The sequence below is a fragment of the Actinoplanes sp. NPDC051346 genome (genome assembly GCF_040682215.1).
Lineage (GTDB): Bacteria > Actinomycetota > Actinomycetes > Mycobacteriales > Micromonosporaceae > Actinoplanes.
Map to the genome: position 1 here is coordinate 1 of NZ_JBFBAJ010000023.1, position 56,028 is coordinate 56,028.

Annotated in this window: 54 protein-coding genes and 2 pseudogenes (1 of these 56 only partly in view); 34 read left to right on the forward strand and 22 right to left on the reverse strand. The window is 70.2% G+C overall.

Annotated features, from left to right (window positions below):
* Positions 1-389 precede the first annotated feature (389 nt).
* The gene (locus tag AB0M36_RS35560; RefSeq protein WP_364166776.1) at positions 390-650 is read right to left on the reverse strand and encodes a hypothetical protein; all 261 of its coding nucleotides are present in this window, start codon (positions 648-650) and stop codon (positions 390-392) included.
* Positions 651-883: 233 nt separating this feature from the next.
* On the opposite strand from AB0M36_RS35560, the gene AB0M36_RS35565 reads away from it, so the two are divergent.
* Positions 884-1,960: a serine hydrolase domain-containing protein gene (locus AB0M36_RS35565; protein ID WP_364166778.1), complete on the forward strand. Its 1,077-nt coding sequence runs from the start codon at positions 884-886 to the stop codon at positions 1,958-1,960.
* 176 nt (positions 1,961-2,136) lie between these two features.
* Here the strand turns inward: AB0M36_RS35565 and AB0M36_RS35570 are convergent, their stop codons facing one another.
* Complete coding sequence (locus AB0M36_RS35570; protein ID WP_364166780.1) at positions 2,137-4,152, reverse strand: amino acid transporter; 2,016 nt, start codon at positions 4,150-4,152, stop codon at positions 2,137-2,139.
* Positions 4,153-4,373: 221 nt separating this feature from the next.
* Between AB0M36_RS35570 and AB0M36_RS35575 the strand changes: the two genes are divergently transcribed.
* Complete coding sequence (locus AB0M36_RS35575) at positions 4,374-5,303, forward strand: DUF389 domain-containing protein (RefSeq protein ID WP_364166782.1); 930 nt, start codon at positions 4,374-4,376, stop codon at positions 5,301-5,303.
* A 274-nt stretch (positions 5,304-5,577) separates the two neighbouring features.
* Here AB0M36_RS35575 and AB0M36_RS35580 read toward each other — a convergent pair whose 3' ends face one another.
* Positions 5,578-6,246: a TrkA family potassium uptake protein gene (locus tag AB0M36_RS35580; protein ID WP_364166784.1), complete on the reverse strand. Its 669-nt coding sequence runs from the start codon at positions 6,244-6,246 to the stop codon at positions 5,578-5,580.
* Positions 6,239-7,810, reverse strand: coding sequence for a potassium transporter TrkG (locus AB0M36_RS35585; RefSeq protein WP_364166786.1), 1,572 nt, complete (start codon positions 7,808-7,810; stop codon positions 6,239-6,241). The genes AB0M36_RS35580 and AB0M36_RS35585 overlap by 8 nt, the downstream gene beginning before the upstream one ends.
* A gap of 216 nt (positions 7,811-8,026) precedes the next feature.
* On the opposite strand from AB0M36_RS35585, the pseudogene AB0M36_RS35590 reads away from it, so the two are divergent.
* Positions 8,027-8,122: pseudogene (locus AB0M36_RS35590) on the forward strand (IS5/IS1182 family transposase); the annotation flags it as partial.
* A gap of 6 nt (positions 8,123-8,128) precedes the next feature.
* Here AB0M36_RS35590 and AB0M36_RS35595 read toward each other — a convergent pair.
* Genes AB0M36_RS35595 through AB0M36_RS35605 form a run of 3 tightly spaced genes read right to left on the reverse strand, consistent with a single transcriptional unit; the run spans position 8,129 to position 10,818 of the window.
* Positions 8,129-9,394: a multidrug effflux MFS transporter gene (locus AB0M36_RS35595; RefSeq protein WP_364166788.1), complete on the reverse strand. Its 1,266-nt coding sequence runs from the start codon at positions 9,392-9,394 to the stop codon at positions 8,129-8,131.
* A gap of 3 nt (positions 9,395-9,397) precedes the next feature.
* Positions 9,398-10,042 carry an NAD(P)H-binding protein gene (locus tag AB0M36_RS35600; RefSeq protein WP_364166790.1) on the reverse strand — a complete coding sequence of 215 codons (645 nt, stop codon included), beginning with the start codon at positions 10,040-10,042 and terminating at the stop codon, positions 9,398-9,400.
* Positions 10,043-10,065: 23 nt separating this feature from the next.
* Complete coding sequence (locus AB0M36_RS35605; protein ID WP_364166792.1) at positions 10,066-10,818, reverse strand: MBL fold metallo-hydrolase; 753 nt, start codon at positions 10,816-10,818, stop codon at positions 10,066-10,068.
* Positions 10,819-10,899: 81 nt separating this feature from the next.
* On the opposite strand from AB0M36_RS35605, the gene AB0M36_RS35610 reads away from it, so the two are divergent.
* Together AB0M36_RS35610 and AB0M36_RS35615 are read left to right on the forward strand one after the other, a co-directional pair.
* On the forward strand, positions 10,900-11,529 hold the full coding sequence (locus tag AB0M36_RS35610; protein WP_364166794.1) for a winged helix-turn-helix transcriptional regulator: 630 nt from the start codon (positions 10,900-10,902) through the stop codon (positions 11,527-11,529).
* A gap of 144 nt (positions 11,530-11,673) precedes the next feature.
* A pseudogene (locus tag AB0M36_RS35615) lies at positions 11,674-11,904 on the forward strand (transposase family protein); the annotation flags it as partial.
* Positions 11,905-12,031: 127 nt separating this feature from the next.
* Here the strand turns inward: AB0M36_RS35615 and AB0M36_RS35620 are convergent.
* Entirely contained in the window at positions 12,032-12,187 is a 156-nt protein-coding gene (locus AB0M36_RS35620; protein ID WP_364166796.1) for a hypothetical protein, read from the reverse strand.
* A gap of 331 nt (positions 12,188-12,518) precedes the next feature.
* Between AB0M36_RS35620 and AB0M36_RS35625 the strand changes: the two genes are divergently transcribed.
* Together AB0M36_RS35625 and AB0M36_RS35630 are read left to right on the forward strand one after the other, a co-directional pair.
* A complete protein-coding gene (locus tag AB0M36_RS35625) occupies positions 12,519-13,037 on the forward strand; it encodes a SigE family RNA polymerase sigma factor (protein WP_364166798.1) in 519 nt (172 codons plus the stop codon).
* 265 nt (positions 13,038-13,302) lie between these two features.
* Positions 13,303-14,310, forward strand: a complete 1,008-nt coding sequence (locus AB0M36_RS35630) for a rod shape-determining protein MreC (RefSeq protein WP_364166800.1) — start codon at positions 13,303-13,305, stop codon at positions 14,308-14,310.
* Positions 14,311-14,770: 460 nt separating this feature from the next.
* Here AB0M36_RS35630 and AB0M36_RS35635 read toward each other — a convergent pair whose 3' ends face one another.
* Positions 14,771-15,265 carry a hypothetical protein gene (locus AB0M36_RS35635; RefSeq protein WP_364166802.1) on the reverse strand — a complete coding sequence of 165 codons (495 nt, stop codon included), beginning with the start codon at positions 15,263-15,265 and terminating at the stop codon, positions 14,771-14,773.
* Positions 15,262-18,579: a DUF1194 domain-containing protein gene (locus AB0M36_RS35640; protein WP_364166804.1), complete on the reverse strand. Its 3,318-nt coding sequence runs from the start codon at positions 18,577-18,579 to the stop codon at positions 15,262-15,264. The genes AB0M36_RS35635 and AB0M36_RS35640 overlap by 4 nt, the downstream gene beginning before the upstream one ends.
* A gap of 309 nt (positions 18,580-18,888) precedes the next feature.
* Between AB0M36_RS35640 and AB0M36_RS35645 the strand changes: the two genes are divergently transcribed.
* The 5 genes from AB0M36_RS35645 (at position 18,889) to AB0M36_RS35665 (ending at position 21,398) form a co-directional block, all read left to right on the forward strand.
* Positions 18,889-19,278: a hypothetical protein gene (locus AB0M36_RS35645; protein ID WP_364166806.1), complete on the forward strand. Its 390-nt coding sequence runs from the start codon at positions 18,889-18,891 to the stop codon at positions 19,276-19,278.
* Positions 19,275-19,688 (forward strand): hypothetical protein, encoded by a 414-nt coding sequence (locus AB0M36_RS35650; protein WP_364166808.1) that lies wholly within the window; start codon positions 19,275-19,277, stop codon positions 19,686-19,688. The genes AB0M36_RS35645 and AB0M36_RS35650 overlap by 4 nt, the downstream gene beginning before the upstream one ends.
* Positions 19,689-19,693: 5 nt before the next feature.
* A complete protein-coding gene (locus AB0M36_RS35655) occupies positions 19,694-20,200 on the forward strand; it encodes a hypothetical protein (RefSeq protein ID WP_364166810.1) in 507 nt (168 codons plus the stop codon).
* 333 nt (positions 20,201-20,533) lie between these two features.
* The gene (locus AB0M36_RS35660) at positions 20,534-20,866 is read left to right on the forward strand and encodes a cupin domain-containing protein (RefSeq protein WP_364166812.1); all 333 of its coding nucleotides are present in this window, start codon (positions 20,534-20,536) and stop codon (positions 20,864-20,866) included.
* Between the two features lie 97 nt (positions 20,867-20,963).
* Complete coding sequence (locus AB0M36_RS35665; protein WP_364166814.1) at positions 20,964-21,398, forward strand: hypothetical protein; 435 nt, start codon at positions 20,964-20,966, stop codon at positions 21,396-21,398.
* Here AB0M36_RS35665 and AB0M36_RS35670 read toward each other — a convergent pair.
* The gene (locus AB0M36_RS35670) at positions 21,395-21,733 is read right to left on the reverse strand and encodes a hypothetical protein (protein WP_364166816.1); all 339 of its coding nucleotides are present in this window, start codon (positions 21,731-21,733) and stop codon (positions 21,395-21,397) included. The two genes, AB0M36_RS35665 and AB0M36_RS35670, sit on opposite strands and share 4 nt — an antisense overlap.
* A gap of 228 nt (positions 21,734-21,961) precedes the next feature.
* Between AB0M36_RS35670 and AB0M36_RS35675 the strand changes: the two genes are divergently transcribed.
* From AB0M36_RS35675 to AB0M36_RS35710, 8 genes are all read left to right on the forward strand, one after another.
* Positions 21,962-23,068, forward strand: a complete 1,107-nt coding sequence (locus tag AB0M36_RS35675) for a hypothetical protein (protein WP_364166818.1) — start codon at positions 21,962-21,964, stop codon at positions 23,066-23,068.
* Positions 23,068-23,742 (forward strand): DUF6182 family protein, encoded by a 675-nt coding sequence (locus tag AB0M36_RS35680; protein WP_364166820.1) that lies wholly within the window; start codon positions 23,068-23,070, stop codon positions 23,740-23,742. The genes AB0M36_RS35675 and AB0M36_RS35680 overlap by 1 nt, the downstream gene beginning before the upstream one ends.
* A gap of 72 nt (positions 23,743-23,814) precedes the next feature.
* The gene (locus tag AB0M36_RS35685; protein WP_364166822.1) at positions 23,815-24,486 is read left to right on the forward strand and encodes a hypothetical protein; all 672 of its coding nucleotides are present in this window, start codon (positions 23,815-23,817) and stop codon (positions 24,484-24,486) included.
* Positions 24,437-26,122 (forward strand): GH3 auxin-responsive promoter family protein, encoded by a 1,686-nt coding sequence (locus AB0M36_RS35690; protein ID WP_364166825.1) that lies wholly within the window; start codon positions 24,437-24,439, stop codon positions 26,120-26,122. The genes AB0M36_RS35685 and AB0M36_RS35690 overlap by 50 nt, the downstream gene beginning before the upstream one ends.
* 119 nt (positions 26,123-26,241) lie before the next feature.
* Positions 26,242-26,826, forward strand: a complete 585-nt coding sequence (locus tag AB0M36_RS35695) for an RNA polymerase sigma factor (protein WP_364166827.1) — start codon at positions 26,242-26,244, stop codon at positions 26,824-26,826.
* Positions 26,827-27,133: 307 nt separating this feature from the next.
* Positions 27,134-27,655 (forward strand): hypothetical protein, encoded by a 522-nt coding sequence (locus tag AB0M36_RS35700; protein ID WP_364166829.1) that lies wholly within the window; start codon positions 27,134-27,136, stop codon positions 27,653-27,655.
* Positions 27,648-28,055: a hypothetical protein gene (locus tag AB0M36_RS35705; protein WP_364166831.1), complete on the forward strand. Its 408-nt coding sequence runs from the start codon at positions 27,648-27,650 to the stop codon at positions 28,053-28,055. Before AB0M36_RS35700 ends, AB0M36_RS35705 begins: the two co-directional genes overlap by 8 nt.
* A 1-nt stretch (position 28,056) precedes the next feature.
* A complete protein-coding gene (locus tag AB0M36_RS35710) occupies positions 28,057-30,279 on the forward strand; it encodes a bifunctional polysaccharide deacetylase/glycosyltransferase family 2 protein (RefSeq protein WP_364166833.1) in 2,223 nt (740 codons plus the stop codon).
* On the opposite strand, the gene AB0M36_RS35715 is transcribed toward AB0M36_RS35710, so the two are convergent.
* Positions 30,272-30,895: a winged helix-turn-helix domain-containing protein gene (locus AB0M36_RS35715; RefSeq protein WP_364166835.1), complete on the reverse strand. Its 624-nt coding sequence runs from the start codon at positions 30,893-30,895 to the stop codon at positions 30,272-30,274. The genes AB0M36_RS35710 and AB0M36_RS35715 overlap by 8 nt on opposite strands.
* A gap of 166 nt (positions 30,896-31,061) precedes the next feature.
* On the opposite strand from AB0M36_RS35715, the gene AB0M36_RS35720 reads away from it, so the two are divergent.
* Complete coding sequence (locus tag AB0M36_RS35720) at positions 31,062-31,241, forward strand: hypothetical protein (protein WP_364166837.1); 180 nt, start codon at positions 31,062-31,064, stop codon at positions 31,239-31,241.
* A gap of 20 nt (positions 31,242-31,261) precedes the next feature.
* Positions 31,262-32,605, forward strand: a complete 1,344-nt coding sequence (locus AB0M36_RS35725; RefSeq protein WP_364166839.1) for a radical SAM protein — start codon at positions 31,262-31,264, stop codon at positions 32,603-32,605.
* Between the two features lie 4 nt (positions 32,606-32,609).
* Here AB0M36_RS35725 and AB0M36_RS35730 read toward each other — a convergent pair whose 3' ends face one another.
* From AB0M36_RS35730 to AB0M36_RS35760, 7 genes are all read right to left on the reverse strand, one after another.
* Positions 32,610-33,896 (reverse strand): helix-turn-helix domain-containing protein, encoded by a 1,287-nt coding sequence (locus AB0M36_RS35730; RefSeq protein ID WP_364166841.1) that lies wholly within the window; start codon positions 33,894-33,896, stop codon positions 32,610-32,612.
* A gap of 159 nt (positions 33,897-34,055) precedes the next feature.
* Positions 34,056-34,679, reverse strand: coding sequence for a GAF domain-containing protein (locus AB0M36_RS35735; protein WP_364166843.1), 624 nt, complete (start codon positions 34,677-34,679; stop codon positions 34,056-34,058).
* Positions 34,648-35,547 (reverse strand): S8 family serine peptidase, encoded by a 900-nt coding sequence (locus AB0M36_RS35740; protein WP_364166845.1) that lies wholly within the window; start codon positions 35,545-35,547, stop codon positions 34,648-34,650. Before AB0M36_RS35740 ends, AB0M36_RS35735 begins: the two co-directional genes overlap by 32 nt.
* Positions 35,538-38,408 carry an adenylate/guanylate cyclase domain-containing protein gene (locus AB0M36_RS35745; RefSeq protein WP_364166847.1) on the reverse strand — a complete coding sequence of 957 codons (2,871 nt, stop codon included), beginning with the start codon at positions 38,406-38,408 and terminating at the stop codon, positions 35,538-35,540. Before AB0M36_RS35745 ends, AB0M36_RS35740 begins: the two co-directional genes overlap by 10 nt.
* A 90-nt stretch (positions 38,409-38,498) precedes the next feature.
* Positions 38,499-38,678, reverse strand: coding sequence for an aroma-sacti cluster domain-containing protein (locus AB0M36_RS35750; RefSeq protein WP_364166849.1), 180 nt, complete (start codon positions 38,676-38,678; stop codon positions 38,499-38,501).
* Positions 38,679-38,728: 50 nt separating this feature from the next.
* Positions 38,729-38,977, reverse strand: coding sequence for a helix-turn-helix transcriptional regulator (locus AB0M36_RS35755; RefSeq protein ID WP_364166851.1), 249 nt, complete (start codon positions 38,975-38,977; stop codon positions 38,729-38,731).
* On the reverse strand, positions 38,958-39,935 hold the full coding sequence (locus AB0M36_RS35760; RefSeq protein WP_364166853.1) for a hypothetical protein: 978 nt from the start codon (positions 39,933-39,935) through the stop codon (positions 38,958-38,960). The genes AB0M36_RS35755 and AB0M36_RS35760 overlap by 20 nt, the downstream gene beginning before the upstream one ends.
* A gap of 157 nt (positions 39,936-40,092) precedes the next feature.
* Here AB0M36_RS35760 and AB0M36_RS35765 point away from each other — a divergent pair, with 157 nt between their 5' ends.
* From AB0M36_RS35765 to dxr, 10 genes are all read left to right on the forward strand, one after another.
* Positions 40,093-41,043 (forward strand): ABC transporter ATP-binding protein, encoded by a 951-nt coding sequence (locus AB0M36_RS35765; RefSeq protein WP_364166855.1) that lies wholly within the window; start codon positions 40,093-40,095, stop codon positions 41,041-41,043.
* Positions 41,044-41,045: 2 nt separating this feature from the next.
* Positions 41,046-41,855 carry an ABC transporter permease gene (locus AB0M36_RS35770; protein ID WP_364166857.1) on the forward strand — a complete coding sequence of 270 codons (810 nt, stop codon included), beginning with the start codon at positions 41,046-41,048 and terminating at the stop codon, positions 41,853-41,855.
* A gap of 17 nt (positions 41,856-41,872) precedes the next feature.
* A complete protein-coding gene (locus AB0M36_RS35775) occupies positions 41,873-43,018 on the forward strand; it encodes a YcaO-like family protein (RefSeq protein ID WP_364166859.1) in 1,146 nt (381 codons plus the stop codon).
* A complete protein-coding gene (locus AB0M36_RS35780) occupies positions 43,015-44,307 on the forward strand; it encodes a TfuA domain-containing protein (protein WP_364166861.1) in 1,293 nt (430 codons plus the stop codon). The genes AB0M36_RS35775 and AB0M36_RS35780 overlap by 4 nt, the downstream gene beginning before the upstream one ends.
* Positions 44,308-44,393: 86 nt before the next feature.
* Positions 44,394-44,669, forward strand: a complete 276-nt coding sequence (locus AB0M36_RS35785) for a StsA-related sactipeptide RiPP (protein WP_364166863.1) — start codon at positions 44,394-44,396, stop codon at positions 44,667-44,669.
* Between the two features lie 106 nt (positions 44,670-44,775).
* Positions 44,776-46,269, forward strand: coding sequence for a StsB family radical SAM/SPASM domain sactipeptide maturase (gene stsB / locus AB0M36_RS35790; RefSeq protein ID WP_364166865.1), 1,494 nt, complete (start codon positions 44,776-44,778; stop codon positions 46,267-46,269).
* On the forward strand, positions 46,256-46,558 hold the full coding sequence (locus tag AB0M36_RS35795; RefSeq protein WP_364166867.1) for a PqqD family protein: 303 nt from the start codon (positions 46,256-46,258) through the stop codon (positions 46,556-46,558). The genes stsB and AB0M36_RS35795 overlap by 14 nt, the downstream gene beginning before the upstream one ends.
* A 16-nt stretch (positions 46,559-46,574) precedes the next feature.
* Entirely contained in the window at positions 46,575-47,948 is a 1,374-nt protein-coding gene (locus AB0M36_RS35800) for an FAD-dependent monooxygenase (RefSeq protein ID WP_364166869.1), read from the forward strand.
* Positions 47,945-49,795 carry a S9 family peptidase gene (locus AB0M36_RS35805; protein WP_364166871.1) on the forward strand — a complete coding sequence of 617 codons (1,851 nt, stop codon included), beginning with the start codon at positions 47,945-47,947 and terminating at the stop codon, positions 49,793-49,795. Before AB0M36_RS35800 ends, AB0M36_RS35805 begins: the two co-directional genes overlap by 4 nt.
* A gap of 26 nt (positions 49,796-49,821) precedes the next feature.
* The gene (dxr, locus tag AB0M36_RS35810) at positions 49,822-51,009 is read left to right on the forward strand and encodes a 1-deoxy-D-xylulose-5-phosphate reductoisomerase (RefSeq protein WP_364166873.1); all 1,188 of its coding nucleotides are present in this window, start codon (positions 49,822-49,824) and stop codon (positions 51,007-51,009) included.
* Positions 51,010-51,015: 6 nt separating this feature from the next.
* Here the strand turns inward: dxr and AB0M36_RS35815 are convergent, their stop codons facing one another.
* Positions 51,016-51,750, reverse strand: a complete 735-nt coding sequence (locus AB0M36_RS35815) for a VanZ family protein (RefSeq protein ID WP_364166875.1) — start codon at positions 51,748-51,750, stop codon at positions 51,016-51,018.
* A 146-nt stretch (positions 51,751-51,896) separates the two neighbouring features.
* Between AB0M36_RS35815 and AB0M36_RS35820 the strand changes: the two genes are divergently transcribed.
* Positions 51,897-53,402 carry a CehA/McbA family metallohydrolase gene (locus AB0M36_RS35820; protein ID WP_364166877.1) on the forward strand — a complete coding sequence of 502 codons (1,506 nt, stop codon included), beginning with the start codon at positions 51,897-51,899 and terminating at the stop codon, positions 53,400-53,402.
* On the opposite strand, the gene AB0M36_RS35825 is transcribed toward AB0M36_RS35820, so the two are convergent.
* A complete protein-coding gene (locus tag AB0M36_RS35825; protein WP_364166879.1) occupies positions 53,399-53,803 on the reverse strand; it encodes an aldo/keto reductase in 405 nt (134 codons plus the stop codon). The genes AB0M36_RS35820 and AB0M36_RS35825 overlap by 4 nt on opposite strands.
* On the reverse strand, positions 53,718-54,047 hold the full coding sequence (locus AB0M36_RS35830) for an aldo/keto reductase (protein ID WP_364166881.1): 330 nt from the start codon (positions 54,045-54,047) through the stop codon (positions 53,718-53,720). Before AB0M36_RS35830 ends, AB0M36_RS35825 begins: the two co-directional genes overlap by 86 nt.
* A 34-nt stretch (positions 54,048-54,081) precedes the next feature.
* Between AB0M36_RS35830 and AB0M36_RS35835 the strand changes: the two genes are divergently transcribed.
* Positions 54,082-56,028, forward strand: partial view of an FtsX-like permease family protein gene (locus tag AB0M36_RS35835; protein WP_364166883.1) — the 5' portion only. Its footprint extends 1,173 nt past the window's final position; only the first 1,947 of its 3,120 coding nucleotides appear in the window; it begins with the start codon at positions 54,082-54,084; its stop codon lies off the right edge, out of view.

Sequence of the window (56,028 nt, forward strand, 5' to 3'; positions counted from 1 at the left end):
TACAGGGCTACTACTTCGCCCGCCCGCAAAGCCCCGACCTGCTGCAATTCCACCCACCGGCAGCGGCCGCCGCGGGAACACGCTGACACCCTCGGCCGACGACCCAGGCCGGGGCCCTCGAGGACGAGTGGGGCTGCGCGGGGTGGCCCGATGACCTGTCGCGTCGTCGCGGCCCGACCTCGCATCGTCTTGCGCCTGAAGGCGATCGTCCTGCGGAGACGGTCGATCTCAGCGAATGAGCCGGATGGGAAACGCTGACGACTGAAGCGTTCCGCGTCAGCGGAGAGCCGCAACGTCCTCGCCTGCCTCAGAACGCAGCCGACTCGCTTCACGTGGCGCGGCCGGGCTTGCTGCGCCTCGATGCACACCGGCGGGTGGCCGACGGTGAGCTATCCCGGAAGCGCCTGGTCAGCAGCGGACGTTGACGCCCGCGTCGCAATGAACTGCTCGCCACCGCCGACGAATCCCTGGATCGCCTGGACCGGCTCGTGGCCAACCTGCTCGACATGAGCCGCCTGCAGGCCGGCGCGCTCGGCGTCACCCTCATCGACGTCGGCGTCTAGGACGTCGCCCCCCGTGCCCTCGACGACCTCGGCCCCGAAAGACGTGGCGTGGCACTGCACATCCCCGACGACATGTCCCTGATCCACACAGGGTAGCTACCTCACTCTGCGTAGACGCCGATCGCGAAGTTGGACCAAGCGGCGACGCGCACGCTTCAAGCCGAGATGAGGGCGGGTAAATAACGATAGAGACTCGTGGCGGGCTGTATTACCTTGTGGGCCTGCACACCTATCCAACTTGCGGCCGGAGTCGACGATCCGTCCCGGCCGAACCTGCCGGGCCTGCCGTGACTGGCCTGTGAGGACGAAGGAGGTGGGAGATGGACGCTCCTGGCGGTTCCGATCGTCATGAGAGTGCTGCACCTGGTTCACCCGACTGGCTACCGAGTTTCAGGGCGATAGCGGAGTATGAGTCGGCTGCGGGAAGGTTCGCCGGTGCCGTACTCGTCTGCCGGGGGCAGGAGCAGGTCTTCGCCGAGGCGTACGGTCTGGCCGACCGCGAGCAGGGGATCCCGAACCAGCTGTCCACGCGCTTCCGCAACGCATCGTTGAGCAAGATGTTCACGGGGGTGGCCGTGGGCCAGCTGATCCAAGCCGGCCGGGTGGATCCGGCGGCACCGGTCGGCGCCTATCTGGCCGACTATCCCAATTCCGACGTCGCCACCAAGGTCACCATCCATCACCTGCTGACCCACACCGGCGGCACCGGAGACATCTTCGAACCGGAGTACATGTCACGCCGCGACCAGATCCGCACCGTCGCGGACTACATCGCCCTGTTCGGCCACCGGGAGCCGCGGTTCGAACCAGGTACCGGGTTCGACTACAGCAACTACGGGTACATCCTGCTCGGTGCCGTGATCGAACAGGTCAGCGGGCAGAGCTACTACGACTACGTCGACGAACACGTCTTCACACCGGCGGGAATGACCCGCACCGGTGCGCAGCCGGAGGGGTCGGTGCCTGATCTGGCCGTCGGCTACACGGGTGAAGGTGGGCAGGACGGCCGGAACACCGACATCCTGCCGTACCGGGGACGTCCGTCCGGTGGCGGCTACACCACGGTCGAGGACCTGTGGCGGTTCGCCACCGCGCTGACCGGTCACCGCCTGCTCGATGCCGAGCACACTGCCTTGGTGACCACCGCGAAGCTGAATGCCGGTTGGGATGGCAAATGTGTCGCGTACGGGTTCGTCGACCGTGTGGTGTACGGAGTCCGTTCCATCGGCCATTCCGGCGGGGCGCCGGGCGTAAGCGCCGATCTGGCCATCTTTCCCATCTCCGGGTACGTCGTGGCCGTTCTGGCCAACGCAGACCCGCCAGTCGCGCAGGAGGTCTGTACGTTCATCAGCCACCGGCTACCCGTCACACCGCGACGCGATCCCTTTTCGCATTAGTCTGCCTCCGACAACGCACGTCTCCCCTCGCGTACCTGGCACCCTGCGTGAGTGGCCCGCTGGCCGGCGACACGAGTCTCCCGACCCCAAGGGTTCAAACTCACGAACATCGCGATTGGTGAGATCTCGATGGTGCCGGAACTCACGAACAAAACCACCCGGCAGTGCTGGCGCTATCAGGCGCCGACGTGGATGCCGGGACGGCGCTCGGGGTCGGGCTCGTACTTGCGGATGATCTCCCGGACGACCGGGGCGGTGTCACCGCGGCCGAGCAGGAAGTAGCGCACCATGTGCACCAGCGGGCTGCCCTCCGCCCAGGCGAAATAGCAGTGCGGGCGTACACCGGTGGTGTCCCGCAGGGCGAGCAGGATCGCCGCGATGGCGTTGGGTCCGGCGGGTGCCTCGGCGCGCAGGACCCGGTGGCCGTCGACGTCGACACCGTGCACGGTGAGGGTGTCGCTGAAGTCCGACGGGTCCACCACGTCGATCTCCAGGAAGATCACATCGGCGGTGCCGGGTACGGGGTTGTCGCCGCGCTGTTCGCGTTCCTTGTCGGCGTACTCGGCGGCGGTCCCGGACTGGCGGCGTTTGGCGAGGAGGTTGATGCGCCCGTCGAAGTCGAGGGTGTCGGTGATGAACTGGCGGGCGCCGTCGTCGAACTCGATGCAGTCGGTGCGCAGCTCGGTGGTGCGCGACACCCGGGAGATCAGCGAGACGACGATGATGCCGGCGACGAACAGGGCGGAGATCGCGATGCCGTCGGGCTTGTCGATGACGTTCTCGAACAAGGCGTAGCTCAGTACGGCGGTGAGCAGCCCGAAACCGGCAGCGGACCTACGCTGGCGGCGGCGTACGGCAGAGACGGTGACGGCGAACGCGCCGGAGACCATCATGGCGAGGATGCCGGTGGCGTAGGCGCCGGCCTGCGCGTCGACGTCGGCGCCGAACGCGATCGTCAGGACGATGCTGATCGCGGTGTAGACAAGCACGACCGGCCGCACGGCGCGTCCCCATGTCGGGGCCATCCCGTACGCCGGCAGGTAGCGGGGCACGATGTTGACCAGCCCGGCCATGGCCGACGCGCCGGCGAACCAGAGGATCAGCACGGTGCTGATGTCGTAGACGGTGCCGAACGCCTCGCCGAGCTGCTCGTGGGCCAGCCAGGCCAGGGCCCGGCCCTTGGCGGCGCCGCCCTCGCCGAACTCGGCGGCGGGGATGAGCAGAGTGGTGACCAGACTGCTGGCCAGCAGGTACACGCTCATGATCACGGCGGCGCCGGTGAGCAGCTTGCGGGCGTTGCGGATCCGCGAGTGCAGCCGCTGCTGCTCGTCGGCGCCGTCGGCCGCGATCAGCGGCATCATCGCCACCCCGGTCTCGAATCCGGACAGGCCCAGCACCAACAGCGGGAAGGCCACCAGCGCCGGTACGACGAAGTCGCTCGCGCCCCCGCCTCCAGAGGTCAGCGCGGTCGTCCAGGCCGACCACGTACCGGGAGTGGTGACGACCTCCGCCAGCCCGGCGGCGATGATGACGGCGTTGAGGCCGAGAAACACCGCGACGAGCGGGATCGCCACGCTGACGGCTTCGCTGAAGCCCAGCAGGAACACCCCGCCGAGCAACAGCAGCAGGATGACGGTGAGCGCGACGGCGTGGCCGTGCAGGAACTGCGGGGCGTGCGGGTTCTCCAGCACGTGCAGGCTCGCGTCCGCAGCTGACAGGGTGATCGTGATGATCCACGAGGTGGCCACGAAGCCGAGCAGGACGAGCACGAAGATCTTGCCGCGCCAGAACGGCAGCAGCCGTTCGAGCATCGCCACCGAGCCGGCGCCGTGGGGGCTCTCCTTCGCGACGCGCCGGTACATGGGCAGCATCCCGCCCAGGGTTAGCAGCACGATCAGCAATGTGGCCAGCGGGGACACCGCTCCGGCCGCCGCGGCGGCGATCGCCGGGACGTAGGCGAGGCTGGAGAAGTAGTCCACCCCGGTCAGGCACATCACCTTCCACCAGGCGTGCTGCTCGGCGTGTGCCTCCCCGGCGGCCGGGCCGACCGGCTGCACCTGATGCTTGAGCAACCACCGCGGCAGCGCCCGGTCATGGTGGTCCTGGCCAGCGGAGGTGTCGACGGCCGCCGGAATCGCATATGCCGGTTCTGCGGGCTGCTCGCCGGAAGGTGCTACCTCGGTGCTGTCCATCAGCTCACTTCTCCATACCGGCCACGACGGCGCCTACCGCCTCGCTCACGCTACGACTGCTCGTCCAACGGCGATCATTCGGGACCTCGACCCTTCGAGGATGACCGAGACCCTGCCGCCAAGCAGCCCAGACGAGGGAACAACGGCCACCGTGCCATGACGAGGCCCGCCGTGGGCGGCCATAGACTTCCGCAGTCATCAAGATCTTGTGAGGGGCGCGCATGCTGCACGTTCGAGTCATCGCGCCGCCGTCGGTGAGTGGGCAGGTGCAGCGGTTACTGGCCGACGACGATGCCGTCACGCACCTGATCGTGCTCCCCGCCGCGGCGAAGGCCCCGTCGGGCGACGTCGTGGAGTTCGACGTCGTACGCGAAGGCGCCAGCCACATCCTCGACGTTCTGCGCGAGCTGGGCATCGACCGCGACGGCGCGATCGTCATCGACCGGGTCGACACCGCACTGTCCGCCGCGGCCGACCGTGCTGCCCGGCGCACCCCCGGACTGGGCGTGGACGCGGTCGTCTGGGACGAGATCGAACACCAGACCGGTGAGGAGGCCGCCCTGTCGGCCTCGTTCCTCACCTTCATGAGCGTCGCCACGGTCATCGCCGCGGTCGGTGTCCTGCTGGACCAACCCATCCTCATCGTCGGCTCGATGGTCGTCGGCCCCGAATTCGGACCGCTCGCCGCGCTGTGTGTCGGCCTCGTGCAGCGCAAGTATGCCCTGGTGCGCCGCTCGGCGCTGGCGCTCGCGGTCGGTTTCCCGGTCGGCATGATCATCACTGTGGGGGCGGTCTGGGCGCTCACCGCCGCAGGCCTGGTGGACAAGTCGATGCTGCTGGCGGACCGGCCCCTGACCGACTTCATTTGGCGGCCTGACGCCCTGTCCTGGGTGATCGGCTTCCTCGGCGGTGTGGCCGGCATCCTGTCGCTCACTTCCGCCAAGGCCGGGACGCTCGTCGGCGTGCTGATCTCGGTAACGACCGTGCCTGCCGCTGCGAACGCCGCGGTCGCCGTGGCCTACGGAGTCCGCGACGAGGCGTACGGCTCGGCGGTGCAGCTGCTCATCAATATGGCAGCGATCATCCTCGCCGGTGTCCTGACCCTGCTGGTGCAACAGGTGGCCTGGAAACGGCCGCGCCGCACTCGTTGAGGGCAGTACGCCGCTGGCAATCTGGTCGCTGCGCTACCGTCGGTTTGCGCCTTACCGGCCCGACGGGGCGGTCCTGGGCAACCGGCGGTTCTACCGCCTGGGAAACGACGCAAGCATGGCCGATGACGACGTGGCGAAGCTGCGGGAGCGGGCCAACAGTGGCGACACCAACGCTGTTGACCAGCTTGTCGAGCTTGCCGGCGAGCGCGGTGACTTCGCGCCCCGTAAGGCATCGTCGAAGGCAGCGGTCCGTGTCCGAGGTTGTCCGCGCTGCTCAGGTCGTTTGGGCGAATGCCTGCACGCGGGCGGAGGTGCCCGCGACGATCAGCATGTCGCCGGCGTAGACGGTTGTGTCGGCGGTGGCGTAGGTGAACGGCTCTCTGGGACGTTTGATCGACACGACGGTGACGCCGTAGGTGTCGCGCAGCGCGGCGTCCGCGAGGGTCTTGTCGAACACGCTGGCCGGCGCGGCAGTCTTGGCGAGCACGTAGTCGTCGTCAAACTGGATGAAGTCCAGGATCTGGCCGGTGACCAGATGAGCGACGCGCTCACCCATCTCATGCTCGGGAAGCACCACATGGTGCGCGCCGACCCGGCGCAGGATGGTGGCGTGTTGCCGGCTGACCGCCTTGGCCAGGATGTGCGGCACGCCGAGGTCGATCAGCACCGACGTGGTCATGATGCTCGCCTGGATGTCGGTGCCGAAGCCGACCACGACGTTGGCCAGCTCATGCACCCCGAGCTGGCGCAGCGCGGCCTCGTCGGTAGTGTCGGCGACCGCCGCGTGGGTGAGCTGGTCGGCGTAGGTCTGGACATTGCGCGCGTCGGCGTCGATGCCGACGACTTCCCAGCCCAGGCGGATCAGTTCCAGGGCCAAAGAACCGCCGAAACGGCCCAGGCCGAGTACGGCGATGCGGTCGTCGGGCGCTGGTTTTCTAGCCAACGATGGTTCGCTCCTCGGGTAGTTCGTAGCGGCGGGTGCGCTGGCGTAGCGCCAGTGCGGCGGCAGCGGTGATCGGTCCGAGCCGGCCGATGAACATCAACGCGATGAGGATGACATGCCCGGCCGTGCCGACGTGGGCCGTGATCCCGGTGGTCATGCCCACGGTGGCGAACGCGGAGGTGACCTCGAATAGCACCTGGTTCAGGGTGAACGGTGTCAAGGCCAGCAGGGCCAGCGTGGCGGTCGTGACCAGGCCGACGCTGAGCAGGGCGATGGTCAACGCCTGGCGCTGGATCCCCGACGGCAAGCGCCGACCCAGCGCGTGCACGCTCGGCTCACCGCGAATCTCAGCCAGGATGACGAACCCGAGCAAGGCGAACGTGGTGACCTTGATCCCTCCGGCGGTGCCACCGCTGCCACCGCCGATGAACATCAGCACGTCGTTGATGAGCAGGGTAACGTCGCGCATCTGCGCCAGGTCGACGCTGTTGAACCCGGCCGTACGCGGCATCACCGCGGCGGTCGCACCGGCGAGCAGCTTCTCACCGAAGCTCAGCCGGCCCAGCGTGCCGCCGTTGGTCCACTCCGCCGCCGTGATAAGCAGCCAGCCACCGCCCAGCAGGATCACACTCATAGCGACAGTGATCTTGGTGTGCAGCGACCACTTGCGCGGGGTCCGTAACGCGCGACGCAGCTCGAACAACACCGGAAAGCCGAGCCCTCCGACGACGATCGCTGCCATGATCGGAAGGCAGATCAGCGGGTCGCCGACGAACCGCATCAGGCTGTCGGGGTACAAGCCGAAGCCCGCGTTGTTGAACGCCGACACCGCATGGAACAGGCCCAGATAGGCAGCCCGGGCCCATGGCTCGCCGTATCCATCGGCGAACCGCCATGCCAGGATCAGCGCCACCACGGCTTCCACCAGCACGCTGATCCGCAGCACGCCGAGCACTACCCGACGCACGTCACCGACGCCCATGCTCTTCGTCTCGGTCTGGGTGCCGAGTTGTAGCCGTAGGCGCAACCTGCGAGCCATCAGCAATCCGAGCAGGGACGCCAGGGTCATGATGCCGAAGCCGCCGATCTGGATCAGCCCGAGGATCACCACCTCGCCGAACCCCGACCAGAAACTCCCGGTGTCCTCGATCACCAACCCGGTCACACAGACCGCCGATGTCGCCGTGAACAGGGCGGTCACCAGGTCCGCGCTGCGCCCGCTCTCGGTCGCCATCGGCAGCAGCAGCAGGCCGGTGCCCAGGATGACGGCGGCGGCGAAGCCGACCACCACCAGCCGGGCTGGGTGACGCACCACCAGCGCCACCCAGCGGGCGACTGGAGCCGGCAGACGCACGGCCTGAAGCCGGTCTCGGGTCGCCACCACCCGGCGCCGCAGCCACGCCCGCAGCCGCATGCCGACGGCACGGCCACCGAACCGGGGAGCCTTCACCGGCGGTTTGTCCAGCGGTGTCCATGCCAGCACCGCGATGCCCGCCGCCGCCGCGAGGAACACGCTGGCCACCGTCAGCAATCCCAACAGCAGCTGGGCCCACGTCGCATCCACCAGCCCCATGATCCCGCATCGGGGCACGCCCGGGGCGACAAGCCCGCGCGACGATCCCCCGCAGCCCGCCTCGCCGCCCGCATCTGACCGCGACAGCGAAACCGTTGCGGTGCCAGCGTCAGGGAGGACGGGTCGGCACAGGTGCGTCGGGAGGCCGGGTCGGCAATCGTTGTCCTGCTGCGGACCGCAAGCCGCCATCAGCGCCGCTGCCCTGCCCTGGTCAAGCTGCGCTGCTGCCCGCGCCGAGCCACCGCAATCGTGCAGGCCATCCTCGTCCTGCACCACGTCGAGTCACCGCGTTACGAAGGATGAAACGGCTCACTGGATGCCGGCTCGTCTGCGATCGATGTGCCGGCGCGGTCGCCGGTGCCCGGCAGGTCCTTGGCGAGCCGGCCCGCGAGTGCGCTCACCGGGCATCGACCGGGTGAGGACGCCGAGTGTCAGCAGAGCGAGTGCCGGCAGCACGGCGACGATGATCCCCATCGGCAAGGCGTCGGTGGCGCCACCCGCGCCGGCCAGCGGAGCAAGTGCCCCGCCGATCATGAACTGGCTGAAGCCGAGCAGAGCGGCGGCCGACCCGGCGTGTCCGCCGTGGTCGGCCAGGGCCTGGGCCGCGGCGTTCGGCATGACCAGGCCCACGCTGGAGACCAGGACGAACAGGCCGATCAGGAGCACGGGCAGGGGTGCCCGTGTCAGCACCGCGCCCAGAACCGTGGTGCCACCGGCTGTCGCGCCCAGCAGACCGGCGAGCAGCAGCACGCGGGCGCCGGCCCGGGCCACCAGCCGGCCGCTGATCTGGGCGGCCGCGATGAGTCCGGCGGCGTTGACGGCGAACACGGCGCTGTACTGCTGCGGTGACAGGCCGTGGATTTCTTGCAGGACGAACGGCGAGCCGGAGATGTAGGCGAACATGGCCGCGAAGACCAGGCCGTTGGCCAGGACGTATCCGGTGAAGACCCGGTCGCTGAGCAGCTGCCCGACGACGGCCAGCAGCGGCTGGCGTGACGCGGAGGGCCGGGTCTCCGGCAGTCCTGCGGCGGAGGCCACTAGCATCACGGCGCCGAGTACGGCCAGGGCCACGAAGATTCCAGGCCAGGCCGTGACGCGCAGTAGCTGGCCGCCGAGGACCGGCGCGAACACCGGCGCCAGGCCGGTGATCAAGGTCAGTGCGGAGAAGAGACGTGCGGTGCGGGTTCCGGAGGTGCGGTCGCGGACCATGGCGTTGGCGATGACGATGCCGAACGCCCCGCCGATGCCCTGGACCAGGCGTAGGCCGATGAGTGTCCGGACGTCGGGCGCCACCGCGCAGAGCGCGCTGGCGATCGTGTAGAGGGCGAGGCCCGCCAGCAACGGACGCCGCCGGCCGTAGGTGTCGCTCAGCGGCCCGGCGATCAGCTGCCCGATGGCCAGCCCGGCCAGGCAGGCGGTGATGGTGAGCTGGGTGGCCGCGGCGCTGGCGCGCAGGTCGCCGGCGAGGTCCGGCAGTCCGGGCAGGTAGCCGTCGATGGACAGTGGTCCCAGGGCCACGAGCGCTGCGAGCAGGACGATGAATCGGGTGTGCCGGCCGGCGGCGTCGTTGCTCATGGCTCAGTACGCCACGGTGATGCGGCGGCGGATCGCGGTGCCGCTCTCGATCGTGTCGGCCAAGGCGATCGCGTAGTCGGCGTACGAGATGCGGCTGTTGCCGTCGTCGTCGGTGAGCAGGGTGTCCCCGGCGCTGCGGTAGGCCCCGGTCCGCTCGCCCGCTGCGATGACCGCGGCGGGCGACACGTACGTCCAGTCGAGGTCGTGCACGCCGCGGTAGAGGTCGAGCGCTTCGGACTGGGCCTCGGCGTTGGCCTTCCACAGCGCGGGGAAGTCCGGGTCGTCCATGACCCGGGCGCCGGTCGGCGTGCGCAGGCTACCGGCACCGCCGATGGTGACCAGGCGGGTGACGCCGGCTCGGCGGAGTCCGTCGATCAGCGCTCGGGCGGCACCGACGATCGTGGCGCGGTCGTTCTCCTGGCCGATCCGGGGGCCGACGGCCGACAGTACGGCGTCGTGGGAGGCGGCGAGGCCGGCGACCGCGGCGGCGTCTGTGACGTCACCGGTGGTCACGGTCAGGGCCTTGTGCTTGAGTCCGTCGATGTGGCCGGCTCGGGTGACCGCGGTGACGGTGTGGCCGCGACGCAGTAGTTCCTCGGTGGTGGGCCGGCCGATGTTGCCGCTGGCACCGAACAGGACGATCTTCATGTGTTGCTCCTTGTTTCTGATGGTCAGAGGACGGGCTGGCCGTCGGCGATGATGGCCGCGGTGATGCCGCGCTCGTCGGCGGCGTGCTGGAAGCGCTGCTCGATGTCGGGTTGTTCGGTGTAGAACGGCGGGTTGTGGAACAGGCCGTAGTGCATGGCGCAGACGGTGCCGGCGCCGAGTGCGACGGCGGCCTCGACGGCCTGCTCGGGGGTCATGGTCGCCGGGACGTTGGCCGCGTAGCCCTCGAAGTGGGCGATGACGCCGTTGACCGGGACGAACGCGACGTCGAACGGGCCGTGGTCGCGGGCGATCTGCCACCAGCTGCCGTGCCACTGGGTGTCGCCGCAGTGGATGATCCGCCGGCCGGTGCCTTCGACGACCCAGGCGACCTGGTCACAGTCGTTGCCGCGCCAGTCCAGCGAGGTCACCGGGGTGACGGTCAGCTTCCCGATGCGCCGTGACTGGCCCAGGTCCTGGGCAACGGGGGTGATGCCCGCCTCGCGCAGCCCGGCCGCGCTGGGGGTGTGGCAGCCGATCGTGCCGGTGGCCGCGATCCGGGCGATCAGGTCGTGGTCGTAGTGGTCGGGGTGCAGGTGGGTGATGAGGGCGTGGGTGCCGGGCGGGGTGTCGACCGGGTCGACCGGCCGGTGCGGCGGCCCCATCACCGGCGCCAGCGGAGCGACGTTCTCGAGCGGGTCGATCAGCAGGCGGGTGTCGCCGAGACGGATCTCGACGCCGGCCCAGGCCAGCCGACGCACGGAAAGGGTGGGGGTCATGGGCAGCGACGCTAGACCGACGTTGTTGAGAAAGTCAACAAGAGAGTTTTGAATCTCAACACCACGATGTAGGGTGGTGGCATGCGCACCTACGGGCAGTACTGCGGCATCGCGAAAGCACTGGACGCCATCGGCGACCGGTGGTCCCTACTGATCGTCCGCGAACTGCTCGCCCTGGGTCCTTGCCGGCACACCGACCTGCGCAATGGGCTGCCCGGGATCGCCAGCAACCTGCTGGTCGACCGGCTCCGCGAACTCGAGGAAGCCGGCCTGATCCACCGCGAGGCCGCCCCGCCGCCGGTGGCCACCACCCTGTTCTCCCTCACCGAGCGTGGCCGCGCGCTCGAGCCGGTGCTGCAGGAACTGAGCCGATGGGGAATTCCACTGTTGCGTGAGCCGGCCGGCAGCGACACCTTCCGCACCCACTGGCTGGACATGCCCGCCCGGGCACTGACCGACCACCGCCCCGACCAGCCGGCAATCGCCCTGCAGCTGCACGCCGACGGCAACGAAGACCTGGTTATCGAAGTCAAGGACGGCTCGGTGCACACACACGCCGGCCGGGTCGACCACCCCACCGCGTCACTGACCGGACCGCCGCACCTGCTGGCCGCCACCCTGCTCGGCGACCTCGATCTGAGCGCCGCAGTAAAGCAAGGCCTGCGGCTCAGCGGCGAACGCGAGGCAGTAATGCGCATTCTGCCCCGCTGAACGACCGGCCGCTCGCGAGACTGCGACCTCAAGCTCTACCGAGTCTGCGCCGGTCTCAAAAACGGTCCATTGAGCGTTTTCCAACTGGCTTTGGGCAGCTGAGGGCGCGTATCGGGGTAGAGCGCGGGGTCGGGTGAGGCTCCCGGAAAACATCGCCGCCACGGTATGAACGTCCAGGTCATCGCGGACGCTGCGGGACGTCTCGTCTGGGCCTCGGCCGCGCTGCCGGGCTCGACACACGACCTGACCGCCGCCCGGACCCGTGGCATCAGGCCACGCAGGGCGATGAGCCACCACAAGGCGACCCAGGACCGACTCCTTGCCAGCTGGGCAGCCAGCCGCACCGAGGCCCTGACAACGCCCCCGCAGACCTGACCGCCAGCCACGTGTCGGATGCGCGCAGGGGCCACCTCGCATAGAGGGCCGGTACCGGGCGTCCTTTGGGCATGCGAAAGGGCGCCCACTCGAGGTGGGCGCCCTTTTCACCGTTGCGGAAGGTGATCTAGAACCAGACTTTTCGACCACCGACCGGGCGGCCGACCGCGCCGAGGATCCAGAGCACCGCACCGACTACCAGGAGAACGATGCCGATCGTGTAGAGGATCGACACCTTCAGGAAGATGCCCAACAGCAAGAGGATGAGCCCGAGAACCAGCATGACTTTGCTCCGTTTCGCCGGCGGGCATCTCCCGCCGGCCCCTCTGTACCCAGCGCATCTGTTAGCGGAAACGTGAAAATCCTTGTCGAGGGAGATGTGGTCCCACGCGAGCGGCGATCGAACGTGACAGCGAAGGCGTTCAGTGCGTGCGTCGTTCGTCGCCGCCAACTCCGTACTCGAGGACGTCGAGGCAGTGCCTGCACCTAGATGGCTGAGCACGCGGGGAATTGATCGGCATGACGTTCTTCGGTTGCGGCAACCTTTGCGGAGCTTCAGGGCGTATGGAGTACTCGTGAGATTCAGGGCGCGGGTGGCGAGGGTGCGGGGGCTGATGCGCGGTCGCGAGGATGAGGAGGTCACGGCCTTCGTCCGGGCGAGTCATGGACGGCTTCTGCAGACCGCTTATCTGCTGTGCGGTGACCGGGGCAAGGCCGAGGACCTGGTCCAGACGACGCTGGCCAAGACCGTCATGGCCTGGTCTCGGCTGCAGCGCTCGGAAGGTATCGATCACTACGTTCAGCGGGTTCTGGTCAACACGTTCGTGAGTTCGACGCGGCGTCGTTCCTGGTGGGAGCAGCCCCTGGGCCGATTGGTGGAAGGCCGGGCGCGCGACGAGTACGGGGCCGTGGAGCAGCGGGACTGGCTGCGTCGGGCATTGGACGCATTGCCGGCACGGCAGCGTGCCGCGGTGGTGCTGCGTTTCTACGAGGACCTGTCGGAGCAGGCCACGGCAGAAGCGCTGGGCTGCTCGGTGGGCACGGTCAAGAGCCTGACGTCGAGGGGTCTGCGGAGTCTGCGTATCCGGGCCGAGGCTGACGCTGCGGGTGAAAGCGAGGTGCGCTATGCGTAGTCCTACGGAGTTGCGTGCCGGCCTGGTGGAGATGGCCGAGTCGGTGAAGCCTGTCGAGGGCTTCGAGGTCGGGGTGTGGAAACGGGCCCGCCGTCTTCGCGCCCGGCGGCGGTTCGCCCGCACCGTGGCGGCCGCGATGTGTGTAGCGGTGGCGGTGACAATGTTCCGCCTGGTCGGGGTGGGGTCGACGCCGCACCTGACGGCGACGCCCCCGGACGGTCCGTTCTTGGGCTGGTCGGCCGTCGGCGACGTCGACACCAACCTGGTGCGTGAGGCCACCGACGTCTGGGACCGTGCCAAGTCGGCAGGCCCGCACACTGCTGTCCGGCCTCTTGTTGCGACGCGTGATCGGCGCCTGCATTCCGTGGTCGTCCTTCAGGGGTACGACAAGAAGGGCGCGGCACGGCTGGCGTTCTTCACCAGCGATACCAGTGCTGGCGACGCCTTGAGACTGCGGACCGATCGACCGGCGCCCGACCCGGTCAGCACCCAGGTGATCAGTCTGGTCAGTCCCCGGTTGACCGGGCCTGCCGGCGCGGCCAGCAATGACGGTTGGGGTACGTCCGCCATCGCCATCGCCGCGCCTGGAGTCACCACCCTCCGGATGTCGAGTACCACCATCGACCAGGAGCTGATCCAGGACCCCGGCTCAGAGACCGGACGTTTCGTCGTGCAGATGTTCAATCTCGCCACGACCGCCTCGACGGTCACCGTCACCGGCTTCAGCAAATCGACCAAGATTCTTTCCAAGCCGAGGAAGGTGTTCACCCTCCCTGCCGACGGCGGCGCTGATGGCGACGCTCGCGCGGTACGCGGCGCGGTTATCGGTCGCACGGACCAGCAGATCGTCGTGGCGTTGCCGGCGGATCGATCCGTCCAGCCGGGTCAGCTCGCCGTCGTCGCGGCCGGTGTGGTCGGCCGGGTGACGGCGGTCGACCAGACCGGCGGTGAGGCCACCATCGACCTGGTCACCAGTCCAAGGTTCACCAGCCAGGCATACACCAACATCAGCGATGTGCCGGGATCTGTGCGAGGCGCCGGCACCAAGCTGGTCATGGAACACATCCCGCCCGGAGAAAAGATGTACGTCTACCAGACGAACAGGGTCGTCGTGCCGGACCCATCCCAGCAAGACCGCTCCATCGGAGCCGTCACTATCGGGCGGGCCTCCGAAGACAAAGCAGACGGCGCCGACACGGTGGATCTGACGCCAACGGCCGACCTCGCGCACCTGCGCGACGTGTCGATCATGACACCCTTCGATCAGGGCTGACATGAAAACTGCGCGGGGACCTGTGTGCCCCCGCGCAGTTATCCGTATTGAACGCTAGTGAACTTCCGGCGAGACCGACTCGCGGCACTGCCGACCAACCTTGACTGGTCAATGGCCCCGGTGGTACGACCCTAGGGAGCCTCATGGCACACGAACCCAACTGAGCGCACCCGGCGGGAAGGAAGCGCTTCCGCAGGCCGGCGAGCAATTCACCGCGACGGTCGTGAAAGGTTGCTTCGGCGTGGCTGAAGGTTTCGACGAGCGCCTGCAGCGGAAAGACCGACTCCATGTCGGTGAACGGCTCCGGCAGCGGCAGGCCCTGGTCGAGGGCATCCAACGCGGGCCGGGCCCGGTGGAGTCCGGCGATCTCGAACGCGCGGCGGGCCAGCCAGCGGGCCGCAGCACGTTGGGTGTCCGGACCTGTGTCAGCACCCGGCCGCGTGCGTCGGTGGCCGGACCGCTAGTCCTTCATCTTCGCGTAGAACCCCCCGTCTGCGGAGGTGATGCGCAACTCGCCGGACGCGGGCAGGGCCAAGAGCCGACATCCCTGAATCACCTCGCCGCCCCCGATATCAGCCGATTCGAGACGGCAGAGCAGGTACTGGCCCTCCTTGGCCGGCAGGACGAATTCGCCGTCATCGTCGAGGGCGGCGATCACCCCGCCGGCCTGGGTCACCTGGTCACGGTTGATCCGCGCGTCCAGGTATGACAGGTCTTGCTGACCGATCGGGTCGTTGCCGGTGTCGCTCCAGAGCTTGTCGACGGCCGCGGCTGGTACGGCGATGATCCAGCCCTTGTCGATCGGCGAATCGCCGCGCCCGGTGTCGTCCAGGAAGACGGCGGTGCCGGTCAGGCCGTCGGCTGGCGGGTCGGTGCATGCGGCCAGCGGTGCGAGCAGCAGCAGCGTCGCCGCTGCTCGCACCACTACGGCTGTCCGGAACTGAGGCCGGCTCATTTCAGGGTGAACTCCGCTTCGTACGTGGACCCGTCGACCAGGGTGATCCGGAAGACCTGGGTGGTTGCCGCCCATGTCTTGGGAGTCTGCACGTTGAGGTGCCAGTGCGGGCCGGACTTGACCATCTTGTAGCTTGCGCCGTCGTTCAGGAACCTTGCCGACTTGACGGTGCCGGCGGTCACGCCCGGACCGGAGATCGACCACTTGAGCGGGATGGTGCTACCGGCCTTGACCACGGTGGGTCCCGGAGTCACCACCGGCGATTCGAAACCGCCGAAGGTGTACGCGGAGACCACCGTGATCTGGACCGTGGCCGTGCTGGTCTGGCCCGCGGAGTCGCGGGCGGTGACGGTGATGACGTGCTCGCCCAGGGTGAGCTGGTCGGCGCGCAGCGGCAGTTGGGCGCCGGTGCCGAGCACACCGTCGCGGTCGGAGGACCACTGCACCGCGTCGCCGTCGAGGAGACCGTCCTCGGCGTCGTTCGCCTGGGCGGCGAACGGAATCACCTGCGCTCCGGCGAACGACTGCCCCGCACCGGGGGTGACCAGGTCCACCGTGGGCGCCAGGTCGACCGGCTTCGGCGGCGCCGCCACCCGCTGCACGGTGATCCGGACCGTAGCAGTGCTGGTCTGACCCACCGAGTCGCGGACGGTGACGGTGATGACGTGGTCACCCTCGCTGAGCTGGTCGGCGCGCCAGGGCAGCTGCGCGCCGGTGCCGAGCAGACCGTCGCGGTCCGACGACCACCGCACCGAGGTGCCGTCGAGACGGCCGTCCTCGACGTCGTTGGCCTGGGCGGCGAACGGGATGGCCTGCGCGGCGGTGAACAGGTCCCCCGTGCCGGGGGCGAGGACCTCGACCGTGGGTGCCAGGTCGGGCAGCGAGAACGTCGCGGAGGCCGCGGCGGTGCTGCGGACTCCGTCGCTGGCGATCACCTTGAGCTTGGCGGTGGTACTGCCGGGCAGCGCCCACCGCGGCACCGACACCGACGAGCCGGTGATGTCGACCGCGACGACCTCCCAGCTGGTACCGCCGTCCGCGCTGTACAGCACGGTGTTTGCCAGCGACGGCGAGTCGGCGTCGCGCGACGACCACGAGATGGTGAGCTGCTCGGTGCTGCCCGAGTTCGGGACGCCGACCGAGACCGTCGGCGCGGCCGTCGTGGCCGTCGCGGTGGCCAAAGTGCGACCGTCGGCGCGCAGCTGCACCCGAGCCACTCCGGCCAGGTCGGCGGGGACGACGACGTTGAACAGCGACGGCTGCGGGCCGGCCTCGGCGCCGTCCGGCCCCGCGTCGCCGTCCTGGTGCGCGGGCATAAACCGCACGCTGTGCAGCACGGTGCCTGCGGCGTCCTGCAGCAGCAGTTCGTGGGTGCCGTCCGGGTCGCTGGGGGTGGGGGCCAGGTCGACCGCCAGGGCCGGCTTGAGCTGCGCGCTCGCGCCGTCGGCGGCGATGATGCCCCGCAGCGTCAAGCCCGTGCCGACCGGGCGTGGCGCGGCGTCGAAGCCTTCGATCGGGTCCCGGTCGCCGGAGAACAGCTGCAGGTAGTCGCGCTTGCCGATCCACCGTCCCTGCGTGCTGTTTCCCACGCAGTACGACATGAGCGAGGTGGTGGTCTGGGGCGAGGAGAGCGCCGCTGCCTCGTTGGTTTTCAGGAACCGGTGATCCATGCCCCAGATCTCGCGCCGCCGGTCACCCATCGGGCCCAGTGCCGCCACGGTCCTGGTACCGAAGGTCGTCTTGTCCGGATACTCGGGGGCGTCGTCGTCGGCTTCCTCGCCACACCAGCCGTTCTTCGCGTAGTCCCAGACCCCCAGGAACTCTTTGTAGCCATTGTCGGCCGCGTTCACCGAGTGGTGCAGCCCGTAGGTGTGCCCGAGCTCGTGCACGACGCGGTTGCGTCCGTGGCCCCCGGTTGTCGGACCGACGGTGTAAGAATCCCAGCCGGAGGCGACCGCCCCCACCGCCCTTCCTTGGGTGTTTCCGTCGGCGTTGCCGCGCAGGACGCCGTACCAGCGCTTGTCGCCGTAGTTGCGGGAGATATACCGCTTGGCGACCAGTGCCTCGTTGACCTCGTCGATCGTGGGGCGCTTGTCCATGTACAGCGTCGCGAACTTGCCGCGCCAGCCTGCCGTCGGCAACTGGCTCCAGGTGCGCTCGGACTGCTCCTCCAGGTCCTCGTAGGAGGGTGCGATCCGCTTGCCGTCCTCCATCCAGCTGACCGCGTTGAACTGCACCTCGGGCGCGAAGGGGGAGGCGCCGAAGGTCAGCACCTTGGAACACAACATGGTGGGACCGCTGACCGCACCCGGGCAGGACACCCCGCCGGGAAGCTCCAGCGCGAATTCCGTCTGACCCTTGGCCGTCCAGGCCGCCGGCACGGAGAAGTTCAAAGTCCGGTCCAGCGCGTCGCGATCGTTGGCCAGGTTGCCGTCGACCAGGACACCCGAGGCGGCGTTGACCGCGGTCAACGGGCTGCCGGGCAACTCCCGTCCGCCGGCGAAGCCACGCAGCCGGCCGGAGGTCCGCACCGGCTCACCCGGCGTGCTCAGGTAAGCGCGCACCACCGTGGGCTTGGCGGACACCAGCGGCACCGAGTTGTCCAGGTCCTGCACGGACTGGGTCACTTCGAGGGCGTCAAGCTGCACCGAATCCGCGACGCAGCCCGACAGCAGAGAGGTGAACTCGGCCGTGGTGCGGGCCGTGGTGACCGTTCCGCCACCGAAGACGTACGGACCGTACGCGCGCACCGCGTCGGCGGAGCGGAAGCCGCCGTCCTCGATGGCCACGACGCTGTAGCGGTCGACACCCTTCTCCTTGGCGTACTGCCAGGCCGAGCCCATGTACTCGCCCGAGTTGTGCGAGCCGTCGGTCGACATGCACAGGTTCCAGTCGGCGTCGCCCCGCCCGGCCGTCAGCAGCTCGTTCGTACCCACGCGCAGGGCGTCGCCGGGGTTGGTGCTGTAGCCGATCTGCGCGATCGCCTTGACCTTCGCCACGACCTCGGCCAGATCCGCCGCGGAGTTCAGCTGCGTCAGGGGCACCTCGGTCCGGGTCGCCGGCTCGCTCCAACCGGAGTATGACCACTGCACGACACCCACCGACCGCGTCCCGTTCAACGGGAAGTTCACCGGGTCCTGCAGCGCGGCCGAGTAGCCCTCCAACTGCAGCGCCCAGTCGGACGAGTCGATCGAACCGGAGCCGTCCAGCAGCAGCACCAGATCCCGCTTGCGACTCGTGTCCGCGGCCGACGCCGGTGTAGGTGCGAGCAACGGGGCCGCCGTCGCCAGCGCGCACGCGCCGGCAGCGAACACTCGGGCAAGGCGTCTCTTACCTGTCACAAACCGCTCCGATTCTCGGCAGACACAGTGCGGCGAGAAACTCGCCGACCAAGGCGCGGCACACACCACGTCAGGGCACGGCAATCCGCACGAAAATAACGGTACGAATCGGGCTTATGCCTAGGTTCTGAGCAGGCTCAAGACCAGCTCAAGCACCAAGTCCTGATAACCGACGACACGTCAAGATCCCGGCGGCCGAGGGGCGTGACATTCGACTCAAAGAACGGGTCTACCAGCTGACAAGGTCGCTGTGACATGCGTGCCGCTGGTAACACTGCCGGCATGCACGACTGGGAGCGGGAGCTGGCGGAGATCCGACGGCGCGTGAATGAGCGTGTCTACGAGTCGGAACGTGCCCTCGAGCGGTGGCGGCTGCATGCCGAGGACCGACTTGCGGACGCTGACACCGCGGTGTTCGAGGAGCCGTTGGATCCGGCGGCTGTCCCCGGTGACGCTCCCGAGCAGTTCCGCGAGGTTGTCGCCAGGTTCGACTCCGGCGAACTTGACTGGCAGACCGTGGTGTCCGGATCGGTCGAAGATGAGGGCGAACGCGCCGTGTCGATGTGGATGGACCGGCGTCTGGGGCAACTGCAGGCTGCGGGTCGGCTCGTGCGACGGGGGATGACCGCGGAGGAGGCCTACGACGAGGTCGCCGGGCGGGTGGGCCGGTGAGCGGTTCCGGCACGCTCGGGGCCTCCCGGGCGTTCGACTACCACCTGCGCTCCCGCTGGATGAAAGCGTTCGAGGCGCTCGCGCAGACGGCCGACACCTTGCAGCAGATGTGTGAGTCGATGGCCGCGCAATACGAGCACACCGTCAAGGGCCTGCTGTACACGCTGACGTACTTCCTGTCCCAGATCAAGAAAGGTCTCGGGAAGATCATGGTGGCCACCAACTGGGCGAAGCTGGCCGCGGCGCTCTATGGTGTCGTGTCGTCGCTCTACGACCTGATCGTTGACGGCGTGAAGCTGGCGGTGGAACAAGTCCAGATGTTCATCGAAGGGTTCGAGATGATCTCGGCGACCGTGGTCATGCTGCGCCATCAGATGGACGGTGACTTCGATGCCCTCAAGGCCGGGTGAGTGACATGAAGGTGCAAGCGGCAGACGGCCGTCAGTGGCGGGTGTTCCGCCGACGCCTGGCGTGGCGCCCGCGGCTACCGCGCTGGATTGTGGAGTGGTGGCCCGAGGGCTGGCCCGACGACAACATCATCGGCCTGATCGTCGGCGTGTACGCGATGGTCCTGCTTTTGATCATGTCGCCGTTCCTGATCTGGTACCTGCTGTCCTGGCTGGTCTGCCTTGTCGTGACACCGTTCGCCTGGCTCGCCCGTGCGACGCTGGGACGCCCCAGCCCGGTGATCGCTTACTGGGAGGAAAACCCGTGGGCCGAGTGGTGGGGCAGCGCCGACGGCCGACCCGCCGCAGACGAGCTTGCGCAGCGTGTCGCCGGTGAGGTGGCGCAGTTCGCGGCACCACGCTCACTGACGGCACCGAGGCCCGAGCTGATCGAGCTGACGACGGTGCGCGAGACCCCGATCGTCGAACGGATCGCGGCACGCTGGCGTAAGCGGCGAACCGGAGCCAACAGTTAGCTGTAGCGCTTTCGTTCGCGAGTACGGAGCCAGACGTCGCCACGTCGGCACCACCTCGCCGGCCAGTCCACGTGGAAATTTTCGTGAGCTGACGACCAGAGCCAGCTCCTGCTGGCGCGGTCGCGGTACGCCTCCATACGCTCACTCAAGCGCTACGCCCCAGCCCCGGCGCCGTCGGCGCTGCTGACGGCACGGTGAGGTACTGGTTCGGCAACGGCGGACCATGGTCCGCCACCAGCGCCCTCTCCTGACGCATCAGGCCTGCCCGATCCGGAACATCGGATCGGGCAGGCCGAACGATCCCGCCGCGTGCGGTGAATGCCAGGATGGGTCATGCAGATCATCAAGGATGCTTGCCGCTTCGCCGCGCCCGCCGGCGATGGCCCCAGCGACTGGGTCGAAAGGTTGCGTACGCCGGATCTCAGCGTCGGCACCTATTGCATCCCCGCGGGCGGCACCGACGACCAGAGCCCGCACACCGAAGACGAGGTCTACGTGGTCGCCGGCGGCCGCGCGGTCCTGAGGGCCGACAGCGGCACCGCGGAGGTGCAGACCGGATCCGTCGTCTTCGTGCCGGCCGGTGAGCGGCACACCTTCACCGACATCACCGAGGACCTGACCCTGCTGGTCATCTTCGGGCCCGCGTACGGAAGCAGGGCTTCCTGAGCCGAATCGTCGTACACGTGTGCGATGAGGGGTAGGAAGTGCGTGATTAAGGCGGAATGTGCCGTCGGGTCATCCCTCCGCACTTCACACTTGCAGGATGAGGCTCGGTCATCTGGCGGTCGGCTTGTCGCTCCTGAGTCCGCTCATGGCGACGGCATGTGGCGACGACGCGTCTTCCAGCAAGGTGTTGGTCTATTCCTGCTGTAAGAAGGAGGACCTGGACAAGGCGTACCGGCCGGGGGAGACGGTGAGTCTGCACTGGGTCGCCGAGGAAAAGGAGCGGCAGCCGAGCGCGGGGTCGACGGAGCTGACCGCACGGATCGTCGGCCCGACCGGTTCGAGCGATTCATCGGTGAGCCTGCGGCTCACCGCCCCGCCGGTCAAGGTGTCGGGCTCGGCGGGCACCCCGCCGGTCATCGAGATTCAGATTCCCCGAGACGCCACGCCCGGCAACTACAGCGTGAGCCACACCCGCAGGGGCGGTGGCGAAAACGTGACCGGCGAGGCCACGATCAAGATCGTGGCCGGCTAGAGGTCTGCGCAGAGGTCCTTGGCCTTGGCGACGGCGGTGTTGAAGACCGCGACATCCCCGGTTGCGCGGGCGTACTCCGCGTCCTCGGTCGCCTTGAGCAGCGACTGGTAGTACTTGTCCTTCTCCACGGCTGCCTGCGCGAGCACGTGGGCTCCGTTCATGCGGAGCATGGTCGCCTTGTCGAAGTCTTCGTCGATCGTCCCGACGAGGGCCAGAGCGTTGCACGAGGCTGCCGCATCCGCTTGGGCCGTATCGCCCAGATATCCGTTGGCGCTGTACGCCCAGACAGCACCCAGTCCGCCCGCGCCCAACACCAGTCCGACGAGCAAAGCCATCACCAAGGCCGCAATCAAGACAGGGCGGGACACTTGCGGTCGTGCTGCCTGATCCGTCATCTGCGGTACTCCTGTCACGTCGACACCTCTTCGCCGATGATCCCGGAAAGTCAAGGGTTCCGCCACGGTGCGTGAGTGCGCCCGTGAGCACAATTTCGCCGGTCGGGAGTGGACAGAAGGGCCTCACGCGTCGTTCGCTCTTTCCGTACGGGGGAGAGGAAGAGCGACATGACAAGGCCTCGGGTGCTCATCGCGCCGGTCACCGTGACGCCCACCAAGCCGTTGACGCCCAGCCACGTCAAGGGGCTGCTCTGGGTCGATGTGCTGTACCGGGCGACCGCCCTGGTCGCCGACGTCGACTATCGGTACAGCGTCACCACCTACAACGTCACGGCGCAGACGCTGGGCTTTTGGGCGTACATGGATGCCGAACGTGTGGATCCCGAATCGCTCACCGAGGAGGCGATCGGTGAGCACTACGTACGGTTTCAGGCACGCGCCGAGCCGCCGTCCTACGACGTGCTGCGCCCTTACGCGGAAAGGGTGGAGGCGACCGGATGGGTGCATCCGGCGAGTGCCAGGATGCTGCGGATCTGGGCCGGCCACTACGAGGCCCTGGGGCTGCACGATCCGGGGTTGACCGCCGTCGCGCCGCCCGGCCTGGGGTTGGCCGGGGTCCTGAGCCTGCTCACCGCACACGGGCTGTGCCTGGATCTGCGGGACGACGGCGGTCCGGTCTATCTCGACGCCACGCGCTTCGGGATTCCGCTGCGAAAAATCGTGTCGGCTGAGGGGCAGCCGAACTACCTTGCCTGCACCCTGCGGGATCTGCTGCCGCTGGCGCAGTCCTACGACCGGGTCGTCCTGCTGTACGACCGCGAGTTGCACGAGGACTACGTGCTGCTGTCCAAGGTTCTCGAGGTGGTGGGAGGCGTCGTCTCCCGGGAGGTGGTGGAGCGCGTCCCGATCAACGGCACCGTCCGGTCCAGCCGCTACGGGGGCTGGAGTGGCCACACCGTCGCCGATCTGCTGGACGCCGTGCGGGACGCCGGTGACACCGACGCGATCCGGCTGGGGCTGCGGTTGTATTTCATCGCGGTGTTGGGCCGCGGCGTCCAGCAGTCGTTTCGTAAGGATCTGCTGCGCCAGTCGGTCGTCCGGGCCGGGCGGCTGCTCGCCGCCGACCGTCCTTGCGACCCGGTCGGCGTGGACCGGGTCCTGCGCCGCAGCATGGGCAGCCTCGAATACGCCGACCCTTACCGGCTCACCTCGGCGTTGCTGGGCCGCCGCGGCAATCCGCCGGTGCGGGATCTGGCCCGGGCGGTGTTCTGCTGATGGCGACCCAGGATTATCTCGCCGCCGTTCTGCGGGAACGGCTGACCCGAGCCGGCATCGATGCCGCCAGGCTCGAGTCGGTGACGGAGCCGGAGCGGGACTGCACCGCTGTCGCCGTGCTCCGGCGATTCGAAATCACGACGTTCGCGGAGTCAGCGTTGCGCTTCGCGGCGAACGTGAGCGTCGAGCAGGGCGCGGATTGGCTGGCCGCGTTGACCCGTACCGCGTTCCTGGCGGGCAATCCGGCGAATCTGCGGGGTCGCTTTCCGCCGGCGTACCTCGCCCCGGACGAGTCGATCGCCTGGTACGGGCCCGCGCCATCCTCGGATTACACCGGGTTGCGCCGGTTGCTCAAGGCCTTCCCGGCAGGCAATCTCCAGGCTCCCACGCGGATGCTCATCCCGGCCTGTGCGGACGGCAAGGCGGGACCGCGATCCTGCCGGCTGCGCCTGGCGACCGCCGGTCTGACCACCGCTTCCTATCTGGTCCACCTCAACCACACCCTGGCCGAGGCGGTCCTCGACGGGCTGCTCCGGGCGGATGATCCGCTCGTCATCGACCATGTGCCGGAGCTGACGGACGCGGACCTGCGGACCGCGGCGAGGATCCGGGTGCATCGGGACACTGCCGATCCTGCTTGCTTGCGGGCATACACCTGCTTGTATGTCAGGTGACCGTCTTATCAGGACCTTCCACGTGTCGATCTGGTTACTCTGAGCCGATTTCGATCGTACGCGGAGGTGTTCATGCCCGGAGAGTTCTGGGTGCTCCTCGGGGCCGACTATGCGGGCAAGTCTTCGGTCTTGTCCGCATTGGCGCGCCGTACCAATTGGCAAGTGGCCTCCTATGACGACGAATTCCTTGACGACGGTTACCCATCGGTCTCCCGGCTGCGCGGGGAGTTCTTCGAAGCATTGCGGGAAGCGGGTCGCCGCTATTCCACCGACTTCGCCCTGAGCATCGCGCAGACCGCGGTGGTGTTCCTGCGCGATCAGGCGCTGGCCGGCAGCGTGGCCCGCCCGGTACTGGTGGATTCGTACTACTACAAGATCCTGGCCAAATGCCGCCTGGCCGGGTTGGCCAACGAGCAGATCTTCGCCTGGTGGCGTTCGTTCCCGGCACCGCGAGGCGTCATCTACCTGGAGACCGACGCCGGCGTCGCCTGGCGGCGCTCGGGCAACGGCGCCGCCGTCAACCGCTTCGAGCACTACGGCGACCAGCCGAGCCGGGAGGCGTTCGTCAGGTTCCAGATCGATCTCCGCCGGCTGATGCTCGCGGAGGTCCGGGACGTGCCGACCAGCGTGATCGGCGCCGCTGCCGACGTCGACGACATCGCCCGTCAGATCGAGGAAATCGTGAGGAGTGATCATGGCCATCGATCCGGAGATCGCGGCAAGGGTCGCCCAGTACCGGCATAGGACCGTCGCCGAACGCGATGCGCTGCGCGCCGCGCTCGGGGACGCCGTCTCCCATCAGCGGCGCGCTCTGGCCGACGTGCTCACCGAGAACGCCGCCACGGCCTTCGGCGGGGAGCACGGCTTCGCCGGCATCCGCGACGTGGACGCCTTCCGCGCCGCTGTGCCGATCCGTGACTACGAGGCGCTGGCGCCGTGGATCGACCGGGCGGCCGATGGCGAACCGCGCGTGCTCACGGCAGACGATCCTGTCGTGTTCTTCATGAGCAGCGGCAGTACGGGCGACAACAAGAAGATCCCGATCACCCGCAGTTTCATGCGGCGCAGCTTCTTTCCCTTCTACTACGCGGCCTGGGCCAACTTCGCCGAACATTTCCCGCGGGTGCTGGAACGCGACGACACCACCCTCAACCTCAAACACGACCCGGTTCCCCGCCTCGCCGCCACCGCCTCGGGTCGGCCACACGCGGGAGCCAGCCAGGTCGATTTCGGCGCCGCCTTCGGAGAGCACCTGGCGGCCGAGCCCGGCACCCGGGCGCCCTGGTCCGCGCTGCCCGCCACCGTCTGGACCGAGGACCACCTGGACCGGTCCTACGCCCGGCTCCGGCTCGCCGTCGAGGCCGATCTGCGCTGCGTCATCGGCATCAACCCCGCCATGGTGGCGGCCCTGCCGTACCAGCTCGCCGAGTGGCTGCCGCGGATCGTCAAAGATCTCCACGACGGCACGGTCGACGGGAAGCCGCACGGCTGCGCCAACCGCGAGCGCGCCGCGGAACTGGAGCGGCTGGCCGGGTACTACGGGACGCTGCTGCCGGCGCACGTCTGGCCCAATCTGGAGCTCATCTTCTGCTGGACGACGGGGTTGGCGTCGCTCTACCTGCCTCGGCTCCGGGAGAGCTTCGGTACGCGGGTGACGGTCCTGCCGGCGCCGGTCGCCGCGTCCGAGGGGCCGGTCGCCGTGGCGCTGGACCGGCACGCGACGGCCGGTTCCCTGGTCGTTCCGGCCGCCCTGTACGAGTTCGTGCCCGCCGACGAGGAGTTGCGCCCGGACAGCGCGACCCTGCTCATGGAGGACCTCACCGAGGGCGAGGAATACCACGTCGTCTTCACCCACGTCGGCGGGCTCTGCCGGTACGCCGTCGGCGACGTGGTGCGCGTCGTCGACCGGGTGGCCGGCGTTCCCCGCGTCGAGTACGCCGGACGGCGCAACCTCAGCGACGTGGCCGGCGAGCGCCTCCGCGAGTCGCACGTCGTCCGCGCCCTACGCACCGCCCTGGACCGCACCGGCCTGGAGGTCGTCAACGCGACCTGCCGTCCGGTCGTGCGGCCCGGCGCGGGCACTCGATACGAATTCGCCCTGGCCGCGTTCGCCAGCGGAGGAGCCGGCTGGGGAGACACGGAGGTCGAGGCGCTGACCGCCGCGCTGGACGCCGCGCTGAGCGGCACCGCCGAGGGATATCGCGGCGCGCGAGCCGCCGGGCGCCTCGACGCGGTGAGGTTGCACGTGGTCGGCGCGGAGCGGTTCGCCGAGGACTGGCAGCGCCGGGTCGCGCGGGGTGTGCGTCCCGCCCAGGTGAAGGACCGCGTCTTCCAGCGCGACGACGCGAGCTGGGAGCGCATGATCAGCACCGGGAACTGATCGGAAAGTCCCGACCCGCGGGACGTATCGTGCGACGCCACGCCGATGCTGGTGTGTACCGTGCTGGCCTTGTCCGGGCCGGAATCGCGGCGCCGGGGTGAGGGGTCGACGGAGCAAGCGTGTGGGATGACGACGAACTGACCGCGGCGGTGAAGGCGGCGGGTGCCGGCGACGAAGCGGGTTTCACGGCGCTCTGGCGCTCGCTGCAGCCTGCCGTCCTGCGTTACTTGAGGGTCGTGGTCGGCGACGCCGCCGAGGACGTGGCGTCCGAGACCTGGCTGCAGGCCGCCCGGGATCTGCATCGCTTCACCGGGGACGGGGCCGCCTTCCGGGGCTGGCTGTTCCGGATCGCCCGGCACCGCGGCATCGACGAGCGGCGGCGGTCCGGGCGGCAGCGGGAAGATCCGGTCGAGTCCATCGCTGACGACGTCGGCCACGCGGGTGACGCCGCCGCCCAGGCCCTGGAGCACTCCGGCACCGAGTGGGCGATCGGGCTCATCTCCGGGCTGCCGCCGGACCAGGCAGAGGCCGTCATGCTGCGGGTCGTGGCCGGGCTCGACGTCGCGACCACGGCCCGGGTGCTCGGCAAGCGGTCCGGCGCTGTCCGCGTGGCCACGCTGCGTGGCCTGCGAAAACTTGCCGCGGATCCCCGGGTGCGGGCGCGCGGCGACGAGGGTGACTTCTTTCACACGAGGGAGGTGTAACGCGATGCGAGGCTGGCGCGCTCTTCGTAGTGCGATGCGTAAACGGCTTACTTCCCGGCTTGGTCCGGCGGAGGCTGACCGGCTGATGGCCGGCAACCCTGCCGGCGCCGAACACCGTGGGCTGGCTGCGCTGCTCGACGCCGCGAAGGCTCCCCCCTCCCCCCAGGAGCTGGCCGGCGAACGAGCCGCGGTAGCCGCGTTCGTGGCGGCGTATCGGGACGCTGCAACGACCGGCCTGCCGAGAGGAAAACGCCGTGTACGCATATCACTGTCCGCCAGGGCGGTCACAATGAAGGTGGCGGCCGGAGTGGCTGTCCTGGCGGGCGGCGGTGTCGCCCTGGCGGCGGAGACTGGGCATCTCCCCGCCGGGGCACAGCACCACGCCCATCGTTTGTTCTCGGCCGTGGGCGTCCCCGCGCCGGCGCCCGAGACCACGTCCGAACGACCCACGACCGTCCGTCCCTCGACCGCGGGGCCCACGACCGCGCATCCCGCGCCCTCTGCTCCGCCGTCCCCGAAGGCTCCCGGCGGGCCGCCGTCGGAGGCCCCGAACGTACGCGGGCTATGTCAGGCCTGGGCAGCCCAGCAGGAACCGCACGGCAAGCCGATGAAGGGCAAATCCCGCCAGGCCCTGATCGCCGCGGCCGGCGGCGAGGATCGCGTCACCGACTTCTGCGTGGCCCTGCTCGGCACGCCGACCACCACACCGGCGCCGGGGGCCGACCCCGATCGCAAGCCGGACCACACCGGCAAGCCGACCGCCACACCCGGCAATGGCAAGGGCCATGGCCAGGACAGGACCCGTCCCCCCGGACCGAAAGATGACTGAGCCGGTCTTCGTCGACCGCAGCGGCCGTCGCCGCCGCGTCGTCGCGCTCGCCGGCTCGGCGGGCGCTCTCGTTCTCGTGCTCGCCGTTCTCGCGCTGGTCGCCGGGTTCACCGGCGTCGCACCGGCGACGCTGCCGGGCTGGGCCGAATCCGGCACGGAACGGCTGCGCGGGGATACGACACCCCCACCGGCCGCGCCGTCGCCGACGCCATCCGCGGGTCTTCGCCCCCGCGTCACCACGCCGGCGGCGCCCCCGGACGACCAGAGCGACGCCGGCGCCACCACCCGGCCCACGTTGGGCGCGTCGACCAGCACCTCCGCCGTGGCGGCACCGCCGGGGAACAGCCATCGGCGGATTCCGACCCACACCCCGTCGGCGCGACCGGGGAAGAAGCACTGACATGGGCAAGCGCGTGCTGCGGCGGGAACCCCGGGCCCACTGGGTTCTGCTTCTCCTGACCATGGGGGTGCTGCTCGCGGAGCTGAGCCTCAACGGGCACGTGAGGCACGTGGGCAGCGAAGGCGACGGTCCGGCGCCCGCGCCCGATCGCGCCCCGGCGCCGGCCGCCGCCACCGGCGGCGCGGCCGTCCAACGGCTCGGCCCCAGCACCGCCGTCAGCAGCCGCGGGATGCCCGCCAAGACCATCGCCCTGACCTTCGACGACGGCCCGGACCCGCGCTGGACGCCGCGCATCCTCGACGTGCTGGCCCGGCACCGGGCGCACGCCACGTTCTTCCAGGTCGGTTCGCAGGTCAACAAGCATCCCGAGCTCGCGCGCCGGGCGCTCGCCGAGGGCCACGAGATCGGCTCGCACACCTTCACCCACGCCGACGTCGCCGTGCTGCCGGACTGGCGGCTCGACGCCGAGCTCACCCTGACCGCCAACGCGGTCGCCGCCGCCACCGGGCGCCGGCCGGTGCTGCTGCGCCCGCCGTACTCCTCGAAACCGGCCGCCGTGACCGCCGCCGAACACCGCGCCCACCGGCGCGCCGCCGAGGCCGGCTATCTACTCGTTCTCACCGATCTGGACACCGGCGACTGGCGCCGCCCCGGCGCCGACGCCATCGCCGCGGCAGCCCGGCCCCAGGGCAGGGCCGGCGCGGTCGTGATGATGCACGACTCCGGTGGCGACCGCGCCCAGACCGTGGCGGCCCTCGACCTCCTGATCCCGGCAATGCAAGCGAAGGGCTACCGCTTCATCACCGTCTCGGAGGGCCTCGGCCTGTCCGCGATGCCGTCGGCGGACGCCGGACAGCAGTGGCGGGGGCACGCGCTCCGTGCCGCACAGATCGCCGGCGGATGGCTCGCCGATCTCCTCACCGTGCTCATGCTCATCGCTGTAGTGCTCGCCGGGCTGCGGCTGCTGGCCCAGATCGTCAGCGCCCGCGTGCACCTGCGCCGGCTGCGTCGCGACCGGCGCCCGCTGGAGTACGTCGGAGGAGTCTCGGTGATCGTGCCCGCCTACAACGAGGCCGCCAACATCGCGGCCACCGTGCTGTCGCTGGTCCGCAGCGACTACCCGGCCGTCGAGGTCATCGTGGTCGACGACGGTTCCACCGACGGCACCGCCGACATCGTCGAGCGCCTCGGCCTGCTCGGCGTCTACGTCCTGCGCCAGCGAAACGCCGGCAAGCCCGCGGCCCTCAACCACGGCATCGCGTACGCCCAGCACGACATCCTCGTCCTGGTCGACGGCGACACCGTCTTCGAGCCCGACGCGGTCGGCCGCCTCGTGCAGCCGCTGCGCGACAGCCGGGTGGGCGCCGTCTCGGGCAACACCAAGGTGGCGAACCGCGGTGGTCTGCTCGGCCGCTGGCAGCACCTCGAATACGTGATCGGCTTCAACCTCGACCGGCGCATGTTCGACGTCGCCGAGTGCATGCCGACCGTTCCGGGCGCGATCGGGGCCTTCCGGCGTGCGGCCATCGACGACGTCGACGGGGTGTCGGCGCAGACCCTGGCCGAGGACACCGACTTCACCATGGCGGTGCTCCGGGCGGGCTGGCGGGTCGTCTACGAACCCTCCGCCGTCGCCTGGACCGAGGCTCCCGCCTCGCTGCGCCAGCTGTGGCGTCAGCGCTACCGCTGGTGCTACGGCACTATGCAGGCGATGTGGAAGCACCGCCACGCGCTGCGCGAGCGTGGCGCCGCCGGTCGCCTCGGCCGGCGCGGCCTCGGCTATCTGCTGCTCTTCCAGGTCCTGCTGCCGCTCACCGCGCCGATGGTGGACGTCTACGCCGTGTACGGCGTGTTCTTCCTGGAACCGACCACGGTCATCGCCACCTGGACGGGCTTCACCGCGGTGAGCGCGGCCACGGCCGCGTACGCCCTGCATCTCGACGGCGAACGCTGGACTCCGCTCTGGAGCCTGCCGCTGCAGCAGATCGTCTACCGGCAGCTGATGTATCTGGTGGTGATCCAGTCGACCGTGATGGCGCTGCTCGGCGGGCGGTTGCGCTGGCACCGGATGGTGCGCACGGGCGCGGCCACGGCTCACATCTCCGAGCAGGACCGCCCGCGGCCGGTTCCCGCGCAGAGCTCCCGGCATCCGATCAACCTGCCGACCCGGGCGCTGCCGACCATCGGCGCGCAGCCCAGCCGCGAACGGTGGCCGATCAACTAGCAGTCTTCTCGTCGGATGGTTCGGCGGAGCTGCGGGGATGGATGGCGACCAGGAGCTCGAAGGTCGGTTCGCCCGGCGTGGTGGCGGCGCTGAATCGGTCGACCAGGTCCAGGAGCGCCTGGCGGAACTCGCCGGCCCGCCCGGGCGCCATGCGGGCGGTGGAGTAGCTGACCAGGGCCCGTTTGGCGTCGGGCGCGTTGCGGTCCATCACCGCGGTGCCGTCGTGCAGTCCGGTGAGGAGGTTGCCGCGTACCTCGTCGAAGAGGGTGTTGACGACCTCGCCCATCTCGTGGGTGGCCTCGACCGGGGTGGTGGCCGGCACGTCCGCCGGCTCGGTGCCGCGTTGGAACGTGATGGCCTCCTGGGCCGCGCCGTACTGCTTCTCGATGATGCCGTTGACGACTCCGGTCGCCCGGATCTCGAGGAGTCCACGTTGCTCGAGCTGGCCCAGGTGGTAGTAGATCTTCTTGGGAGGCATGCCGATCGCGCCGGCGAGTTCCTTGGCCGTCCAACGTCGATCGTGGTCGTTCATCATCAGCTCGAGGATCGCCAGCCGCGCCGGGTCGGCGAGCGCCTTCAGTGTCTCGACGTCGTCGACGACGCGCGTTGCCACCATCAGTTGGGTCCTCTTCAAAAGGCGCGGCTTTGTCGGAATCGTACTGCAAGTCGAGGGAAGTAAGACGCCGTAGAAAAGTCAAACACTTGACGGAGGTAGGGCGTCTAGCGACACTTGAGCGCCAGCCAATCGAGCTGGTCTATCTTTAGGGGATCCGGGGGGATTCATGCTGTTCGATTCCGTGCTGCCGCAGGCCATCGAGGTTGCCGACCAGCTCACTACGCACCTCTCCGCCACGGCCCACCTGGTCACCCAGCACGCCGGTGCGTGGCTCGAGGAAATCACCCGGTCCGTTAGCGAGGTCGCGGGCAACGAGCAGGTCAACGGCGGCTGCCACGTCAACTAGCCGAGCGCCCACTGATTCCCATGACGCCGTCGCGGCCAAGCAGGTACGCCATCGTCGGTGACACCGTGTTCCGGCACCCGACCGGGCGCGTGGTCCGGCCCGTATTGCACGCCGCGACGGCTCGGGTGTTTCTGGCCGACCCGGACACCGCCGGACGCCTCGCCGGCGAACCGCCGAGCGAGACTGCCGGAGCCGACCACGATCGCCTCCTCGCCGACGCGGGTCTGCTCGTCGCCGAGGACGCGGACGAGCCGGCGGCGATCATCGCGGCCGGCCGGGCGGCGTCCCGGGACGCCCGGATCCGCAACTTCGTGGTCATGCCCAGCGCGTACTGCAACATGGGGTGCGGGTACTGCGGGCAGACCCATGAGCGGGTGACCGTGTCCGGCTCCCATCGCGAAGTCCTCGCGGCCCGGTTCGACCGAGCCGCGAATTCCGGACGGTACGACGCGTTGACGGTGCGGTGGTTCGGCGGCGAGCCGTTGATGGCCTTCGCCGTCCTGCGTGATCTGTCCGACCGGTTCATCGCCAGCGCCGACGCCGCCGGCGTCCGTTATGCCGCGAAGGTGGTCACCAACGGCGCGTTGCTGGACGCGCGCAAGCTGCGGGCGCTGCACCGGGCGCGCGTCGGCACGATCGAGGTCACTTTGGATGGCCCGGCCGAGGTGCACGACGCGAGCCGCCCGCTCAAGAGCGGTGGCGGCTCCTTCGCGCGCATCACGGCGGTGATCGCGGCCGCCCTCGACGATGCCGAGGTGGACGGCCTGCAGTTCGTCATCCGGACGAACGTGGGGGTGCACAACGCCGGTCTGGCCGAGCCGTTCTCGGCGGCCCTGGCCGATGCCGGGTTGGCGCATGACCGGGTGCACTGCTATCCGGCTCCCGTGCACGCCTGGGGTAACGACGTCACCGACGTGGCTCTCGCGCGTCGGGAGATGGCCGCGACGGAGATGGCGTGGCTGCGCGCGTACCGAAAGTTTGGTCTGCGGTCGGCGCTTCTGCCGACCGCCCGCAAGGACGTGGTCTGCGTCGCGACCACCCGGCATAGTGAGGTCGTGGCGCCCGACGGCCGGTTGTACAGCTGCACGGAGCAGCCGTTGGTTCCCGGCGTCTCCGACGCTCATCTCGGCCGGCTCGCCGAGCATGGGCCGGACGAACTGCGCCCGGCCGGTGCCTTCGACGACTGGTACGACACGGTCGAGGCGGGCGAGACCCCGTGTCGATCGTGCGCGATCCTGCCGCTCTGCGGCGGTGCCTGCCCGAAGTTGTGGCGTGAGGGCCAGTCGCCCTGCCCGCCGCTGCGCGACAACATCCGTCAGCGGCTGGACCTGTACGCCATCGACGCCGGGTGCGTGCCCGCGTAGCCGGTCAGTGGACGTCGTCACGGCCGGCAGGGTGCAGCAGGGCGCGTACCAGCTGGGGGACCCGTAGCTCTGTGCCCGTGTTGCCCGGCGTGGCCCGCACCAGGCCGCGCCCGATGAGCACGTCCAGAACATCGATCACCCTCTCCCACGGCTGGCCCAGCGACGTGACCACCTGCGCCACGGTCCACGAACGATCGTCGGTTGCCAGGGCGTGCAACAGACTCTCCTGCTCGGCGGTCAGCGCGTCGCAGCAGGCGCGAAGGAGCCCTCCGATCGTCTGCGACCGTGGGCCGTCCGTGCCGTGGCGGGCGGCGGCCTGCTGCTCGGTGCGCGCCGGCACGGTAAGTCCCAGCAGATCCCACACGGACATCTGCGCGAGCTGCCGCACGCCCAGGACCCGTCCACGGCAGGCGACCGCCTCCAGGGCGAGCGGCAGGCCGTCCAGCCGGCGGCAGAGTTCGGCGGTGGCCGCGGCGTCGTCCGCGGTGAGGGTGAAGCCGGTGCGGACCTCGGACAGCCGGTCGACCAGCAGCCGCACCGACGGCAGCGCGGTGATCTCCGCCAGATCGTTCGACGGCTCGGGTGTCGGCAACGGCGCGAGCACCGTCGTCTGAATGCCGGCGAGCTGCCAGGGCTGGTGCGAGGTGGTGATGACGCGCAGTTCGGGACAGGCGCCGAGCAGGCCGGCCACCGCCGGGGTGCAGTCGTCGCCGTTGGCGATGCCGTCGAGCACGAGCAGGGCCGCCTGCGATCCGACGATCTGGCGGATGCGGGCCGTGTCGTGCCGGCCGAAGGTGCGCGGGCCGGCGTCCTCCCACAGCACCGGCCAGCGGTGACGCCCGTTCATCCAGGCGGCCACCTCGGCCGCCACCCGGGTCTTGCCCACGCCGGGCAGGCCGGACAGCGACACCATGCGCCGGCGGCCGGAGGTGAGCAGCTCGGCGATGGCGCGGATCTCGTCGTCGCGGCCGAGGACGGCGTCGACCGAGGCCGGGCGGGTTTCGGCGACGACCTCGAGCCGGGCCGTGCTGCGGCGGTGGTGCCCGGCCTGGAGGAAGGCCTCCCGGACGGTGCCCTCCAGCCGCAGGCCGTTGGCCAGCAACAGGAGCGTCAGTGCCCGGGCGTTGGCGCGGCCGGCTTCCAGGTCGCGGATGGTGCGAGGGCTCACGGTGGAGAGGTCGGAGAGCGCCCGCTGCGTCAGCCCGGACCGCAGTCGGTGGTGGCGCAGGAGGTCGGGGAAGCTCAGCCCGGCGGTGCCGGCCGACGTGGCCGGGTGCGCACTCGGACGCATGACCGGTGCGGGCCCGGCGGCCGTCGCTACCGCCGGGATCATCGCGGGCCTCGGGCACATCGAGGTGAGGAGCGCATCGCTCTCCGATCCAGGCGTCGCGTACGGGATGGACGTCTGAATTTTGTTGGACGTCGTACTTCGCTGTCAAGCCATGGCGACTCAGCGTGCCAGAGAGTGCTCTGCCGTGGTCCGTTGCAGCAGGTGAAGGCAGACGCTGAGCAACTCGACCGCGAGGGGGTCGGGTGTCTGTGCGACGGCCAGGTCGGAGAGCCGGGCCAGCAGGCCACCCCACTCGTGGGTCTCGACGCGCCGCTCGCGGTGGCGCACCAGCGACAGGCTCACCGCGGCCTGGGTGGCCAGCAGGTCCAACAGTTCGAGGTCGTCCAGTTCGCGATCCGGCTCGGTGGCATGTCGGTCGAGGACTTCCAGCACACCGATGCACGTGTTGCCCGCGATCAGCGGCGCCGCCATGATGCTCGACGGCAGATAACCGGTCGAGGTGGCCGCGTCGCGGGCGAAGTGGTCCGTCTCGGCCACGTTGTCGACGATGAGGGTCTGGCAGCTCATCGTGACCCAACCGGCGATGCCCGTGCCCGCCGGGAACCGCCGGCCCACCAGGCTCTGCTCGCCGGCGCCGGCCACCGCCGCGAAGACCAGATCGCCGGTGTCCGGACTCACCATGAAGATCGACGAGGCGGCGGCCGCATACACATGTCTCGCCACCGCCACCACGGACTGGAGAAGGTGCTGCTCAGTGGTCCCGCTCAGGAGTTCGTGTGACAAGGATGCCTCCCTGGTCGCTCTGCGGCGAGACATTCGCCGCGCAGTGGTAGAGAACGCTCTTGAGTTGGAACGGCGTGAGCCATGGGTGCTTGCTCAGCACCAGGGCCGCGATGCCGGCGATATGGGGGGCCGCGAAGCTGTTCCCGGTGTTGCGCATCGTGCCGCCGCCCGGACTGGCCACCGGCACCCGGACGCCACGGGCGCAGAACTCCACCGGCGGGGTCGCGTTGTAGTAGAACCGCATCGGATCCGGCTCGGCGTGGCTGGCCACCGAGACGACCGAGGCGAAGCTCCACGGGAAGCTCTCGATCGGCAGATTGTGTGCCGCTACCACCAGCAGACACCGACGGAAATAGGCGCGGTCGCACAGCTCCGCCAGCCTCGACCGGAACTCGGGCCGTGCCGTGGACAGGCTCATGTTGATCACGTCGAAGCCCTCGTCGACGGCGTGTGCCAGCCCGGCCAACAGCGCCGCCGCCGTGCCGGACTTGCCGTCGCCGAGGACGCGGACCGAGCTGAGCGAGACCTTCGGCGCCACCTCGCGGATGATCCCGGCACACGCGGTGCCGTGCCCGGCCGCGTCGCTGGGCGCACACTCCCGCACCCGGGGCGGCCGGCCGTCCTCCGACACCACCTGCCAGGCCTGGTCCACCGGGCCGACCAGCGGATGGTCCGCGTCGATGCCGCTGTCGAGCACGCAGACCCGCACCCCCGAACCGTCGGCGCCGCCCCAGGCCCACGTCGGGCCGATGCCGGCGAACAGGTCGGCCGGCATCGGCTCGGAGCCGTCGACGGCCATGCCCCAGGCGGGCATCCCCGACCGCTGCCGGGGTCGTTCACCTCGCCACGGCGGAACAGTTACATCCATGCCCGTACCGCCCCTTCTGGCCGGACCGCGCCGACCAGCGTGTAACAGTCGATCGCCGTGCGAGCGGAGGCCCGCGCGCGTGCGTCGTCACCGAGCGACCGGTAGCTCCGCGCCAGGTCGAAGTGGACTTCCGCGCGCAGGCAGGGATCGTCCGTGCCCTCCAACAGGGTCATCACCTCCTCTGTACGGGGGTCATAAGTCCCGCGGGCCGCGGCTGCCGCGACCGTGGCCGACAAACTCAGCAGCCGCCCACGGATGTCCATGCCGGCGCTCCGGGCGGCCAACTCGGCCAGGTCGGCGACCGCGGCAGGGGTCGGATCGTGGCGAAGGCGTTCGCGCGCCGCCTGCACCCGCAGAGTGAGCGCGGTGGGTGCGTGCCCCGCCCGGTGGGCGCCGTCGGCCGCCCGGCGGTAGCAGCGCTCGGCGTCCCCGTGCTCACCCTCCAGCGCGTGCGCCAGACCCCAGGCCTGATCGACGAGGACACCACCGATGGTCAGGCGCAGCTGCTCGACCGCCGTACCCGCCGCGGTCAGCGTGCTCCGGGCCGCCCGGGCATCGCCGAGCAGGGCGAGGCAGCGCGCCTGCGCGGCCAGCACCGGCACGAGAAGCACGCGGTCACCGGCGAATCGGCCGGCGAGGTCCGCGCAACCGGCGAGCTGCTCGCGCAGCGGCGTCGGGGCCCATTGCCGCACCTCACAGAGCGCCACGAGCAGGCGGTCCTCCTCGTAACTGTCGTGACCCAGCCGGGCGTGGGCCAGGGCGGTGCGGGCCGCGCGCTCGGCCGCCCCGAACCGGCCGTGTCGCAGGTTCACCAGGACGCGCAACTGCTCGAAGCGGCACCAGGCCAGATGGTCATCCGGATCGCCGGCGAGTTCCTCCGGCACCGACTCGTCCTCGGCGTCGCCGAGGCGAACGGCAAGCAGACGCTCCTGCATCAGGCAGGCTCTTCGGGTACGCGGATCAGCGCTGCGACGCCCCACCTCGGCCACCACCTTCAGGGCCCGCGCGGTGGCGCCGTCCAGCAACAGGGCGTCGCTGAGCCGCAGCGCCGTGGCGGCGCCCGTACCGTCGGAATCGCTGGACAACGCCTGCCCGAGCAGGCCGACGGCCGCCGGGATGTCGCGCTGCCGCAGGGCGGTGGTGCCCTCCAGCAGGGACGCGGAGGCGGCCAGTCGGCGCAGCCGTGCCAACTCGTCGTCGTGCGGGCGCAGATCGCCGAGCAGGCGCACCGCGGCGTTCAGGTGGAAGGCCGGGCTCACCGAGGCGTCCGCGAGCGCCCGGTGCCAGCCCAGGCGGCATTCCTTGTCCAGCCGGGTGTAGGCGGTCTCGTGCACCGGTTGCTGCACGAACGTGTACTCGCCGGTCCGCGCCGCCGGCCGGATGAGCTGGCGTGCCACCAGTGGTTCGAGGGCGCGGTCCGGCACCGGCTGGCCGAGCAGAACGAGTTCGTCGACCGTGAAGGTCAATCCGATGACCGAGGCGGCGCCGAGCAGCTGCCGGGCCGCCGCGGGAAGGCGGTCCAGCATGGCGCCCACCATGGCGGTGATCGTCGCCGGAACTCCGGTGACCGCCAGGTCCGGCGGCGAGGACTCCACCATGAGGCGGATGAAGAGCGGGTTGCCGGCGCTGTGTGACACGACGCGTTCGAGCGAGCCGACGGCGTGTGCCAGCACGTCGACGCTGCCGGCGGAGAGCAGCGCCGTCAGGGTGGCGCTGTCGGCCGGCGTGAGCGCGCCGAGGTCGATCACGTCGTCGCACATCGCCGGCGAACAGGCGGGCTCGACCTCGGCCCACTCGGGCCGGCCCACGCAGATCATGAGCAGCGGCAGGTGTCGCAGGGTGCCGACGAGTTCGCCGATGAGTCGCAGCAGCGACAGGCCCGCCGATTCCAGACCGTCCCAGACCACGATCAGCGGAGCCGTGGCGGCGGCGAGCACCTCCCGGGCGGCCCACGCGATCTCCTCCACGCCCGGCGCGGACGTCCGCAGATCCTCGAGCACCCGGGCCAGCCGGGCCTCGGTGTGCGGCGACTCGCGTATCAGTGCGTCGAGCACCCGTACGAGCGGCAGGTAGGTGTCCATAGGGCCGTAGGACGGGCACTCTCCGACCACGACGGTAGGTGCCGGGCGGCCGTCCGGATCGTCGGTGAGGTCCTTGACCACCTCGCGGACGAGGCGGCTCTTGCCGATGCCGCCGGGGCCGACGATGGCGATCGCCTCGGCGCGCCCGCCGGCCACCACGCGGGCGTACGCGGCGCGCAGCCGGGCGCGTTCATCGGCCCGGTCCACCATCGGCGACTCGTCGTCCGGGTCGGTGTCCGGCGCGGGCCCGAGCACCAGGAACGCCGGCACGGGCTCCGCCTTGCCCTTGAGCACCAGGGGAGCCAGCACGGCCAGCGCGAAGTGCCGCCGGGCCAGATGCGCCACGGTCTCGTTGACCACGATCTCGTCCGCGGCGGCCGCCGACTGCAAGCGTGCCGCGAGGTTGACGACATCGCCGACGACCCGCAGTCCCGCCCGCGAGGAGTTCGTGACCAGCGCCTCGCCCGCCGCCACCCCACAGTGGATGCTCGGTGCGGCGCCCCGCGGGCCGGGCAGGGTGGCGACGTCGGCGCGGATCCGGATCGCCGTCCGCAGCGCCCGCAGCGCGTCGTCCTCCTCCGACCGCACGGCCCCGAACACCGCCATGACCGCGTCGCCGATGAACTTCTCCACCGATCCGCCGTGCTCCTCGACCGCGACCGAGCAGATCTCGTAGTACTGCTCCAGCATCAGTTGCAGGGGTTCGGGGTCGACCTGCTCGGCGAGCCGGGTCCAGCCGACGAGGTCGAGGAAGAGGACGACCACCAGCCGACGGCTCACCTGCGGTCTCCTGACGTGGTCCTCGACATGGTTCGTCCTTCCTGGTGCGCGCCGGCGACGTCACCACGCCGCCGACGCGTCCGGCGCCGGCTAGAGCATCTTGAGGTCGTGGCCCACGACCTCACCCTCGGCCGCCGTCAGCTTCTCCTGGACGTTGACCAGGACGGTCGTCTCCTCAGGAGTCAGCGAGGCGAGGACGGCTCGCTGCTCGGAGCTGAGCAGGTCGACCGGGCAGCCCGCGCTGCGCAGGGCCTCGAGGGGATCGTGCATGAACATCACCTGTCTTCTTGTCAGGGTGGGGAACTGCGCTAGCGCAGTCGTCACGCCGCGTCGGCGTACGGCGGCGGCCAGATGCCGATCGGCAGCAGGCGGTGGACGTAGCAGTAGGCGACCAGTTCGGCACGGTTGCGGCAGTCGAACCTGCTGAGCAGGTCGCTGATCTCCTCGCCGACGGTGTGCCGACTCAGCCGCAGCTCGCGCGCCGCCCGGTCGGTCGTGTAGCCCCGGGCGATCATGGCCAGCAGGCGCATCTCCCGGGTGGAGATCCGGTTATCCGACAACGAGTTCACTGCGACGCACTCCTTTCGACGTGTCGTGCGCGAACAACTCACGCACCATCACCGCGGCCATGAAGGAGACTCCGTGCCATCCGGCGCGACGCTCGTACCACAGCCAGTCGCCATCGGTGTTGGCCTCGAGGAAGACCGGTTCGCCGGTACGCGTCAGGAGCAGGTCGAACGCCCCGTACCGCAGGCCCCAGGCCACACACAGCCGGCGTACGGCGGCGACCACGGCCAGCGGGCAGTCGACTCTGGACACGCGGACGGCGGCGGGATCCGTCCAGACCACGGCGGGATCGGTCTTGTGGACCTCGAAGGCGCAGATCCCGCCGTTGAGGTGATAGACGCGCAGCTCGCGGACGTGCGGGATGTATTCCTGAACGACCCGCGGACCCGAGATGTCCGCGTCGGGAACGTCTCGGCGATCGACGACCATGGGCAGGTGCGCCGTCCACCGCTGAGGATTGGGTTCGGTGGCCCGGAAGTCGGGCGTCTTGACGATGACGCGGCGGCTTCCGAGCTGACGGGCGGCGGCGGCCACGTCGGTCGTCACCACCGTGCGCGGGGTCCGCACGCCGAGGCGGCGCGCGTCGAGCACCTGCACGGTGCCGACCGGCGCCCGGCCGGGCAACCGGTGATCGGCCGACGCCGTCAGCTGGTGGGCGAACCCGGCCCAGGAGGCGGCCTCGACGCCGCTCCCGCCGCCCGCCGCCCGTGCCGCGAGCGTGGCCGCACCGGTGTGACGCGTCCAGACCACGGCGGGACGCACCCGACGGTCGCCGACGGTCAGGACGCGCTCGCTGAGGTCGAACGTCACGGGAAAGCCGTCAAGATCGGCGTTCGTCAGCAGCACCGTCGGCACCCGTAACGCCGTCAGGAGGTCACGGACGACCTCCAGTTCCCGACCTCCGGCGCCGTCCATCAGCACCACGGCATGGTGCGGAGCAATGCGGTCCGATCTGGGCATAGGCGAAGGCTATGCGCGGCGGGGGCACGCAAATGGCAGCTAGGCGGCAGCTTCGCGGCAGCTTGCCGGCCGGCCGCCGCCAGGGTCCCCTCCGCGACCGTACGGTCCCTACCGCGGCCGCAGCGAGCCGTCGCCGACGCACACGGAGGGAGTAGCCATGCCGGACACCATCGTGACCGCGGTGGATCTGACCAAGCGGTATCGACGCAGTGAGGTCCCGGCGGTGGACGCCATGTCGTTCGCCTTCGATCAGGGCGAGACGATCGGCCTGTTGGGGCCCAACGGCGCCGGCAAGACCTCGCTGATCAAGATGATGTGCGGGGTGACCGCGCCGACCAGCGGCCAGATTCGCGTCTTCGGCGCCGACCCGGTCCACGAACCGGTGGCCGCGAAGAACGGCATCGGCGCCATGCACCAGTCGGGATCCTTCGACGAGATGCTGTCGGTGCAGGACAACCTGCAGATCGCCGCGCGCTTCCGGGGCGTGTCGTGGCGCGCGGCCCGGCCGTGGGCGCTCGAGGTGGCCGAATACCTTGGGTTGACCGCCGCGCTGCCCCGCCTGGTCTTCCAGCTCTCCGGCGGTCAGCGGCAGCGGCTGCAACTGGTCCGCGCCCTGTTGACCATCCCGCGCCTGCTGATCCTCGACGAGCCGTCGGCCGGCCTGGACGTGGCCGGGCGGCGCGACGTCGAGCGGTTCGTGCGCTGGTTGCGCGACGACCACGGGGTGACCGTGCTGTGGACCAGCCACCACATCGACGAGTTGGAACGCAACTGCCAGCGCATCCTGGTCATCAACAAGGGGAAGGTGATGCGCTTCGCGCATCCGCGCGAGCTGGTCCGTGAGTTCGGCAGCGCGCACCTGGTGGTGACGGTCGACGACGCCGTCGCGGCGAAGGTGGTCGTGGAGTGGGCGGAGTCCGCCGGCCTCACCGCCTCCGCGACCGATGCGGACGTCCGGATCGACGGGGCGGTCGTGCGTGACGTCCTGCCGCCGCTGAGCCGCGCCTGCCAGGACGCGGATGTCGAGATCTCCGGCATATCGACCGTCACCGACTCGCTCGAGCAGGTCTTTCTGCGCATGACCACTACGACCGGAAGTAGGGCCTGACCGTGACCGCGCTGTCCTTCGACCGTACGCCGCCCACGCCGACCCGCCGGTCGGCCGACCTCGCGGCGGTCTTCTACCGCGAGTACGCCCTGCTGGCCCGCAACCGGGTCAACCTCATCCTCGGCCTGACCCCGATGCTGGTGTACCTGCTCCTGGTGAACACGTCTCTCGGCAACGTGGTCGGCGAGATCACCTACCGGGGTACGCGCCTGCCGTTCGAGGTGTTCCTCCTGCCCATGGTGCTGGCGATGTCCGTGGTCAGCGCCTCGGGCACCACCGGCATGGCCCTGTTCCAGGAGGAGATGAGCGGCGTCGCGACCCAGCTGTGGTCGTGGCCGCTGCGCCGGTCCCGCTTCCTGGCCGGCAAGCTGCTCGCGGGCGTCTCGCTGGTGCTGGCGCAGAGCCTCCTGGCGCTGGTCGCGGCGGTGCTCCTCTTCCGCTACCCGCTGACGCCGGCACACTGGGTCAGCCTGCTGACCGCGCTGGTGCTGGCATCGATCGCCTTCAACGGGGTCTACCTCGCGGCCGCCGTCCTGATCCGCGACTACCAGACGTTCATGGTGCTCACCAGCGTGTCCGTGCCGGTCCTGGTGTTCAGCGCGCCGTCGCTGTCGACGACACAGCAGCTGCCCACGGTGCTGCAGTGGATCTCGGTGGTCAACCCGGTGACGTACGCCGTGACAGGCATGCGCGACGCCGCGGTCTTCGGCTTCGGCACCGCCTGGCCGAGCCTCGCGGTGCTGACCGGCGTAGCCCTGGTCGCCAACGCCATCGCCGCGCGTGGCCTGCTCCGCCGCGCGCAGAGCCTCTGAGCGGCGGAAGGAGTCCCATGCACACCATCGATCCCGATCTTTCGGCCGACCGCGCCAAGCTTCGGCTGCCCGGCACCGCGCGTGCGCGGACGCCCGCCGCCACCCTGGAGATGGCCCGTCGCGCCGCGGACCAGGTCGGCATCACCCGGGTCGCCGACATCACCCGGCTGGACGTCATCGGCATCCCGACCTACCAGGCCATCCGGCCGCTGTCGCGGACTCTGGCCGTCTCGCAGGGCAAGGGCGTCACGCCCGAGCTCGCGATGGTGTCGGCCATGATGGAGTCGATCGAGACCTGGCATGTGGAGCAGCCCCTGCCACCGGTGGTCACGGGTACGCCGCGCGAGCTCGACCTGGCCTACGATCTCGCCGCGTTGCCGCTCACCGCGCCGCAGCTGCTGCACGACGAGCTGCCACTCACCTGGCTGCCGGCCCGGTCGCTGGCCGACGGCGTCGCCACGCTGGTGCCCCGCGACGCCGTGCGGCTCTCACTGGAGCAGCCGACCGACTGGTGCGCACCCGCCTTCCTGGCCTCAACCAACGGCCTGGCCAGCGGCAACACCGTGGTCGAGGCCACCCTGCACGCGCTCTACGAGGTCATCGAGCGCGACGCCGTCACCGCGGCCACCGGCAGCGACCGGGGCGTGCGGGTAGACCCGCGGACGTTGCGCTCGGCCGTCATCGACGACCTCTGCGCGATGATCGAGCGGGCCGGGGTGGTCCTCGAGACCCGCCTGCTGCCGTCGCCGACCGGGCTGCCGTGCTTCCTGGCCTGGGTCGCGTGCGATGACTATCCGGCGGCGATGTACGGCTTCGGCTGTCACCTGAGCGCCGAGACCGCCCTGTCGCGGGCGATCACCGAGGCGACGCAGACCCGGCTGGCGTACATCGCCGGCGCCCGGGACGACCTGCGCGAAGGCATCGACGACTCCGGGGCCCGACGCCGACCGGAACCGGCGGGCGAGCCGGCCGACATCAACGACCTGTTGGGCGTGCGGGTCGACCACGACAGCCTCCTCGACGACCTCGACTACGTGGTCGAGCGGGCCACGGCGGCGTTCGGGCACTCGCCGGTGGTGGCCGACCTGACTCGCGCCGAGATCGGCGTACCGGTCGTCAAGGTGGTGGCGCCCGGCAGCCGGGTCAGCTTGGAGGTGCTGTGAACGCCAGAACGGTGGTCTACGCCGGCCCGACGATCTCGGCCGCCGACGTGCGCGAGGTGGTGCCCGACGCGCTGGTTCGGCCGCCCGCGGGCCGCGGCGATCTGCTCGCCGAGGATTGGCGGGCGGGCGACGTCGCGGTGGTTGTCGACGGCTACTTCCGCGAACGCCGGTCGGTCGGCCACAAGGAGATTCTCTGGCTGCTGCACAACGGCGTACGGGTCGTCGGCGCGGGCAGCATGGGCGCGCTGCGGGCCGCCGAGTTGGCGACGTACGGCATGCGCGGCGTCGGCGCGGTCTACACCATGTACGCCTCCGGCGAGATCGACGGCGACGACGAAGTGGGCGTGCTGCACGGGCCGGCCGCCATGGGATACCCGGCGCAGACGGTGGCACTGGTCAACCTGCGGCATGCCGGTCGGCTGGCGGCCGAGGCGGGTTCCGTGACCGCTGGTCCGGTGCGCCGGCTGGTGGCCGCGGCGAAGGCCCTGCCGTTCGCCCATCGCACCTGGGACGACATCACCCGCGACGCGTCCGATGAGGACCGTGCGGCGGCCATCGTCCTGCGGCGGCTGATCGACGGCGGCGCCGGGAATGCCAAACAGGCCGACGCCCGGGCGGCCCTGGCCGAGGTCGCCGCCGGTGAATTGCCGGTGCCCGCACCCGTGCCCGTGGTCTTCACCGGAATCAGCCGTGACCAGGTGGCTGCACGCCGGTCCCGCCGCGAGTACGCCCCCGGTCGGTGGATGTCCGACTTCGACGTGCTCGATGTGGCCCGGCTGTTCGACGACACCTATCCGGAGCTGCACGAGCAGGTGCTGACCGGACTGCTGCGGGACCTCGCCGCGGCACAGGGGCTGGACGTGGCGGCGTACGCCCGCGCCAAGCTCGGCGTCGACGGCTCCGGCCGGCTGCCGGACGCGCTCGCCGCGTGGCTCACCGACGCCGAACAGGCCCGGCTCGATCCGGAGCAACGTCTGTTGACCATCATGGTCCGGGTCTGGCCGGTGTGGCATTCGGTGGACTGGCGGCCCGCCGTGTTGCATCGGTTGCAGGGCACCGAAAGTTGGTCGCGGTGGTGCGACATCGTGGTCCGCGCCGCCGAGGTGGCCGAGGAGACCCGTCACATCGTCGTGCCGCCCGAGGCGTTCTGCGCCATGATGTTTTCCCGGCATTGGCGCCAACCGGGCACCTCTCCGACTATCGCGATGGCGCGGCGTGGATTCGCGAGCGCCGAACAATTGGGTGCCGCGGTCCGACCATTCTTTCCGTACGACGTCCGGCGCAAATAAACCCACGTTTGTGGGGTTTGTGCTCGCCGTTGAATAAGGCACTGTTAATGCGTACCACTTCCCAATCAAAACACAAGGAGGAAGTAATGGCCTTCGACTCAGTGGCAGCGCTGCGTGACGCCGGCATTCTCGGCGGCACCATGAAGCCCGAACTCGAGGAGTTCTACGGCAGCCTGACCCAGCAGGAGACCGAGGTTCTGATCTCGGCGAAGAACCGCCTCTCGGCGGTTCTGCCGGACGTGGTGGCCCACTCCGCGGACTGGACCACGCCGGAGGCGACCCAGCACGGCTTCGACGCCGCGATGCTGTGCGCCTGTGGCCTCTGGTCGGGTTCCGGCCAGGCCCAGACCATGGAGAACTAAAGACGGTTCGCGCAGGCGCGGCCCGCCAGCCAGTGGTGAACATCGACAGATCTGACAGGCCGGTAGGGCCGCGCCTGTGAACGCACGACACGTGAAGGGGGCACCGATGCGCGGGACACTGTTACGCAACCGCTCTTTGTTCGAGCTGCCGAAGGATCTGACCTACTTCGTGCACGACGACGATTATCTGGTCGTCAATCCGGAGGTGGGCGCCCGCTGCCTGCTGAAGCGTCAAGAATTCCGCGTGCTGCAGGCGTTGGCCGGTGCCTCGGTGGACGGCGTCGCGGTGCCATTCGAGGAAACGGCACAGAGCGAGCGCGTGCTCGCCAAGCTGATTCTGAACTGGGTGGTCTACTACAACGGCAACAAGCCGACGGTTCAGGTCAGTGAGCCGCCATTGAATTACGCGTACTACGCGGTCACCGACGGCTGCAACCTGCGCTGCCCATATTGCTACGCCTCATCCGAGAAATGCCTGCCGGGGGAGCTGAACACCGCCGAGTCGATGGCGCTGATCGACCAGATCGCCGACCTCGGCGCCAATTTCATCGTGTTCACCGGCGGCGAACCGATGCTGCGCAAGGATCTCTTCCAGCTCGTCGAGCACGCCAACAGCCGCGGCCTCAAGTCGAACGTCATCACGAACGCCACCATGATCCGCAAGCCCGAGCAGGCCCGGCGGTTCGCGGAGCTGTTCAACGCCGTCACGGTCAGCATGGACGGCGGCACCGCCGAGACGCACGACCGCACCCGGGGCGCGGGCGCCTTCGACAAGACGTACAAGGCCTTGCAGCTGCTCAACGACGCCGGGGTGGCTCCGGCGATCAACCACATCGTCACCTCGGACAACATCGACGAGCTCGAGAACTTCGCGGGCTTCATCGACGGCATCAAGGTGCACAGCGTGCGCCTGATGAACCACAACGACCTCGGTCGCGGCGTCGACGACGAGTACGACTTCGGCTGGCAGGACCACCTGCGCGTCCAGCAGATCGTGTGGACGTCGCCGATCGCCGGCACGCTGAAGCCCGACGGCCCCCGCCCGGCTAGCCCGTGCTCGGTCAAGGGCAACTGCGGCATGGGCGGCAACGAGATCTACATCAACTCGCTCGGCGACGTCTACCCCTGCAAACTGATCACCGGTCGCTCCGCGTACGCCGGGAACATCCGCCGGCAGCCGCTGGCCGAGATCTTCGACGGCCCCGTGCTCGGCACCATGCGCCGCAGCACCGTGTACGGCGGCGAGTTCCACGCCGACTGCGAACAGTGCTACATCAAGGCCAACTGTGGCGGCGGCTGCCGTGCGGCGCACATGTCGGAGTCGGGCGACCTGACCCGGAACAGCCGCAACATGTGCCGCATCCTGCGCCACGGCGTGGTCACCCAGCTGTGGCGTGAGGCCGGCCTGACCCGGCTCCAGATCGCTGCGAAGGACCAGGAGATCACGGTTCCGCGGATGGTTGCCGGCGATGAGGTGCACCGCGTGTTCGACCAGTGGAAGACCTGGAAGCCCGAGCCGAAACCGGCGATCAAGGCCGGCGAGCTCATCCCCATCATGCCCGTGTCGAGGAGGCAGGACGTTGTCGGTGCGCATCAGTGAGTCCGTCGTCTGGCAGGAAACCGCAGACGGCATCTCGATCTACCACACCGAGTCCGGCGAGTTCCGGACGTTGAACGAGACCGCGGCCAAGATCTGGGTCCTGGTCGACGGCGACGGCGCCCGCGAGCCGGTGCGCACCAAGCTCTCGCTGCTCTACGGCGGCGGCAACCCGGCGCTGACCGGACGGATCCGCGCCGAGGTCGACCGGTTCGTCGACACCATGATCGAGGGCGGTCTGTTCACCGAGGACGACAGCGAGGCGCCGGTCGCCGAGGGCGTCGCGGCGTGAGCGGGACGGTCATCCGATGACCTCGGCGGTTGTCCTCGGCGGCGGGTTCGCGGGCATGCTCGCGGCGAACGTACTGGCGCGACACGTGCCGGACGTGACCGTGATCGAGGGCGGCCGCTATCCCGAGGGCCCGGGTGCGCGCGGCGGCGTTCCCCAGGCCCACCACAGTCACGTGTTGGTGGCCGGAGGGGCGGTGGCGCTGGAAACCCTGCTGCCCGGAACGCTCGCGGCGCTGGTCGACGCGGGCGCACTCCGGCGAGGACTCTCCGGCGACGCCCTGATCCTCAGCGCGCACGGGTGGTATCCGCGGCACGAGACCGACGCGTACCTGATCTCATGTTCGCGCTGGCTGATGGACCACGTGGTGCGGCAGCGCGCGCTGGCCGGCACGGCCGTCACCGTACGGGAGAACAGCAGGGTTCGAGGACTCGCCGGCGACGCCACCCGGGTCACCGGGGTAGTGGTGGAGCACGGGGACGGCCGAGTCGCGACGATCGCCGCCGATCTGGTCGTGGACACCACGGGCCGGCGTTCCCGGGCGCCGCGGTGGCTGGCCGACCTCGGCTGCCCGCCGGTCGACGAGGAGACGGTCGATCCCGGCCTGGCGTACGCCACCCGGTTCTACCGGGCTCCCGCCGACCTCGCCGCCGAGCTGCCCGCGATCATGGTGCATCCGCGGCCGGGGCCGGGCCGCTCGGGGCACGGCGCCACGCTGTTCCCCATCGAGGGCGGCCGGTTCATCGTCACTCTGACCGGCACCCGCGGTGACCGGCCGCCGGTCGACGAGCGCGGCTTCGTCGCCTGCGCGTCCGCGTTGGGGTCGCCGATCGTGGCCGAGCTGATGGCCGCGGCCCAACCCCTCGGCGGCGTTCGTCCCTACCGCGCGACCACCAACCGCCGCCGGTACGTCGAGCGCCGGGCGCGTCCCGACGGATTCCTGGTCGTCGGCGACGCGCTGGTCGCGTTGAACCCGTTCTACTCGCACGGCATGTCGGTGGCCGCGCTGAGCGCTGTGCGGCTCGACCGTGAGCTGACCCGCTCCGGCGTCGGGCCGGCGGAGCTGTCCGCCGCGCAGCACGCGATGGCCGCCGAGGCAGACCGGTCCTGGCAACTGGCCGTCGAGCAGGATCGGCCGCGTGCCGGTGCTTCGCCCGTACCCGTCGCGTTCGAGCAGTTCGTCCGCGACCGGCTGGCTCGTACGGTGCTGGCCAGCCCGGCCTGGACGGCCGCGATGTTCCGCGCACAGACCCTGATCGGTCCGGCCGCGTCCCCGCCCGCGGTGCCCGCACCCGATGCCGGCGAGTGGCGTCCGCTCGATGAGGACGCCGCGATCGCGCAGTATCCGCGCCTAGCCGCCTGGCGGCGCGCCGTAGTGGGGAGTTCGACATGACCACCGAGTCCGCCGTCCCAAGGTCTGCCCTCTTCGGCAACCCGGCGTACCTGCTGCCGCAGATCTCGCCCGACGGCACCCGGCTGTATTACCTGGCCCCGGACCGGGGCGTCCTCAACGTGTGTACGGCGCCGCTGGATCGACCGGAGCAGGCCAGAGCCGTCACGCGCGATCGGGGACGCGGCATCCGAACGTACGGGCTGTGTCACGACGACCGCACCTTGTTCTGCCTCCGCGACGCCGACGGCGACGAGAACTGGCGGCTCTATCTGGTCGACGTGGAGTCGGGGGAGGAGCGGTGCGTCACGCCCTTCGACGGCGTGCAGGCGCGCATCCTCGCGCACAACCGCTGGCACCCCACCACCATCCTGCTGGGGCTCAACCGCGATCGACCGCAGGTCCACGACGTGTACCGGCTGGACGTGCCGACCGGCGAACTGACCAAGGTCGCCGACAACCCCGGATATCTCAGCTGGGTCTTCGACCACGACCTCGCCGTTCGCGGCGGCGCGGTGCTGCGCCCCGACGGCGGCATGACGATCCACCTGGACGCCGGCGGCGCGGACGGACCGCAGCCGTGGCTCGAGGTGCCCTACGAGGACGTGATGGGAACCCGCGTCGTCGGGTATTCCCGCGACGGCACCCGGTGCTATCTGCTGTCGTCCGTCGGCGCGAACGCCAGCCGGCTGTTCGAGGTGGACGCCGCGACCGGTACGCGACGCCTGCTCGCCGAGGACCCCACCTACGACGTCAAGCGGGTCGAATTCGATCCGGTGACCCGGGAACCTCAGGCCGTCGTCTTCGGCAAGGACCGCGACGAGCGGGTGTTCCTCGACGACGGCTACGCCAAGCATCTCGCGCGCATCCACCAGGAGTTGGCCCTCGCCGGCATCGACGCCGAGGTGTTCGTCGACCGGACCGATCGCACCGATCAGCGGTGGACGGTCTCGGTGGTCACCGGCGCCGGCCCGGTGCGGTACTACTGCTACGAGCAATCCTCCGGCCAGCTTCGCTACCTCTTCAATCACCAGCCGGAGTTGGAGAAATACCAGCTCGCCCGAATGGAACCGTTCGCCTTCACCGCCCGTGACGGCGTCGCGGTGCACGGTTACGTCACCTGGCCCGCGGGTGTGCCACGGCGCGGGCTGTCTGCTGTCCTCAATGTGCACGGCGGCCCGTGGGCGCGCAACACCTTCGCCTTCGACGAGGAAGCCCAGCTCCTGGCGAGCCGCGGGTACGCCTGCGTGCAGGTCAACTTCCGCGGCTCGACCGGATACGGCAAGCACTTCCGCAACCTGGGCGCCAAGCAGTGGGGCGCCGCCATGCACACCGATCTGCTCGACGCACTCGACCACCTCGCGGCCGGCGGTGGCATCGACCCCGCCCGCGTGGCGATCATGGGTTGTTCCTACGGGGGATACGCCGCGCTGGTCGGTGCCACGTTCACGCCCGACCGGTTCGTCTGCGCGATCGACCTGTGCGGACCGGCCAACCTGCTGACGATGCTCGCCGCGGGGGCGCCGTACCGAACGCCGTTGGCGTCCTTCATGCACGCGCAGGTCGGCGACCCCGAGACGGAACGGGACATGTTGTGGTCGCGGTCGCCGCTGTCCCGCATCGACGACGTACGCATCCCCATCCTGGTGGTCCAGGGTGCCAAGGACGTACGAGTACCCCGTGACGAGGCGGAACGCGTCGTGGCCGCGTTGCGTGACAAGGGTCTGCCGCACGAGTACCTGCTCTTCCCCGACGAGGGGCACAGCCTCACCCGACCGGCCAATCGCGACACTTACTACGCTGCGGTGGAACGTTTCCTCGCGGAACACCTCCCGGTCACCCGGGAGTGACGCTGCCCCTGGGAAAGGACCGGAACATGACTGGTCGGCGTGTCGTGATCCTCGGTGCGACCGGCTCGGTCGGGCGCCAGGCGTTGGCGGTCATCCGCGAACACCCGGACGAATTCGAGGTCGTCGCACTCTCCGCGGGTGGCGCCTCGGTCGAGACGCTGGCCCGGCAGATCGTGGAATTCCAGCCGCGGGCCGTGGCGGTCAGCGAGCCGGGCGCGGCGAGCGCGGTGCGGGCCGCGGTCGACCGGCTCGTCGCCGCGGGCGACGGGTTCGCCCATCCCGAATATCTCGAGGGTACGCCAGGCAGCGCGACGCTCGCCGCCCTGCCGTGCGAGGTCGTGCTGAACGGCATCACCGGCGCCGCCGGCCTGCCCGCCACGCTCGGGGCGCTCCGTGCCGGGCGCACGCTGGCGCTTGCCAACAAGGAATCGCTCGTCATCGGCGGTGAGCTGGTCCGCAAAGAGGCAGCGCCCGGGCAGATCGTTCCGGTCGACTCGGAGCACTCCGCCCTGGCGCAGGCGTTGCGCGCCGGCCGCGCGAACGAGGTGCGGCGGCTGCTGGTGACGGCGACCGGCGGACCGTTCCGCGGGCGGCGCCTGGCCGAGCTGCACGGGGTGACCAGGGCCGAGGCGCTGGCCCATCCCACCTGGTCGATGGGGCCCGTCATCACGATCAACTCGGCCACGATGGCGAACAAGGGGCTCGAGGTCATCGAGGCGCACCTGCTGTTCGACATCCCCTACGAGCGCATCACGGTGGTGGTCCACCCGCAGGCGTACATCCACTCGATGGTCGAGTTTCGCGACGGCGCCACGATCGCGCAGATCAACCCGCCGGACCTGCGGCTGCCGATCGCTCTCGGGCTGCGCTGGCCGGAGCGGACCGACGACGTGGTGCCCGGCGTCGACTGGAGCACGGCGCACACCTGGGAACTGGAGCCCTTGGACGAGAGCCAGACGCCCATGGTGGCTCTGGCCCGCGCGGTCGGCGAACTCGGCGGCGCGGCGCCGGCGGTCTACAACGCCGCCAACGAGGTCGCCGTCGACGCCTTCCTGGCGGATCGGATCCGCTTCACGCTCATCCATGAGGTGGTCGACGACGCGGTCGCGGCGTACACACCGCCGGCCGGTGCGCTGACCGTCGAGGAGCTCATGGACTACGACGCGACCGCACGGCGGCGGGCCACCGAGCTGATCCGCCGGAAAACGTCGTGACCTCGTTTACCACCGTGTCAGTCGCGCGGTGGTCATCTCTTCGTGGGCACGGGAGAAGTCGAGCGTCGGCTCCTGCGAGGTGTCGCCGTGGCGGGCGGGTGGGGGAGTAGAGGACCACACCGGCACCGAGGTCAACACCAGCGTGCGCGACCAGGTCTCCACCGGGGGCGACGTCGCCGGCACTGCGGGCGACACCGGAGCAGGGGCGTCCGGTTGAGCCAGTCGGAGGGCCAACAAAATGATCAGCCCGACGGTCGCGCCGATGACCGTTCCGCCGCTGTTGTAGAGCCAGTCCGTTGCCGAGGCGACCCGTACGCCGCTGACCGCCTGCCAACCCTCGATGCCGAACGACAGGGCGGCTCCCGCCGCCGCGGTCCACACCGCGTGACGGGTGGCGAGGGCGCCCGCGACGCCCAGGGGGATGAACAGCAGCAGGTTCGCAAGGCTCTCGTCGCTCGAGGCGGGCGCCTGCAGCTCGGCGTGGAAAGTCGCCGCGTGCAGGAGCGAGCGCACGTAGCCACCGAGCCGATATACCGCGCCGTCCTGCCAGCCCGGCGCTTCCAGGGGTGCGGTGAAGACCAGGATGGGTGCCAGTGCCAGCAGCGCCAGCAGGGTCCAGGCCGGCTGCCAGCGGAACATCCGCGACATTGGCCAGAACAGCATCCCCGCCGCGATGGCGCAGCACAGCAGCAGCGCCACCGCGCCGGGACGGTCGAGCGCCAGGTCGAGCTGGTATCGCATCCCACTCCCCTCGCAGGTCTTCCACGGACAACGCGACCATCCTGACCAGCGGGGTGTATCGGGAAAATAAAGCCCTCGGCAGGGCCGGCGATGAGATAACATCCGCCATCATCGATATAGTGTCCCGGGCCGAGGGGATCTCCGTCATGTCACTGGACCGCGATGTGCCGCGTACGGTGGCCGCCCGGCGCGAGATTCTGCGTCTCGGCGGCGCCATCGCCGTGGGCGGCTTGCTCGCCATGACGACTTCCCGGGGTGCGGCCGCGGGCCCTCCCGCCGATCCGCCCGTGACCACCACCTACACGGGGCACTCGCCGCCGGGATTCGACCAGTGGGAGTACGTGCCGTTCGACGTGCCGGCCGGGGTGAATCGCATCTCGGTGCGCCGCTCGTACGATCCGTACGTCCTCGTTCCCGGTTTGATCCAGAACGTGCTGGACATCGGGATCTTCGGTCCGGCCGGGTGGGACGCCGGCGCCGAGGACGGGTTCCGCGGGTGGTCCGGCGGCGCCCGCGACTCCTTCACGCTCTCCGCCTCCGACGCCACGCCGGGCTATCTGCCCGGCCCCATCGAAGCTGGCAGGTGGGCGGTCGTCCTCGGCCCGATCGTCGCCAACCCGCTCGGCATGGACTGGCAGGTCGACGTCACGCTGGAATTCGGGCCGCCGGGGACGGCGTTCGTGCCGTCGCCCGCGCCCACCCGCGCGGTCGGTCGAGGTGCGGCCTGGTATCGCGGCGACATGCACGTGCACACCGTCCACTCCGACGGGCAGGGCACCCAGGAGCAGACAGCGGCGGAAGCTCGCGCCCGTGGCCTCGACTTCTTCGTCTCCACCGAGCACAACACCAGGTCGGCGAACCAGACCTGGGGCCGTTACGCCGGCGACGACCTGCTCATCATCGCCGGGGAAGAGGTCACCACCCGGCACGGCCACTGGGTGGCGCTCGGTCTGCCCGCCGACCGCTGGGTGGATTGGCGCTACGGCCCGGACGATGGGCTGTTCGCCGGCTACGCCGAATCCGTCCGCGCCGCCGGCGGCCTCGTCGTGCCGGCGCATCCCAGCTCGCCGGGACCCGGCTCGACCTGGGAGTTCGGGCACGAGCACATCGACGGCCTCGAGGTATGGAACGGGCCGTGGACAATCGACGACGTCAATTCCGTGCGGATCTGGGACAGGTTCCTGCGCGGCGGCCGCCGGTTGGCCGCTTTCGGCAACAGCGACGCGCACAGCCCAGCCGCCCTCGGGCATCCGCAGACGGTGGTGTACGCGCCCGAGTTGTCCCGGTCGGCGATCCTGGCGGCGTTGCGGGCGGGACGCTCGTACCTCGCCGAGTCGGCCTCGGCCACGCTCGACCTGACCGCCGCCGCCGGGGGCCGGGTCGCCGGGCCCGGACAGTCGCTGGAGGTCGGCGACGACACCGTCGAAGTCCGAGCCAGGGTGAGCGGGATGCCCAGCACCGTCGTCTCCCTGCACGCCGCGACCGGCCAGGTCGCGACCGGCTTCGTGCCCGCCTCCGGAGCCGCGACGGTCACCTGGCGTACGCGCGGCTCCGGCGCCCGGTTTGTCCGTGCCGAGGTGCAACGGCCGCGACCCACTTCGACCACCCTGACCACCATGGTGGCCCTCAGCAACCCGGTCTGGCTCGTCTAATCGGTCCTTGTGGACAGCTCGTCGATGAACGCATAGGGGTAGTCCGGCGTCGGCGGTGCGCTCACCTCGTCCAGCAGCTTCGCGGCGGCCGGGTCGAGATGCAGGTCCGCGGCTGTCAGGCTGTCCCGCAGCTGGTCGGCCGTGCGCGCGCCGATGAGTGCCGCGGTGATGCCGGGCCGGTCGACCACCCAGGCCAGCGCCGCCTGCACCGGGGTGAGGCCGTGCTCATCGGCGACGGTCACGAGCGTGTCCACGATGCGCCACGTGCGGTCCGTGCCGCGTCGCGAGAGCGCCTCGAGCCCCCGGTTCGAGTCGTCACCCAGGCGGCTGCCTGACGGCACCTCCTGCCCCCGGCGGTATTTGCCGGTGAGCCAGCCCGCGCCGAGTGGTCCCCACACCATGACCCTCGCCCAGCGGGACGCGCCGATCCGGGCCGTGCGCCTGGTAGAGGTCCACCCGTTCGACGCCGAGCCGGCGAAGGCTCGCATCGAGCGCCCGGTGGAGATACTCCCTGCTCAGCCCGGCGCCCGGCTGGCCAGTGATGGCAAATCGGCCCTTCGTGGCGATGACGAGCCGGTCGCGCAGCTCCGGGCGGGCCCGCAGCCATGCCCGTCGCCCCCCACCGTTGGCGCGGGCCTGACACACTCTCCAAGATCCGTCTTTGGGGAGATGCGCTCGGATGAGTCTGGTGTTGCGGCGTGCCCGTGCCGCGCGGAGCCTGCTGCTGGCCGCGGCCGGGGTTGCCTTGATCGCGACGACGCTGCTGACCAGCCTCGCCGCCTACAGCCGCGAGGTGGTCGCCGCCGGCACCCGCGGTGCGATCGCGTCGGCCGCGCCCGATGAACGTTCCGTGCTGGTCCGCGGCTCCGCCGGCCGCACCGCCGACGACCTGGCGAAGCGCGACAGCATCCTCCGGGCCCGCGTCGGTGCTTCGCTGCCGGACAGACCTGTGGATATCTCCGCCGCCGGTTACGCGACCGGCCGCGAACTGTCCGGCGCCACCGGCAATGCCGTGCCCGATGCCGGAGGGGTGGTCTACGGCTCGATCGTCTTCCTGGAAGGCCTGGATAGGCACGCCGTCCTCAGCGCGGGTGCGTGGCCCCGGCCGGGATCCGCCACCATGGAAACCGTCCTCGCGGAGAGTGTGGCGTCGATCCTGCGGGTGAAGGTCGGCGACACGATCCCGGTCACCGACCGGGTGACGTCTCGCGCGTCCCACCTGCGGGTCGTGGGCATCTGGCGGCCGCGTGACCTGCGGGACCCCTACTGGCTGCTGACCCCGGACGTGGCCACGGGAATGACGCCGCGGTCCGCCACGTACGGGCCGATAGTGATCGACCGCGCCGATTTCGGCGCGGGGTTCTCCGGTAACGCCTCGGCGGGCTGGCTCGTCGCAATGGAGACAGAGGGCGCCGACGTCGCCGACATCGCTCGAATGGCCGACGCCGCCGACGAGCTGACGACCGCCCTCCCACAGGCTGCCGGGCTCGGCACCTCGGGCCTGGTCAACACCCAGATCGGCGCTCTGGGCGAGAAGCTGGCGCGCGCCGACCTGGTCGGACGATCGGCGCTGGTCACCCCGATGCTGCTGATCGCGATCCTCAGTGGGCTGGCGCTGGTGCTGGTCGCCGCTCTGCTGATCGACCATCGCCGCGGCGAGTCCGCGCTGCTGCGGGCCCGGGGCGCGGCGCGGATCCAGCTCGCCGGCCTGGCCGCGCGAGAGGCGCTGCTGGTGGTCGTGCCGGCCGCGGTGGTGGCGCCGTTGCTCGCGGTCGTCGCGGTCACCCTGGCCGGGGCCACGCTCGGCGGTCCCGTCAAGGCTCCGCCGATCGCGTTGCCCGATCCGTTGCTCTGGCTGGTCGCCGCGGCGGCGGCCATCGGCTGTGCCGTCGCGATCACGGCCCCGGCCCTGCGCGGCGGCGGCACCTACGTCGCCGAGATGGCGGGCCGGTCGCGACCCGGGCGCCGCACGGCCGTGCAGCGGATCGGCCTGGACCTGGCCCTGGTGGGGCTCGCCGTCCTGGGCTGGTTCCAGCTCCAGCAGTACGCGTCGCCGGTCACCGGCAGTCGCTCCGACGCCCTGGGCATCGACCCGTTCCTCGCCGCCGCCCCCACCCTCGGCGTGCTGGCCGGTGCGACGCTGGCGCTGCGCCTGCTGCCGCCGGTGGCCCGGTTCGGCGAGCGGTCGGTCGACGGCAAACCCTGGCCCGGCACGGTGTTCGGCATGTGGCAGGCCGGGCGCCGGCCACACGCCGGCCCGGTGCTGCTGCTCGCCCTCGCGGTCGCGGCCGGCACGGTCGCCTGGTGCCTGGCGGGCACCTCGGTCCACAGCATCCCCGATCAAGCCGACCACCACGTCGGCGCCGACCTGCGGCTGGTGGAAACCGGCGGCAAGGCGCCACCTGGCCGGGCGGCCCAGCTTGCCGCCCTGCCCGGCGCCACCGGCCCGGCGCTCCCGCTCTGGCGCGACACCCTCCCGGCCGGACCGACCGGAGCGACGACCGAGGTGCTCGCGCTGGACACCGCCGCCGCGTCCGAGGTCTATCGGGTCCGGCCCGACCTGGCCGACGGTGACGTCCGAGGCCTGCTCGCGGGGCTGGCCAAGCGCCGGGTCAACGCCCCGCTC

Excerpts from the sequence above, each read along its gene's own strand:
- AB0M36_RS35620 (WP_364166796.1), bottom strand. The coding sequence starts at position 12,187 with ATGCTGGTTCTCGGGCTCATCCTCTTGCTGTTGGGCATCTTCCTGAAG.
- AB0M36_RS35775 (WP_364166859.1), top strand. The coding sequence starts at position 41,873 with ATGCACACCATCGATCCCGATCTTTCGGCCGACCGCGCCAAGCTTCGG.
- AB0M36_RS35725 (WP_364166839.1), top strand. The coding sequence starts at position 31,262 with ATGACGCCGTCGCGGCCAAGCAGGTACGCCATCGTCGGTGACACCGTG.
- AB0M36_RS35665 (WP_364166814.1), top strand. The coding sequence starts at position 20,964 with ATGAGGCTCGGTCATCTGGCGGTCGGCTTGTCGCTCCTGAGTCCGCTC.
- AB0M36_RS35595 (WP_364166788.1), bottom strand. The coding sequence starts at position 9,394 with ATGAGCAACGACGCCGCCGGCCGGCACACCCGATTCATCGTCCTGCTC.
- AB0M36_RS35760 (WP_364166853.1), bottom strand. The coding sequence starts at position 39,935 with ATGCCCAGATCGGACCGCATTGCTCCGCACCATGCCGTGGTGCTGATG.
- AB0M36_RS35680 (WP_364166820.1), top strand. The coding sequence starts at position 23,068 with ATGGCGACCCAGGATTATCTCGCCGCCGTTCTGCGGGAACGGCTGACC.
- AB0M36_RS35600 (WP_364166790.1), bottom strand. The coding sequence starts at position 10,042 with ATGAAGATCGTCCTGTTCGGTGCCAGCGGCAACATCGGCCGGCCCACC.
- AB0M36_RS35605 (WP_364166792.1), bottom strand. The coding sequence starts at position 10,818 with ATGACCCCCACCCTTTCCGTGCGTCGGCTGGCCTGGGCCGGCGTCGAG.
- AB0M36_RS35625 (WP_364166798.1), top strand. The coding sequence starts at position 12,519 with ATGCGCGGTCGCGAGGATGAGGAGGTCACGGCCTTCGTCCGGGCGAGT.
- AB0M36_RS35740 (WP_364166845.1), bottom strand. The coding sequence starts at position 35,547 with ATGGATGTAACTGTTCCGCCGTGGCGAGGTGAACGACCCCGGCAGCGG.
- AB0M36_RS35730 (WP_364166841.1), bottom strand. The coding sequence starts at position 33,896 with ATGCGTCCGAGTGCGCACCCGGCCACGTCGGCCGGCACCGCCGGGCTG.
- dxr (WP_364166873.1), top strand. The coding sequence starts at position 49,822 with ATGACTGGTCGGCGTGTCGTGATCCTCGGTGCGACCGGCTCGGTCGGG.
- AB0M36_RS35820 (WP_364166877.1), top strand. The coding sequence starts at position 51,897 with ATGTCACTGGACCGCGATGTGCCGCGTACGGTGGCCGCCCGGCGCGAG.
- AB0M36_RS35565 (WP_364166778.1), top strand. The coding sequence starts at position 884 with ATGGACGCTCCTGGCGGTTCCGATCGTCATGAGAGTGCTGCACCTGGT.
- AB0M36_RS35815 (WP_364166875.1), bottom strand. The coding sequence starts at position 51,750 with ATGCGATACCAGCTCGACCTGGCGCTCGACCGTCCCGGCGCGGTGGCG.
- AB0M36_RS35670 (WP_364166816.1), bottom strand. The coding sequence starts at position 21,733 with ATGGCTTTGCTCGTCGGACTGGTGTTGGGCGCGGGCGGACTGGGTGCT.
- AB0M36_RS35710 (WP_364166833.1), top strand. The coding sequence starts at position 28,057 with ATGGGCAAGCGCGTGCTGCGGCGGGAACCCCGGGCCCACTGGGTTCTG.
- AB0M36_RS35685 (WP_364166822.1), top strand. The coding sequence starts at position 23,815 with ATGCCCGGAGAGTTCTGGGTGCTCCTCGGGGCCGACTATGCGGGCAAG.
- AB0M36_RS35675 (WP_364166818.1), top strand. The coding sequence starts at position 21,962 with ATGACAAGGCCTCGGGTGCTCATCGCGCCGGTCACCGTGACGCCCACC.
- AB0M36_RS35690 (WP_364166825.1), top strand. The coding sequence starts at position 24,437 with ATGGCCATCGATCCGGAGATCGCGGCAAGGGTCGCCCAGTACCGGCAT.
- AB0M36_RS35635 (WP_364166802.1), bottom strand. The coding sequence starts at position 15,265 with ATGAGCCGGCCTCAGTTCCGGACAGCCGTAGTGGTGCGAGCAGCGGCG.
- AB0M36_RS35575 (WP_364166782.1), top strand. The coding sequence starts at position 4,374 with ATGCTGCACGTTCGAGTCATCGCGCCGCCGTCGGTGAGTGGGCAGGTG.
- AB0M36_RS35720 (WP_364166837.1), top strand. The coding sequence starts at position 31,062 with ATGCTGTTCGATTCCGTGCTGCCGCAGGCCATCGAGGTTGCCGACCAG.
- AB0M36_RS35570 (WP_364166780.1), bottom strand. The coding sequence starts at position 4,152 with ATGGACAGCACCGAGGTAGCACCTTCCGGCGAGCAGCCCGCAGAACCG.
- AB0M36_RS35610 (WP_364166794.1), top strand. The coding sequence starts at position 10,900 with ATGCGCACCTACGGGCAGTACTGCGGCATCGCGAAAGCACTGGACGCC.
- AB0M36_RS35805 (WP_364166871.1), top strand. The coding sequence starts at position 47,945 with ATGACCACCGAGTCCGCCGTCCCAAGGTCTGCCCTCTTCGGCAACCCG.
- AB0M36_RS35645 (WP_364166806.1), top strand. The coding sequence starts at position 18,889 with ATGCACGACTGGGAGCGGGAGCTGGCGGAGATCCGACGGCGCGTGAAT.
- AB0M36_RS35800 (WP_364166869.1), top strand. The coding sequence starts at position 46,575 with ATGACCTCGGCGGTTGTCCTCGGCGGCGGGTTCGCGGGCATGCTCGCG.
- AB0M36_RS35785 (WP_364166863.1), top strand. The coding sequence starts at position 44,394 with ATGGCCTTCGACTCAGTGGCAGCGCTGCGTGACGCCGGCATTCTCGGC.
- AB0M36_RS35705 (WP_364166831.1), top strand. The coding sequence starts at position 27,648 with ATGACTGAGCCGGTCTTCGTCGACCGCAGCGGCCGTCGCCGCCGCGTC.
- stsB (WP_364166865.1), top strand. The coding sequence starts at position 44,776 with ATGCGCGGGACACTGTTACGCAACCGCTCTTTGTTCGAGCTGCCGAAG.
- AB0M36_RS35655 (WP_364166810.1), top strand. The coding sequence starts at position 19,694 with ATGAAGGTGCAAGCGGCAGACGGCCGTCAGTGGCGGGTGTTCCGCCGA.
- AB0M36_RS35715 (WP_364166835.1), bottom strand. The coding sequence starts at position 30,895 with ATGGTGGCAACGCGCGTCGTCGACGACGTCGAGACACTGAAGGCGCTC.
- AB0M36_RS35750 (WP_364166849.1), bottom strand. The coding sequence starts at position 38,678 with ATGCACGATCCCCTCGAGGCCCTGCGCAGCGCGGGCTGCCCGGTCGAC.
- AB0M36_RS35660 (WP_364166812.1), top strand. The coding sequence starts at position 20,534 with ATGCAGATCATCAAGGATGCTTGCCGCTTCGCCGCGCCCGCCGGCGAT.
- AB0M36_RS35825 (WP_364166879.1), bottom strand. The coding sequence starts at position 53,803 with ATGGTGTGGGGACCACTCGGCGCGGGCTGGCTCACCGGCAAATACCGC.
- AB0M36_RS35765 (WP_364166855.1), top strand. The coding sequence starts at position 40,093 with ATGCCGGACACCATCGTGACCGCGGTGGATCTGACCAAGCGGTATCGA.